We start from the raw sequence: 57,671 nt of genomic DNA, 5'->3' as shown, positions 1-57,671 counted from the left end.
ATCCCGATCAATAGTGAGGGAGACGTGGCGCACGGACCGCTTGCTACGAAGCCTACCGACGAGGAGATGGCTCGCATCGCCTCCGAGATAGCAGCTCATATATAATAAGGAGTAGCTAAGCCTAGTGACTGAGAGACTATATATCCTAGAGGAGATAGATCCAGCGGTGCTCTACGGTCCTAACCGTGAGTACCTACTATTGCTACGCAACCTCTATCCTAAGCTGCGGATCGTGGCTCATGATCGGATCATCAAGATACTGGGTGACACGACCGATATACAGCTCTTGACAGCGCTCCTCGATAAGTTGGTACAGCATGTCCTGCGGTACAATCTCCTGACGGAGCAGACCATACGCAAGCTGGCTACGGGCGAGGAGCTCCCAGAGGTCAAGGTGGCACCGAATCATCTGCTCTATGGAGCGAGGGGTCGTAGTATCGGCTACCGAGGCACTCACCAGCGTGAGATGGTGGAGGCCATAGCGGATCACGATATGCTCTTTGCGATCGGACCAGCTGGTACGGGCAAGACCTACATAGCGATAGCTCTAGCGGTCAAGGCGCTTAAGGAGAAGCAGGTGCGACGTATCATACTCTCGCGTCCCGCTGTTGAGGCGGGCGAGAAGTTGGGCTTTCTGCCAGGCGAGCTGAAGGACAAGCTCGACCCTTATCTCCAGCCTCTCTACGATGCGCTCGAGGAGATGATCCCGACGCAGCGTCTGCGCACCTATATGGAGAGCGATGTGATACAGATCGCTCCGCTAGCCTACATGCGTGGTCGTACGCTCAACGATGCGGTTGTCATACTAGACGAAGCGCAGAATACGACCCATCATCAGATGAAGATGTTTCTCACTCGTCTCGGACGCAATAGTAAGATGATCATCACGGGCGATCTCTCGCAGGTAGACTTGCCTCGGGGTGTCACCTCGGGCTTGCGCATTGCTGAGCGGATTCTAGGCGATGTGGAGCAGATACCTTTCGTTTACTTTGATGCGCAGGACATTGTGCGTCATCCGATCGTGCAGCTTGTCGTGGATGCTTACGATCGCAATGAGCATCAAGCACTGCAGGGCGGACGTCCCGCTCAAGAGACTCGCCAAGATCAAGATATAGACCTAGATAAGGATTGAGGTAAAGACTCATAGACTCATAGAAGCACTCCTCTTTCTCGGCTAAGGCTGGAGGAGGGCAACCCCTTTTAGTAAATCAATTATTGATCATAATACAATGAATCAAGCTCTAACACACACCGACCTATCTCTCCCAGGTATCCAGGCTGTCTTTCATGGCAAGGTGAGAGATGTATACTTCCTTGAGGGTGACCTGATAGCGATGGTCGCTACGGATAGGATCTCAGCCTTTGATGTGGTACTCCCTGAGGGTATCCCCTACAAGGGTCAGGTGCTCAACCAAATAGCTGCTGAGCAGCTCGACGCTACGGCGCATCTCGTGCCTAACTGGAAGATAGCGACTCCCGACCCGATGGTTACGGTGGGACATCGCTGCGAGCCTTTTAAGGTAGAGATGATCGTACGTGGCTACATAGCTGGTAGCGCATGGCGTGCTTATCAGGCTGGCGAGCGTACGATCTGTGGCATACAACTACCCGAGGGGCTGAAGGAGAATGAGCGCCTCCCACACCCGATCATCACGCCTACGACTAAGGCTGACGAGGGGCACGACGAAAACATTAGCCGTGAGGAGATCATCGCCTCTGGACTGATCTCGGAGGAGGACTACAAGGTCATTGAGCAGTACACGCGGACGCTCTTTGAGGAGGGGACACGCATCGCTCGCGAGCGTGGTCTGATCCTCGTGGACACGAAGTATGAGTTTGGCAAGAAGGATGGCAAGGTGATCCTGATTGACGAGATCCACACGCCTGACTCCTCTCGCTACTTCTACCTAGAGGGCTATGAGGAGCGCCAAGCTAAGGGTGAGCCTCAGCGTCAGCTCTCGAAGGAGTTCGTCCGACAGTGGCTTATCGAGCAGGGCTTCCAGGGTAAGGCTGGCCAGAAGATGCCTGCCATCACACCTGAGTATGCAGCCTCTGTGAGCGACCGCTACATAGAGCTCTACGAGCACATCACGGGCAAGACCTTCGTCAAGGAGCAGACCCAAGATGTGGCTAAGCGTATTGAGGACAATCTGCTAGCTTTCCTCAAGAAGTAGGAGGCTACATAACTATACAAACGAACCAGCGACTTAGAGGGGCTGTGTACAACCTCCTTAGTCGCTGGTTCTAATCTCTCTATTTACTATGCCTTTACCTATGGATGGTAAGTCTCGCTACGTACGGCAGATGTTTGACCGCATAGCTGGACGCTATGACTCGATGAATCGTCTCATGACGGGTGGTATGGATTTGGCCTGGCGCTGGCAGGTCATAGAGCATCTGGCGAACTATGCGCCTCATCGTGTGGCTGACCTGGCCTGCGGTACGGGGGATATGATCCTGATGCTCTCTCGCTACTTGCCGTCGGTGCGTGAGATAGTCGGTGTGGATCTCTCGGAGGGTATGCTGGCGGTGGCCGCTGAGCGTCTTCAGAGGGCTGTCCACTCGGTGCCGGCTGTGACGCTCTCTGCGGAGAATTGTCAGGAGCTCTCTCTAGCTTCGCAATCGGTCGATGCTGTGACCTGCACGCTGGGTATTCGAAACTTTTCGGATCCACTACAGGGCTTGCGAGAGATGCTGCGCATTTTACGCCCTGGGGGGAGGCTCGCTATCCTGGAGCTGAGCGAACCTCGAGGGGGGCTATTGCTCCGAGGCTATAACATCTATGCTAAGCACTTGATCCCGTGGATCGGACAGCTGTGCGCCCATGATCGCTCTGCTTACAGCTATCTCCCTGCGTCTATCAAGGCGATGCCACAGCGAGAGGCGATGACGGCGCTGATCCGTAGAGCAGGCTTTAGAGAGGTGCACTACAAAGAGATGCCTCTCGGGATCTGCGTCTTATATACTGCAGAGGCTTAAAAGAGATAAACGAATAAGAGTATGCAACGCATTTATGCACTGATAGGTAAGCCCGTGGGGCATTCGCTCTCGGCAGACTACTTCAATGACCTTTTTGACTCCCAGGGGATTGATGCGCGCTATATACTACAGGAGCTGGATGATCTCTCGGCGCTGAGACCTTGGCTGGAGTCTAACCCTGCCATCGTGGGACTGAATGTGACGAGCCCCTACAAGGTGGAGGTGTGCAACTATCTAGATCATATAGATCCCGAGGCTAAGTATGTGGGAGCTGTTAATACGATTGTTGTGGATCGTACGGATGGACGGATACGTCTCTTCGGCTACAACACGGATGTGCAGGGTGTCGTGGAGACTCTCCAGCCGCTACTCACGTCGGAGCAACAGCATGCGCTCGTCCTCGGGACGGGTGGTGCTGCGCAGGCGGTAGCACAGGCACTCAAGCGTCTCGGTCGTGACTGTACGTTGGTTAGTAGAGATCCGCAAGCTCCGCATATCCTCTCCTATAGTGACTTGACGCCTGAGCTGATAGCGGACAAGTGGATCATCATCAATGCGACCCCTGTCGGCATGGGGGCGCTTACTATGGAGCGCCCGCAGATCCCCTATGAGGCGATCACGCCAGAGCATCTCTGCATGGATCTGATCTACAATCCCGAGGAGACGCGTTTCCTCAAGGCTTGTCGTGAGCAGGGAGCGACGACGATCAATGGGCTGAAGATGCTCCTCGTGCAGGCTCGCTACGCTTGGCACATTTGGAATCGTCAGGCGTAGAGACTACGCTATATCGTTCGCCTCGTCGGAGGTGGTGGGGCGGGGGCTCCCTTCAACTGTAGAGGTAGTCTCCGCAACAGGTTCGGTCGCTGCTTCTGCTTGGCTCTCCTGCTCCAGTTGGCGCTGGTACTCCTCTTCGCGTATATGTCTCGTGATCCCGATGCAGGCTCCGATAGCCATTGAGGTGGCGAGGAGCGAAGAACCTCCACGACTGATGAGCGGGAGCGTCTGACCCGTATTAGGCGAGATGCCCGTGACGACGCACATATGTATGATCGCCTGTGTGGTGTACATGATACCGACACCCAGTAGGAGGATGCGCTGCCAGTCACGCTGCGTTCGGGTCGCCCAGCGAGAGAGCTTGAAGAAAAGCAAGATATAGAGTAATGGCACCCAAATCATACCGATGAAGCCTGTCTCCTCGATGATGATTGCATAAATAAAGTCGGAGTATGCCTCGGGGAGTATGTCTCGCTCCACACTATTGCCTGGGAAGACGCCCGTACCATTGCTTCGTGCGATGGCAATGCGTGCGTGCTGCTCCTGAAAGTTGTCCTCGTCAATGACAAACTTACTGGAGTCCGACTTGGAGGTGAAGTCTTCGATACGTCCCTTCCAGCGGGCGGTACTACTATTTTTCTTGATCACGCTGTCGGGGAGCAACACGAGACAAGCTAGGAGTAACGTGAGTACTCCTACTCCCACACCACTGATCATGAGCAAGCTCTTGGAGAGCCCCGTTTGTACGAGCCCGATGCAGACGATGAAGGTGATGAGGATGAGTCCCATGGACAGACTTTCCTTGGCAACGAAGACCAGTCCAATAGCTGAGATACCACAAAAGATGTAGAAGCGCCGATTGAGACTGCCCAGCTGATGCGCAGAGAGGACAGCTGAGGCGAGACAAATGATGCCAACTTTGTAGAACTCTGAGAATTGTAGCCCGAAGAGCGTACGCTTCGCCTCATTGGTCTCTGTACCGATGAATGGGGTCGCAATGACGGCTAGGAGCACGATGACAAAGAAGCCCATCCCGCCCAAGCGTAACCAAAAGTTGCTTAGCCGAGAGCAAAACCAAGCTGCAAGGATAGATATGATGATGTGCTTGAGATGTCCCGTGAAGGGCGCATACAAGCTCTCTCCACGGTAAGCTAGTGTACTGGTAGCGCTATAGATGAAGAGTAGCGACGTGGCTAGGAAGGCAAAGTAGAGAAACCACAACGAGCGGTCGCCTGTGATGCGTGGCTTGCGTGGTGTTGGTTCTACCTTGGTAGCTTCTGGGGAGTTCTCTTCGGACGCTCTTTCGCTTTTGCTATGCTGATCCGTCTCACGGGGAGAGAGGTCGAAGATGTCCGAAGGAGTGGTCTCTTGGCTCGGATTATATTCGTCTTGTGGTATCATAGAGTGTCGGATAGGCTAGAGCGAACGGTCAGTATCAGGCTGTTGCTGAGCGATGTCAAGTACCTCCGCTCTGAACTGATCGCCACGATCCTCATAGCAGGTGAAGAGGTCAAAGCTAGCGCAGGCTGGCGACAGCAACACGGTGTCTCCTGCCTGGGCCATCTGGCGTGCGGCGGCGATAGCGTCACGCATTGAGGTAACCTCCTCGTGGCGTGGTATGACACTGTCGAAGCTACGGTGGAGCTTGGCCGAGTCAGTTGTCATATAGATTAGTCCGACCACCTTTTCCTTGACCAGATCCATCAGGTCGTTGTAGTCATTGCCCTTGTCGGTACCTCCTAGTATGAGAATCGTCGGCTTGCGCATACTCTCTAGTGCGTACCAAGTACTGTTGATGTTGGTCGCCTTGGAGTCGTTGATGTAGTCTACGCCGTCGATGCTGGCGATATACTCTAGGCGGTGGGGTACATTGGTAAAGGTTTCCAGCAAGGCTCGTATGACCTCAGGCTTGATGCCTAAGGCTTGGGCAGCGCAACCGACAGCTAGAGCGTTCTGCACGTTGTGTTTGCCCGATAGAGCTAGAGCGCTCTCTGGCATCTCAAGGACTGGTTCCTGAAGGGCGAAGCATAGCTGTCCATCGTGACTAGAAGCCACGACAGCATCGTCTGAAGAGCCTTCGGTGGAGAAGAAGATCCGTCGTCCTGCTCCCATGCCTGGCTCCTTGAGTAGGCGCTGTGTCCAGTCGTCTTCGATCCACGAGATGAAGTAGTCGGTGGGCTGTTGGTTTTGCGTGATGCGCATCTTGGCTCGTGCGTATAGCTCCATCTTATGGTCGTAGCGATCTAGATGGTCGGGTGTGATATTGAGCAGGATGGCTATGTGCGCTCTGAACTGGTACATATGATCCAGCTGGAAGCTACTCAGCTCGATCACATAGTAAGCGTGTGGAGCGAGCGCCACCTGACGAGCTAGACTAGTACCCACATTGCCCGCCATGGAGACATCCAGTCCCGCATTGTGGAGCGTGTGATAGAGCCAGTTGGTCGTAGTGGTCTTGCCGTTGCTCCCCGTGATGGCGATCATCATGCTATCGCCAGCGTAGCGGTAGGCGAACTCGATCTCACTGATGATAGGCGTCTGTTGCTCCGCAAGCTGTCGTATGAGGGGCGCGCTGTCAGGGATGCCAGGGCTCTTGATCACCTCTTTGGCTGATAAGATACGAGCTAAGGTGTGTCCGCCCTCCTCGTAGGGGATACTGTACTGCTCCAGCTCCGCTTTGTATTGTGGCTTGATTTGTCCCGAGTCGGAGACAAAGACGAGGAGCCCTTGCTTTTGAGCTAGGATGGCAGCTCCGACACCACTCTCTCCAGCTCCTAGGATGATATATTCGTTGCGTTGCATATCTGTGAGATCGTTGTAAGTCTATAAATTATCGCATCTTAAGCGTGATGACTGTTAGGACAGCCAGTAGGATAGCTATGAGCCAAAAGCGAACGGTTATCTTAGCCTCTCGGATAGGTGCGAGGGGACGCTGGATTAAAGCGTCGATACCGCTATTGCCCGCTTTCTGAAAGTGGTGGTGCAGTGGCGTCATCTTGAAGATCCGTCGACCCGTACCTGTGCGTCGCTTGGTAATCTTGAAGTATGCTTGCTGCATCAGCGAGGATAGCCCCTCGATGATAAAGAGGAAGCAGAGGATCGGCAGGAGTAGCTCCTTGCGAATAAGGACGGCCATCACGGCGATGATACTACCGATGGCTAGGCTACCCGTGTCTCCCATGAAGACCTGCGCAGGGTAAGCATTGTACCAAAGGAAGCCAAAGGTCGCTCCTACGAAGGCTGCGCCAAAGATCACCAGCTCCTCAGCGCCTGGGATAAACATGATACTAAAGTACTGCGCCAAAGCTATATGTGAGGAGACATAAGCGAGCACCGCCAGGGCGACACCCGCAGGGGCGGCTGTTCCTGCGGCTAGTCCGTCCAGACCATCCGTTAGGTTGACGCAGTTAGAGATAAAGGTGACGATCAGAATGATGATGATCGAGAAGACAATCCAGCCAATCAGTTCGCGGTGTGGTGTAGAGGCGGGGATTAGCGAGAGATAGTCAAAGTTGTTGTTCTTGACAAAGGGGATGGTCGTCTGCGTGTTCTTAGACTCTTGACTGGAGAAGGTAACCTGCTCGATGCGACCATTGTGAGTCACCTCTTGATTCTCCCGAATGATAATGTCTGGACTCAAGTAGAAGGTGAGCGCCACGACAACGCCTAGGAGCACCTGTCCGATGATTTTGTAGCGCCCGTGGAGCCCCGCCTTGTTTTTCTTAAAGACCTTGATATAGTCATCGATAAAGCCCAAGGCACCCATCGTAAGTGTCGTGAAGACCATCAGCTGTACATAGACATTGTTGAGGCGAGCGAATAGAAGCGTCGGGACGATGATCGCTATAATGATGATGATACCACCCATTGTTGGGGTGCCCTTCTTCATCGCCTCACCTTCCAGTCCTAGCGTGCGAACCACCTCGCCTATCTGCATACGATGCAGCCAGTGGATGATGCGTCGACCGATGATCGTACTGATAATCAGAGCTAGGATAAAGCTGATCCCAGCTCGGAAGGTCACATACTGAGCCAGTCGCCAGCCAGGGACGTTGTTTGCCTGTAACCAATCGTAGAGGTGATAAAGCATAGCGTGATGGGTAAGTTGATAAAGATTATAGGGGAAGGGCTAAGTGAAGGACAAAGGTACGCTATCTATGCCAGCTTCTCTTTTGCAAAGATCTCTTGCGCCACCTCTTTGTCGTCAAAGTGGTGCTTGATGCCTTTGATCTCTTGATAGGTCTCATGACCCTTGCCAGCGATGACCACTAGGTCGCCACGCTGTGCAGCTGCGCAAGCGTCTGTGATTGCTTGGCGACGAGAGACATTGGTGTAGACTTGGTCACGCTCCACCTGAGGAATGCCTTCGAGCATTTGGTCAATGATCGTCTGTGGATCCTCGGAGCGTGGATTGTCTGAGGTGAGATAGAGACAGTTGCACATATTGTAGGCGATGCGCCCCATCTCAGGACGCTTGCCCATGTCTCGATCACCGCCTGCGCCGACCACTACGTAGACCTGTGAAGCGTTGAGCTCGGAGACAGTCTTCAGTAGATTCTCCAGAGCGTCAGGCGTGTGCGCATAGTCCACCACCACGTGATAACCTCTCGGTGAGGCAAGCAGGTCAAAGCGACCATTCACATGCTCCAGACTAGAGATGCCACGCAGGATCAAGCTCTTGTCTAGATCGGGTAGGAGGAGACGAGCTACACCGTAGACGGCCGTCACGTTGTAAGCGTTGTAGCTCCCGACGAGCTTGATCTCCACCTCCTCGTTGTCCAGCAGTAGGGTAGAGCCATCCACATATTGTCCTAAGAGCTGAGACATATAGTCCGCATGGCTACGCATCGCATAGGTATGTAGGTGGGCAGCGCAGTTTTGTACCATCACGCTACCGTTACGGTCGTCGGCATTGACCAAAGCGTAGGCATCTGGAGAGAGATTGTCAAAGAGCAACTTCTTTGCCGCAATGTAAGCCTGCATCGTGCCGTGGTAGTCCAGGTGGTCACGCGTTAGATTGGTAAAAAGAGCTAGCGCAAAGGGCAAACCATAGACCCGCTGCTGTACCAAAGCGTGCGAAGAAACCTCCATAAAAAGGTAGCGGCACCCCGCATCCACCATATCCCTCATCACACGGTGTAGCTCGAGAGCGTCAGGCGTCGTGTGGGTCGCGGGGTACTCCTCGTCACCAATGCGTATGCAGACCGTACTAAAGAGCGCAGCTCGCATGCCGAGCCAGTTCCACAGCTGATAGCAAAGCGTGGCGGTAGTCGTCTTGCCATTAGTCCCCGTAACTCCTACGATCGTGAGCTGTCGCTCAGGACGATCATAGTAGACAGAGGCTAGGACCGCTATCGCCTTCGCTGTGTCGGTCACCGTGAGCCATGCCACCTCATCGGAGAGGCTCTCAGGTCGTGGGTGCTCAGTGACGATGATACGACAGCCCGCTGCTAGCGCCTTCGGAATATAGTCCGCCCCGTCCACATGTACGCCACGTAGCGCTACGAAGATACACCCCTCAGAGGCACGACGTGAGTCCTGCTCGATAGAGGTTACTTGACATAGCTCCGTAGAGACGGCTCCTGTGTGTGCTTGGCTTAGTAGATGCTCCTCGGTGAGTGCTACTATATAATTATTGAGTGGTTTGAGATTCATATTTATCTTAGAGAGGATTCCGCTTTACTGTCTATGATTGTTGCCTAGATGTAGGATCACCTTCTGTCCTGGGTGGATAGGCGTGCCGACGGGGATGCTCTGCGCTATGACTCGACCGTATCCGACCAACTGCACCTCCAGTCCCTGCAAGCTAATCTGATAGATCGCTTCACTGGGAGCCAGCCCCACGAGACGAGGCATCACCCCTTTGGCGTAGCGAGACAGAGGCTGTAGCTCTAGTCCCCCACGTCCGTACTGAGGTACGACCAGTTGGTCTGAGGCTATCTTACCACCCCCTTCGGGTCGCACCTCAGGGATCTTGTAGGTCTTGACAAAACTCTCGACACGCTTCTTTTCCCCACCAGCTAAGTCTAAGTGTTTCAATCGCTCGCTAGCTGGGTATGGCGTGATCGTGTCTAGGAGGATAGGATTGGAGAGTGTGTAGATCTCCTCAGCTATACGCTTCACCCCGCCACCTGCTACCATACCGCCAGAGGCACGTCCAGGACCGTGAGGATTGACTACGAAAATGATGCAACTATACTTAGGATGATCGGAGGGGAAGTAGCCGCAAAACGAAGTCATGTAGACCTCTCCACTAGCACGGTAGCCCGCACCACCATGATTGCTCATTAGAGCGGTACCCGTCTTGCCACTGATGGAGATCAGATCAGAGCGTACGGGCCCTTTAGCCGTGCCTTGTAAGACTACATTGTCTAGCATTGAGCGGATTGAGTCGAGCGTAGCAGGCTTGCAGATATTCTCATGCAGGACTTGTGGCTGAAACTCTTGGATTACATTGCCCTCCGCATCCTCTACACGATCCACCAGATAGGGACGCATGATACGTCCCCCGTTGGCGACACCGTTGTAGAAGTTGAGCGTATTGATCGCAGGTACCGAGATACCATATCCACGACTGATGCCTGGGATCGTCGAGTTGCCATAGCTCTTGTCTTCGGGCCGTATGATCGTTGGTGTAGCGACCCCCTCAAGCCCTACATCTAGTCGCTCTAAGAGTCCATAGTTGCGCAGATGCTGATAGATTCCGTCGGGGTGCTCCACATACCCTTTGATAGCAATCTTTGCCATGACAATATTGCTTGAGTACCATAGTCCCTGCGCTACAGAGATACGTCCATAGCCTCCTCGGTTAGCATTGTGATCACGGATGTTGTAGCCACCATACTTGAAGACTCCGTTGCCCGTGTCAATAGTATCGCTAGGTGTGCAGATCCCATCATCTAGGGCAGCCATCATAAAGGGCGTCTTCATCGTAGAGCCTGGCTCGTTGAGTGCGCTGACGGCATAGTTGACCCCTTCGTAGTAGCTCTCGCCACCCTTCGTCAGGTTAGCTAGAGCCAAGATACGCCCCGTCTCGACCTCCATCAGTATAGCGCCACCATAGTCCGCCTCAAACTGAGTCATCTGCTCATAGAGCGCACGATGTACGATCTGCTGCAGATTCATATCTAGTGTTGTGTACACATTGTAGCCGTCACGAGGCGGTTGTAGCGTATTCTGTCGTGTAGACCCCGCCAAGTATTGTCTCACAGCCAGTCCTGGCTCGCCCCGTAGCAGGGTGTCAAAGCTTTGCTCTAGGCCATATTCGCCCTGTGTGAGGTCGCCTTTGACCTCCTTATAGACGCTACCGATCGTACGTCTCGCTAGCTCGCCGTAAGGTCTGTCTCGTAGAGCACGCTCCTCGTGTGTCAATCCATTTCTGAGCGGACCACTGCGACGTACCAAGCGCCCCTTGCGCTCCACCGTCATCATCAGCGGATATGACTGCTTAAGTCGCTGATACTCCACGTGGCTCACCTCATACGGGTATATAGATACGTAGCGATAGCCTGGTTGCTTATGCTGTGCCTTACGATAGCCCTCACGTAGTCGCTTGCGTAGCGCTGGGTAAGTGGCTAGCTCCCCTTTCTGCCAGAGACTCATCTGGTAGGCCAGCGAATCCAGTTGCTTGTAGAGCGAGTCTGGCTCCATCTGCTGGATAGCCTCTGCCCCAAAGTCTATGTAAAGCTTGTACGCAGGCTTGCTAATAGCTACAATATGCCCATCTGACGAAATGATATTACCTCGTAGTGGTGAGATCGTCACCGTGTCTGGCTGATGAAAGCTCTGAGCGATCCTGCGCCACGTCGGACCATCGACGAAAATGATGCCCATCGCCTTGATAAAGATCCATAGAGTCATCAAGATGGCTAGAAAGCCTAAGGCACGGTAGCGAGCTATGATAGGACTATGCTTTGACATAGAGGAGTGTTTCGTTAAAGGGGCAAGAGATTATTTCTTAGCATCACGATAGAGGATGATCGACTGCTGGGAGGAGGCCTCAAGATCTGACCCCATCGCTTGGAGTTGCTGCTCGAAGTTGCCCCCGATGCTACGGCGTGTTAGCTCGCTGACGCTCTCCATGTGTTTGTAGGTCAGGTCTTTGACGCGAGTCTCTAGTTTGTCTATCTGGCGACGCTTGGCGATGATCTGATAGTTGCTCGTGACATGGATCAGACCCATCAGGAGGATAGCGATAAAGGCGGGTATGTACTTTCTAAAGGAAGGCTGCTCTAGCATATCACCGCCCAGCCAGTACCACAGGCCATGCGAAGAGCGCTTACGGGCAGACGGCTCAGGCTGGTCAGATTCATCTGAGAGCTCTTCATCCTCTAGCTCTTCGGAGTCCTCCAGCCCTTCTGCAGCGTCCAGCTCTTCAGTATTCTCAGCCTCCGTCAGGGAAGCGTGCTCATCCGTCACCTCAATTGTCTCCTCATCGTCTGCAGGATCCATTGCAGCGGGAGCCGTGTCGCTTGGGGCATCCGCCTCAACAACTTCTGGTGAGACCTCTTCATCTAGGAGATCTCCCAGTAGAGGTCTCGGATGAGATCCCGTTACAGATTCATCTGTAGCCACTGGTGCTGGCTCCTGTAGCTCCTCCTCTAGGTTGTTGTCAAAGTACGATTCGTCAATCTTGACCATAGCTCATCCCACTTAAATATCCTCACGAAGCTCCGCCACACGTAGCTTAGCGCTACGAGCACGATTATTGTCTGCTATCTCATCCGCAGAGGGTGTGATAGCTTTTTTTGTGACCACACGCAGAGGGGCTGGCTTTGACAAGGGCATACCAGCCAAAGCCTCACTAGGCTGCTCGAAGCTCCCCAGACGGAAGAACTCCTTGACCATACGATCTTCCAGTGAGTGATAAGAGATGATCGCTATGCGCCCTCCTGGCTTCAGGAGACGCACCGAGTCGCTCAGCAGTTGACGCAGAGCACCCAGCTCATCATTCACCTCGATGCGTAGCGCCTGGAAGATACGGCTCAGCTTATTGCGTAGCTGAGGTCCTCCCTTAGGTAGGACAGGCGCCAGCACCTCCATGAGCGAGGCAATCGTCGGGTAGCCCACGGCACGATGCGACACCAGTAGCGCAGCGATACGACGAGCATCATGCAGCTCACCATAATAATATAGTATATCCGCCAGTTGCTCCTCGCTATAGCTCAGTAGCAGGTCACGAGCCGTAACGCCCGATCGGCTATTCATACGCATATCAGGCATCGCCTCCTCATAGCGAAAGCTAAAGCCCCGCTCCTCACTGTCGAAGTGGTGAGACGAAACTCCTAGGTCGGCCAAAATCCCATCCACCTCTCCTGCGAGCCCCCAGTAGTCAAGCCACTGCCCCAGATAGCGAAAGTTCGTCGCTACAAAGTGGTAGCGACTGTCCTGAGGCGCATTAGCCATCGCATCGGGATCTTGGTCTAGACCAATGCAACGACCCTCAGGAGAGAGTCGCTCGAGGAGCGCACGCGAGTGTCCCCCGCCACCCATCGTGACATCTACATAGAGACCCGAGGGCGTCGTGACCAGCAAGTTAAGAGAATCCTCACAGAGGACAGCTGTGTGATAGAGCTTAGTGGACAAAGGAGATAAAGAGTGATAAACGTTTGACAGATAGCTCTGTGCGCTATCGGCGAAGATGATCTGATCGCCATGCCCACAGAGTTACTGCAAAGGTAATCAAATTAGAGATTAGAAGTTAGAGATTAGACTTTAGAAATTAGACCTTAGAGATTAGGACTCGTATCTGGTATCACTAGAGTCAATAGTGTCACGAGGGGCACTAGCCTCTCTCGCCAAAAAAAAAGCTCCGTGGAAAACAAAAGCTCCGTGGAAAATCAAGATCCCCCACCGAGGAAAACAAAATTCTCCACGGAGGGCCGAAATAAAAGTTCGGAAGAATGAAATGAAACTTCGGAAGAAAGATTTCGAAGTTCCGAAGAATTTTTTCGTTCCTCGCTGGGAAATTCATCTTTCCTCCGTGGCGATTCCTCCATTTCCTCGGGGTGTCACTCCGTAGCTAATCACGTTTCACTCTTCGCTAAGTCAGATTTTTGTTGTAACTTGCGAGCCGAATCGTTTTTCACCCCATTACTACTAAACAAACTAGCTAGAAAAATATGACAGTTCACCGTTTATCCCAGGTCTGTAGGCTACTCGCTGTAGGTGTCATCCTACTCTGTAGTAGTCTTATAACCTTCGGACAGCAATCCTTCGGCGGTACCCCCCTAATGCTGAATGAGGGGTCGCTACGCTCTCTCACTGCCGTTCGCGCTGTGAGCCTGGACTTCAATCCAGCGGACTTCCTCTCTCAGGACTCCTGGTCGGAGACCGTACAGACCAAGCCCCTCTCTGTAGGGCGTGTAATCAAGCATAGTGCAAACTTCGCTGAGGATGCTGAGCAGGTAGGTACCGTAGCCGGACGTAAGATCTACCGCCTACAGATAGAGCTCGAGGGCACGCCAGTAGGATGCAATCTCTACTACGAGGACTTCTACATCCCCGAGGGAGGTAAGCTATACATCTACTCGCCCGAGGGCCAGCAGGTGCTAGGAGCCTACACGCATGCGACACATCCCAAGCATGGAGCTTTCGCCACAGAGCCTATCAGTGGCAATACGCTCATCCTTGACTACGAGGCTCCTGCCACGGGTGAGATGCCCTCGATACAGGTGCAGGGCGTGGGTTACTTCTATCGTCCAGCTCTGATGGCAGACGCAGGTGCAAAGAAGCACATCGGTCTTGAGGATGGCTCTGATCCTGGATTGGGTAAGTACTGTCAGATCAATGCCAACTGCCCCGAGGGTGACCCCTACCAAGCTCAGAAGGCTAGCTCTGTAGCTATGCTGATGGTCGATGGGGATGCGCTGGGTATGTGCTCAGGCAACCTTGTAAACAATGTCGCTGGTGACTTCAAGCCATACGTAATGACGGCTGCACACTGTGCTAGCGCGACAGAAACGTTTGGAATACCTGATATGGCATTGAATCAGTGGATTTTTGCCTTTCACTATGAGAAGCCCCGTTGCTCCAGTGGTGACTACGCTACCCTGCAAGAGAAGAGTGTGGTAGGAGCTGAGATGCGCTCCTTCATCCCTGTCGCTGGATACTCAGATGGACTCCTCCTAGAGATCAAGCAAGATATACCTCTAGACTACCGTGTCTACTACTCTGGTTGGGATGCTACTCCTACCACTTGGCAGGTGGGTGCTAGTATCCACCACCCAGCAGGGGATGCTGCTAAGATATCTATCTTCGATGGTGATGTCAAGTTAGGTCGGTGGAACTTTGATGAGGGTGGTGTGGATGATCACTTCTCACTCAAGTTCCGAAAGGGAAACACCGAGGGAGGCTCCTCTGGCTCTCCGCTCTTCAATGGGGCTGGAGATCAGGTCGGTACACTCACAGGTGGCGTAATCTCCATCTGCTCTATGGATGCAGACTATGGTCGACTCAACTCGCACTTTGACAAGTATAAGTCCAAGGGTGAGACCTGGTATATGGCCAAGTGGCTCGACCCCAAAAATACGGGTACGATGAAGGTCAAGGGTACCTGGCGAGAGGACTATCAGCCACTAGCTGTCGTCCCCTCCATCATCGCTAAGATAGAGCCTACGGATGCTTCAAAGGTCAAAGTCTCCTGGAAGCCTGTACCACAGCACCCACAGGGCTACGCTGTCAAGTACAACCTATACCGCAACGGTGATCTCCTTACCTCTACCTCAGAGACTGCCTATGAAGATGCAGTCACTGGAGATATGAAGCGCAAGGGCCGTGTCTCATACTCCGTCGAGGCTGTATATACGATAGAAGAGGGCAAGGAAGAAGCTACTCCTCTCGCCTACTACAATCTCTACACGGGACAGCTAGCCTCTAGAGCTCAGCTCAAGGTTACGGCTGCTAAGACTGGCGCCAAGCTCAAGTGGCAGATGCCGTACAATGCACAGGTGGTGACGAAGATTAAGAACCGCGACAAGGTCTATCCTCTAGTCGCTGCTAGCGGTGTGGACAAGATCCTTGCAGCCTATAAGATGCCTGCTCTAGATGGTATCTATATGTATGACAGCTATCGTCTAGGACAGTCCCCGTTCAACGGTCAGAAGCTCTATATACATCAGATCAACTTCATACCCTCACAGGATACTCCCTACAACCCTGACGGCACTATCGATGAGAAGAACAACATCTCCTTCTTCGTCCGTCAGAAGAAGGACGATACTCGCATACAGTACTTCCCTCTTGATATACCTAAGGGAACTGCAGACAAGGCCTTCCTGGACAAGCAACTCTACTCCTTCCAGCTCTCGATGCCTGTAGAGATTACGGATGCTCATCTGCTTGATGTCGGATTCTCTTTTGATCCGTCAAATACGAAAGCTTCTATCTGCCTAGATGCTAACTCAACTGATGAAAATATAGCTTATGACGGATGCAAGCTCGCTCTAGCCTACAGAAAGGGCAAGAAGTATCCAATCACGTTCAACGTATGGCAGTTCCCCTACAGCAAGAAGCGTATGGCATACCAGGCTGTCGAGCTCGTCATCTCAAACAACCCCGAAAAGCAGGACGGTATCACCAGCACTTACTATACATACGGTGCGCTACCTGTACCCTTCCCTGAAATCAAGGGGTACAATATCTACCGTAACGGTAAGCTAGTCAAGGAGCTCAAGCCCGATATTTTCTTATATGAGGATGCCGATGGCAAGACTTCTGACGACTACTACGTAGAGGTAGTCTACGACTATCCAAACGAGCTACGTCCCAACGAGCCCGTTAGTGTAGCTACCTCAGAGGTGAGTCTCTACCCAGCACACTTCACCACACAGCTACAGCTTACCGACGCTACAGATGTACAGACTGTCGAGCTTTACAACATGCAGGGGCTACAGGTCGCAGCTTTCGCAGGAGCAGAGCTGATGGCGATGGATGTGTCAGCCCTACCTGCTGGTCACTACATAGCCACCATCCGTACAGCCGAGGGCGTACAGACGCAGAAGCTAGTTAAGTAGTCCCTAGCCCTAGAGCTAGTACACCTAGACTACATAATAAGTAGTATAGCGGTAGTGCCGAGGATACGCTCCTCAGCACTACCGCTTACGTTATAAAAGAGTAGTGCAGTGCCCGACGACCTCAAAAGCTTACGACTAGCTCTTTGTGGGCATGCACGGAGTGTCTAGTGGAGGAGCATCCGCTGTAGTCTAGCTAGACAAATCCTGACTTCAAGGTGCTGACACAATCCCTTTTAGCGGAGACAGACGCACAGACCGTACACACCTACAGAAGGTGACTCGTGGGAATTGCAAAATCTAGAGGAGCTCACTAGATTTGCTTTACCCACTTTTTTGTATTACCTTTGTTACCGAAAGGTTAGGGTAGAGCCATCTACGCTATACACAAGTCCTGTGCAGGGTGGTGCCTGTGCGGGGTGGTGCGTAGAGAGGTCCCTCTACTTGTTGCTTTGTAAGCTATCTCAGAGATACACTGCCACGACCGGTCGCTGGATGTGGTGGTGGGTATGGCTATCTAAACTATCAATGTATAACTAACGCTAAAGAAGAGTTTTATGAAAAGATTGGCTCTATTCTTTCTGATGCTAACGGCCAGCATAGGCTGGGCTGTGGCGCAGAATAGGACCATCACAGGTACTGTCACCTCGGGAGAGGGTAAGGAGCCAGTGATGTTTGCGAACGTGGTCGTGGAGGGCAACACCTCTATCGGTACCACGACAGACGTAGATGGTAAGTTCACCCTCAGTGTACCTGCCTCTGCAAAGAAGCTGACCTTCTCCTATGTAGGTCTTAAGACAGTCACCTTACCTATCACTAAGGTGATGAATGTCGTCATGACGGCTGACTCACAAGTCCTTGATCAGGTCGTCGTAGTAGGTTACGGTTCAGGACAGAAGCTCAGCACGATCTCAGGCTCTATGGCTCGCGTATCTGGTGAGCAGATCGCAGAGAAGCCTGTTGCCAACGTAATGGATGCACTCCAAGGTAAGGTCGCTGGTATGAGCGTCTTGACAACCTCTGGAGACCCTAACGCTGTGGCAAAAGTCCAGATCCACGGTACTGGTTCACTAACGGCTGGCTCTGCACCTCTATACATCGTAGATGGTATGCAGACAGACCTAGGTACCGTCATGGCTATGAACTCCAACGATATTGAGAGCTTGACTACCCTTATGGACGCTTCGTCAACATCTATCTACGGTGCGCGAGCAGCTAATGGTGTTATCGTCATCACCACCAAGAAGGGTAAGCGCTCTGAGGAGGGCTTCGGACATATTACTGTCAATGCACAGTATGGTATCTCTCAGTTTATCAATAGAAAGCCGTACGACAACATGATGACTGGTGACGAGCTCCTCCAGTATCAGGCTTCTCACGGATACCTAAAGACGAAGAATAAGAATCAACTTCTTATGAAGCTCAACGAGCTAGCTACCAAGGCATCGTCAGAGACTGAGGCTTGGCCATTCAATCCTCTTGAGAATAATGATGTGAAGAACTACAACGCAGACAACTACAACTTTGACTGGCTTAAGTTCTTTATGGGTCGCAACGCTCCTACGTACAATGCTGACATCTCCTTTAGCGGTGGTAGCAATCGTACGCAGTACTACATCTCTATGGGTACCTTCTCACAGGAGGGTCTGACTCGTGGCCGCAACAGCTTCACACGTTACAACGGTCGTATCAGCGTAGACTCTCGTGTTAAGGAGTGGCTCAAGGTCGGTGCCAACATCTTTGGCGCTTACACACAGCAATACGCTTCTAGCTTTGAGGGTGGAGCTTATGTCAACGAAGGCCCGTACGGAGCTCTCTCTCAGCCTCGCTACCTCTCTCCTTATGACAAGAATGGTGAGCTACGTCGCTACTGGTACCTAGTACAGCTAGGTAAGTCTACGGTCGATAGAGTAATCAAGGACAAATACATTAGAAACCTCTCTGATGGCTACCAGGCTAACATCGGTGGTTATGCAGAGCTGACTCCTATCAAGGGACTTGTCATCAAGACACAAGCTGGTCTTGATCTGTCTCACTCGTTTACCTCTAAGTCTTTCCTCCCTGGTGCTTACTGGGAGACCGACCAGCGTGGTTCAAGGAGCGAGCGTCGTTCACTCTCGAACCTATTCACATGGACCAATACGGCTGAGTATCGTACCACCTTTGCTGACAAGCACAAGCTGACCTTCCTACTTGGTCAGGAGTGGGTACAGAGCCGTGCCGACATTATCGCTGCTTATGCGAATGGCTTTGAGCATCGTAGCTTTATGCTATTAGGAAATGGTAGCACGCAGCCCGAGGATCTGATACTACCTGATCAGGCTAAGAGCGGGTACAACTACCTCTCTTTCTTCGGTCGTGTCAACTACTCTTTTGACAACTACCTACACCTAGATCTATCACTGCGTAGTGATGCTTCATCACGCTTTGGCGCAAATAACCAGACAGCACTCTTCTACTCAGTCGGTGCTACCTATGATCTCTATCGCGCACACCTAGAGCACATAAAGTGGCTCAATACGCTACGTCTACGTGCCAGCTGGGGTACTACGGGTAACTCTTCTATCCCCACTCTGGCATTCTACCCACACCTCGGTCGTGTCAACTACAGCGGTGACTTCGGTCTCTATGCTGCTGCCATCGGTAATCCTGACCTAGGCTGGGAGCGTCAGTCTAACCTCAACATCGGCGTAGACTTCGATGCTTTTGACAATCGTCTCCATACGGTGGCAAACGTCTATCACCGTATCACTGACAACATGCTTATGCAGGTACCTCTACCTTACATCTCCGGCTTTGCTTCTCGTTATGAGAACGTAGGCTCGATGACCAATACGGGTATTGACCTGACGGCTAGCTACGACATCGTTCGTACACGTGACTGGAACGTCTATGTTTCTGCCGTACTCAACTACAACCACGAGCGTATCTCTAAGATATTCTACGGTATGGATGAGTACAAGATGCCTAGCTACAGCTTGGTCTACAAGGTAGGTGAGGCTGAGCAGTTCCTCATGGCTGAGTATGCTGGTGTCAATCCAAAGACTGGTAAGCAGAGATGGTATGTACCCGATGAGAATGGCAACATCTCACCAGACCGTATCACAGAGGAGTATGTAGCTGAGAAGCTACTCCGTGCTTCGGGCAAGAAGCTTCGTGCTCCGTTCAACGGTGGTTTCTCTATGGGTGCTAGCTGGAAGGGTCTAGCTCTAGACATCGACTGGTCATTCAACGTAGGTAAGTGGGTTATGAACAATGACCGCTACTTTACGGAGAACCTCAGCTTCGATAATCTATCCGACAACAAGAGCCGCAAGGTCTTGGAGGCTTGGACGCTAAAGAACCGCAACACCGACGTACCTAAGTTCGGTGAGAAGGTTGCCTTTGACTCTCGTTTCTTAGAGAATGCTTCGTTCCTTCGTCTGAAGAGCGCACGCCTTTCTTACGCTCTACCCTCAGAGTGGTTTAAGAAGGTGGGTCTTATCACGGGTGTCCGTGTCTATGTGACTGGCCGTAATCTGCTCACCATTACTAAGTTCACCGGCTTTGATCCAGAGGCGGTCTTGAATATGGCTATGAATAGTTATCCTAATACACGTCAGTATGTAGGTGGTATCCAGATTACATTCTAAGCGAAGTCTATTCAATCACCTTATAATAGAAGATAAAGTATGAAACAACATATCAAGACGCTAGGTCTCCTGCTTGTATCGCTACTCGCTTTGACCGCTTGTAAAGTGGAGTTTATCCCTGAGGGCAACGAGCAGCAGTCCGCATTCAAGACCATGCAAGATGTCAAGTGGACGCGTGAGGCCATGTTTGAGACGCTTAGAGGAGCTGAGTCGCCTGCGAATCTCTTCGTAGGAGACTATCAGTCTGACCTCTTCAATGTAGTCAACTTCCGAGACAATGGAGCTTACGGTAAGTTCTATGACTGGGATGAGCACCTCCTAGGGGATGCTGAAGAGATTGCTGCTTATTACGGATCTTACGCTTCACTCATCAAGGATGCCAACTACTTCATCATGCGTGCTGAAGAGTTTACGGCAAACGAGGAGCTTATGAAGGGTCTGTCAAAAGAAGACCTTGCAGCTATCAAAGTGTACGTAGCTGAGGCTCGTACACTACGTGCACTGGGTCACTATCGTCTGATGCTCCGCTTCTCTAAGCGATACAATGATGCCAACGATGGTGGCGATCTAGGTATCGTGATGATGAAGAAGTTTGACCCCCTCTTTAAGAGCACGCCTAAGGCACGCTCTACGCAAAAGGAGGTCTACACTTGGTGTCTGAATGAGCTAAAGGAGGCTGCTAATGATCTACCTCCCAAGACTGCTTACAATGACAAGAAGATGGGTAAGATCCCTTGCTATCTTGTTGATGACTACGCTTACGCTGTCAGTGCTCGTATACTCCTTGAGATGCACCGCTATGCCGATGCTATCGAAATGGTAGAGAAGTTCATTGACAACTATCCTCTTGCTACGAGTGCTGTGGCAGATAAGGGTAATGATCATGATCCACACGCCTTTGAGAATATCTGGAAGTACGAGACCTCTACAGAGATTATGGCTATGACCTATGCTAATAAGAAGGTAGGTCGTGTCCGTGGTATCCTAAACGGACTGCGCTATATCCCTAAGGCTCTAAAAGATGGTAGTGACGCCGAGCTTGCTGTACCAGCATGGCTCCCGACACAGTATCTAATAGATCTCTACACCAAGGCAATAGATACCAAGGCTGCTCCAGGCGACAAAGACTATCGCTTCCAGCACTGGTTTGACAATGGTACGAAGAAGGCTCATAAAGTTGACGTCTTTGTCTATGATACTGCACCTCTTGAGAAGCTAGGCTTTGGCTATTACGTCTATAAGTTCAGTGGTAATCCTGATCTAGATCAGAACTCTGAGAAGCATCTCTACAGCTATGCTCACACGACTCACCTCTTTGACATTGCTGAGGCGCACCTTATCAAGGCTGAGGCTCAGGCTTGGAGTGGTGATGTAGCTGGTGCTAAGGCTACGCTCCAGAAGCTTCGTAAGTCTCGTGGTCTAGGTGATGAGCTCAAGGCCAGCAATCAAGACGAGATTAAGCAGGCTGTTATGAACGAGCGTACTCGCGAGATGCTCGGTATGGGTACTCGTATGAATGACCTGAAGCGCTGGGGTCTCGGTATAGACCGTCAGGATAAAGATGCTCAGCAACAGCTCATGGCTAAGCCAGGTGCGCTCCACGAGAACAATACAGACCTCAAGCGCCCTGCTACGGACAAGATGTTCATCTGGGAGTTCCCTCTCCAGGATCGCTTCGCAAATAAGGAGCTTGTACGTAACTGGTAAATCATAGGAATATAACTCAGCGACGCTTCCTATCGCTAGGTATGACTAGCTAATAGGGTAGAACTCGCAAGAGATCCTAACGATAGAGACAGCCCCCGAGATATATCCACGCTGATGGATTATCTCGGGGGCTTCTTGTGTCTTTCGGTATTCTAGTCTCTGCCTCCTCAGGTATATAGAGAAAATAGCTCGCCACTCGCTTTTGCCGTGAGACTTGGATTCGGTTTAGTTGGGATAGGAGTAGGGATGACGTATTATAATCCTTGCATTCTACTAGCTAAGCTTGACGAAGCCCTGGGATGGGCAGATTGAGCCTCGCTCCGTAGCGCTATAGACTCTCTTTATAGCTGCCTCCACATCTTCTCTGATTCCAGTTTCTCCTGAGGAAATCGTAAAGCTCCAGGGAGCAAACGAAAATTCGTCACCGAGGGCCGAAATAAAAGTTCGGAAGAATGAAATGAAAGTTCGGAAGAAAGAAATCAAAGTTCCGAAGAATTTTTTCGTTTCTCGGTGGCGGATTTCTATTTTCTACGGAGACATTGGCGATTTCCTCGAGGGTGTGGTGCCAGGATCCTCGGAGTGCGTCAAAGTGCATCGGGACGAGTAACGGCTGTAGGGACGCTCGGTCGAGCGTCCGTTGTGTCAAAGGTTACAGCGTCGTGGTTTTAACGGGGACGGACGCACGACCGTGCGTCCCTACAGCCGTTACTCGTCACGCTTTGACGGGGACGGGCGCACGATCGAGCGTTCCTACAGCCGTTACTCGTCACGCTTTAACGGAGACGGACGCACGACCGTGCGTCCCTACATTTCGCTACACGTCTCATCTCTAAACATGCGAGCCACCTTCTCTAGCTAGAGAGGGTGGCTCGTGTGATTGTGCGAGTCTTAGCGAGTAGCTCTACTTGCCTTGCTTAGCGACGCGCTCTTGGTCGGCTATGAAGGCTGCAAGACCGCTATCGGTGAGCGGGTGCTTGAGCAGTCCGAGGATAGCTTTGAGCGGGCAGGTGGCTACGTCAGCACCGACACGCATACAGTCGATGATGTGCTGGGTGTGACGGATGCTAGCTGCGAGCACTTGCGTGTTAAAGCCATAGGTCTCGAAGGTCTCTACGATGTCGGCGATGAGCGAGACACCGTCCGAGCTGATGTCGTCAAGACGACCCACAAAGGGAGAGACGTAGGTAGCCCCCGCCTTGGCAGCTAGGACAGCCTGACCAAGGTTGAAGATGAGCGTACAGTTCGTCCGTATGCCCTCCTTGGTGAGCTGGCAGATAGTCTTGATGCCGTCTTGGGTGCAGGGCACCTTGACCACAATGTTCTTGTGGAGGGCCGCTAGCTCGCGAGCCTCGGGGAGCATCTTGTCGTAGGTTGTGCTGAGCACCTCGGCACTGACGTCGCCGTCTACGATATTGCAGATCTTGAGGTAGTGCTCACGGCAAGCAGCATCGCCAGCGATGCCTTCCTTAGCCATGAGTGAGGGGTTGGTCGTGACGCCATCGAGGACACCGAGCGCTTCGGCCGTGCGGATATCTTCGAGATTGGCTGTATCAATAAAAAACTTCATAATATGAGGTATAGGTTGAGATATAAAATGCTATTCGTGTGAACCCTCAGAGTACTTCTCAGGATTCATAAACCAGTCGGCATACATGCCGTAGTCGTGAGCTATGCGCTTGTTGAGCTCTTGACTTTGCTCGGGAGGCACATCCTTGATATACTTGGCGGGCGTGCCAGCGTACATTGTGTAGGGCGGGATGATCGTATTGGCCAGGACGACCGCCCCAGCTGCTACGATAGCGCCCTCACCAACCTCCGCATTGTCCATGACGACAGCGCCCATGCCGATGAGTGCATAGGCACCCACCTTGGCACCGTGTAGGATGACGTTGTGTCCGAGTGAGACGTAGTCGCCTAGGTCGCACACGGAGCGTCCGTGGAGCGTATGGAGCGTACAGCCGTCCTGTATGTTGACATGCTTGCCAATGCGGATGCTACTGACATCGCCACGTAAGACTGCGTTGAACCATATGCTACTGCCCTCGCCAATGACTACATCACCGATGATGCGAGCCCCCTCGGCGACGAAGATGCCTTCCCCGAGCTGAGGCGTAAAGCCCCGCACGGGGATGATGCTTCCTGCTGGATATTCGTATGCCATAGGATTAGAGAGGTAAGGTCTTATTGCGTAGCCACTGAGCCTCCTCAGGGGTGAGTAGGGGAGAGAGCTCCTGGTAGACATGCTCCTGATAACCGTTGTACCAAGCTATCTCCTTGTCGGTCAGGAGCGACTTCTCTACAAGCGTATTGTCTAGGAAGCAGAGCGTCATAGTCTCAAAACCGTAGAAGGTGCCGAACTCGGTCTGCTCCTTCTCGACTGTCAGGATCAAGTTCTCGATGCGGATACCGTGCTGGTTCGCACGATAGAGACCAGGCTCATTGCTGGTGAAAGTGTGCAGGTGCATCGGCGTTGGGTTGTTGTCCGTGCGAATGTTTTGCGGTCCTTCGTGTACATTTAGGAAGACACCGACACCGTGTCCCGTGCCGTGACCATAGGAGAGACCTCTATCCCAGAGCGCCTTGCGGGCTAGTATGTCTAGCTGGTTGCCACGGGTACCCTTGGGGAAGCGTGCCGTAGCGATTGCTATGTGTCCCTTGAGCACCAGCGTGAAGTCTGTCCGCTGCTGGTCGGTGACAGGACCAAGAGCGATCGTGCGGGTGATGTCTGTCGTACCATCGATGTACTGCCCACCACTGTCCAGTAGGAGCATGCCCTTGGGCTCTAGCTTGTAGGCACTCTCGGGTGTGGCGGAGTAGTGCACGATAGCTCCATGGGCTTCGTAACCGCAGATGACTCCAAAGCTGTCACTGACGTAAAACTCTTGCTTCGCGCGGAACTGCTGGAGCGTCTCGCCTGCTGAGTACTCGTCGACGTGCTCGCCATTCTTGAGAGCCTGCTCGAGCCAGATGAAGAAGCGAGTCAGGGCGACACCATCACGGTGCATAGCACGGTGGATGCCAGCTATCTCTGTCTCATTCTTGATCGACTTGAGGTGCGATATGACTGAGTCGCCTGTGATGACGGGACGCTCGCCCAGCTCCTCACGAACACGCTGTGAGGTGCGCTTCGGATCGACCATCACCTTGAGGTCCTGTGGTAGCTTGCTCAGGAAGTCGTAGAAGGTGTCGTAGTCGCGAACCTCTACGCCCTCACCATTGAGGATCTGACGTAGCTCGAAGACCGTTTTCTCTGGCAATGCAAAGAGATAAGCGTGCTCATTGTCAATAAAGCCAAAGGCGATGCCCACAGGATTGTAAGAGACGTCGTTGCCCCTGATGTTAAAGCTCCAGCAGAGTTCGTCAACCATCGTGATAGCGACCGCCTCAGCGCCATAGCTTTGGTAAGCCTCGCGGATACGTTGCAGACGATCACGGGTGCGCTCGCCTGAGAACTTGACATCCTGCAGGTAGAACGTATTGGTCGGCACGCCAGGTCTGTCGCTCCACACCTCCTCAATGAGGTCATACTGGGAGACTAGCTTGATGCCGTGGTTAGCTAGCGACTGGGCAAGCGGTGCGTACTCAGCCATGGAGTAGCAGGCTCCGTCGACACCGACGACAGCACCTTTGCTCAGATGCGCAGAGAGATACTGCTCGATGGTAGGCGTGTCAGGATCGTCGCCACGCTGTAGCGTCATCTCGCTACCTTGTAGCTCGTTCGTTGCCTGTAGATAGTAGCGTGAGTCGGTCCACATGAAGGACTTGTCTAGCGTCACAAGCGCTGTGCCGGCAGAGCCGGTGAAGCCACTGATCCAGGTGCGCGACTTCCACCGCTCGGGGGTGTACTCGCTCAGATGAGCGTCGCCACTAGGTATGATGTAAGCATCTATATGATGCGTGCGCATCGCTTGGCGGAGCGCCTCGATACGCTGATTGATAGGACTGTTTGTTGGCATATATATGATTGTTTGTTCTTTGTTCTAATGGGTCAGGGATTAGTCAGCAAGCGGTTGATGCTCGGGACGGAGCAGGTCTAGGACCGTCTTGACTGGGGTAAAGGTATCGCTCGGAACCTCAACGAAGATCGTATTCCAGTCGTGCATCGCTCCATTCCAAAGGCCAGGGTGCTCCAGCGCTTTAAGCGGGCGCCCCTCGACGCTCTTCTCACTGATGAAAGCTGTCTGCGGATTGACATACTTGTGCAGGTCAAAGGGCTTCCCCTCGTAGTCTCGTATGTAACAGCAAAGGTCGACTGGATTGAAGTGGGTCCCCTCGCGCATCATCTCAAGAGCCTCGGGGTTGTTCTTGTCCACCTGGACGCTCTCTAGGATTTGTAGCGAGGTCGTGCCGTCCGCTTCGCGTACTAGATAGGGTCCACCGCCAGGCTCGCCCTCGTTGCGTACCATACCGCAGACACGTATCGGACGGTCTAGCTTAGCTACTAACTTAGGTATCAGTTCCTCCTCGCTAAGTAGCTCGGCGTGCGGAATCTGTATGCAGAGCGTCTCATCGAGGAAGGTCAAAACCTCCTCCGTCAGCGCCTTGCTTACCTTCGAGCGCTTGAGCTGCTGCAGATAGCCGAAGATGCGGTCGCGTACCGCCAGGAGGATACCGCCGAGGAGCTTTTTGTAGAGGACTGTATTGCTTTTCAGGTGGTCGGGCGTGACGTTGTCAATGTTTTTGATGAAAACGACTGAAGCGTCCAGCCGACCAAGATTGCCAATGAGCGTACCGTGCCCACCAGGGCGCAGGAGTAGCGTACCGTCAGCACGGCGGAAGGGCGTGCCACGCTCTAGGTCTAGAGCGATCGTGTCGGTGCTGCGCTCCTGGATACTATAGGTCACATGATAGCGACAGCCAAACAGATCCTCGAAGCTCTGGATGCGTCGATCGACTAGAGAGCGAAAGGCCTCCAGATGCTCAGGCGATACGGTGAAGTGCAACCGCACATCTCCGTGAATGTCTTGTGTATAGAGCGCCCCCTCAACCATATGCTCCTCGATAGGGGTGCGCTTGGTACCGTTGGGGTAATCGTGGAAGAGGAGCATCCCCTTCGGCCGTGACCCGTAGCCCATGCCGTGCGGGTCGAGAAGGTTGTCAATGATGGTGCCGTACTGCTCACTCTCCATCAGCTTGCTCATGGTGCGCCAATTGTTGCGCAGGCAGGTCTCGCTCAGCTTCTCATAGAAGGCAAACGACTCTAGATGATCCACAAACGTCTGCTGGTCGGGTGTCAATTCATCGTGCGAGATCTGTTGCTCCTTTGGTAGCCCATAGAGCGACTTAAACATGCGACTCGCGGCTCCCGAGGCGGGGACAAACTTGATGACGTCGGCTCCAGGCTTCTGCAGGTAGTCATGCCATAAGTCTAGGTAGTAAGGCATCTCGTCAGTTGCTAGGCGCATGATGCCTCGCTCGAGCTTTGCTGAGTCGACGATGACTAGATAAGGCGTCCCATCAATAAGTAGCTTGAGCTGTCGCTCCGCTTCGTCAGCGGATATGCCCCGCTCAGCAAGGTAGCTGAGGTCTTCGGAGGTAAATGTGTTAGAGTCGTCCATACGATGTGAGGTGTCAGAATAATAGGCACCTCAAAGATACGAAAAAGTAGTTAGAGGTTAGAGATTGGGTCAATCGGAGGTGTCGGAATGGTATTTGAGGTATCAGGGCGATACGTGCGTTCCTACAGGAGTCGTCTCGTTGTGCGTCCCGACAGCTTGTTCCTCGTGAGACTAACGAAGTCGAATGAAGAGGCGTCCTTAGACTCCATTTCGTGGTAGAGATTGAGAGATGCTTACTGAAGGCGAGCGATAGCGTTTGGGCTGTGGTCTGTGTGTCCCACAGATGTGGATCGTTTGTTGTCTCGCTCGTCTTAGAGGATTGTTGAGAAGCTTGCGAACTACAGACGAATCTTGGGTACACTAGAGCGCAACCTTGATTGTCATCCGTATTACCTTTGCACTGTCCATTCACTAGGCATCGCACATTCCAGAGTCAAAGAGAGACGACACTCCCGTGCGTCCCTACACAGTGTTGCTCGTTAATTGTTGAGCATCTGCTTGAGGGCGTCGAGTTGCTTGAGAGCGTCCAGGGGCGTGAGATTGTCGATGTCTAGCTCGTTGATCTTGGTGCGGACGGCCGTGAGGACGGGGTCGTCTAACTGGAAGATAGACATTTGCATGCCTCCGCTCTGGGACGTGCTGGGGGTGGCTGAGTCGGGTGCTTGGTCGCTCTCGGTGCGGTAAGCCTCTAGGTGCTGGAGCACTTCGCCTGCTCGCGCTACGATCCAGGTGGGCATACCAGCCAACTTCGCTACCTGTATACCGAAGCTGTGCGCTGAGCCTCCAGGGACCAGCTTGCGGAGGAAGAGCATCTCGCCATCGATCTCACGTGCCGAGACGTTGTAGCACTGCACCCGCTCGAGGTGGTCGGCTAGTTCGTTGAGCTCGTGGTAGTGTGTGGCGAAGAGCGTCTTGGCTCGTCCTTGCGTCGTGCTGTGCAGGTACTCGACGATGGCCCACGCTATGGAGACCCCGTCGAAAGTACTGGTGCCACGCCCCAGCTCGTCAAAGAGGATCAAGCTGCGAGGAGTCAAGTTGTTAAGGATGCTGGCGGCCTCCTGCATCTCAACCATAAAGGTGGACTCGCCTACGGCGATATTGTCCGAAGCGCCCACACGGGTGTAGACCGAGTCAACGATGCCGATGGTGGCTGAGGTGGCGGGGACGAAGCTTCCCATCTGCGCCATGATCACGATGAGCGCCGTCTGGCGGAGGAGGGCACTCTTACCGCTCATGTTCGGGCCAGTGATGATCATGATTTGGCAGTCGATGGGGGAGAGCTTCACATCATTGGGGATGTAAGGTTGCCCAGCGGGAAGGGTTCGCTCGATGACTGGGTGGCGTCCGTCGACGATCTCTAGGTCGTACCCATCGTTGAGCGTGGGGCGACAGTAGTCATACGCCTCGGCAACAGCGGCTAGCGAGGCGAGGACATCGAGCTGCGCTAAGATCTGAGCATCCTGTAGGAGTTGGTTGGCAAACTGCTGGAGCGTCCCAATGAGCTTCGCAAAGAGCTCTTGCTCTAGAGCTAAGATACGATCTTCGGCTCCGAGGATCTTCTCCTCGTACTCCTTTAGTTCTTGGGTAATGTAGCGCTCCGCATTGACGAGGGTTTGCTTGCGAATCCACTCTTCGGGCACTTGCTCTTTGTAGGTGTTGCGCACCTCAAGATAGTAGCCGAAGACATTGTTGAAGCCAATCTTGAGACTGGAGATGCCAGTGTGCTCCGTCTCACGAGCGAGGAGGTCGTCGAGGTATTGCTTGCCCGACTTGAGTAAGCGCCGTAGCTGGTCTAGCTCTTCGCAAAAGCCCTCTGCGATCGTCGCCCCTTTGCCGATCTGCTGCGGTGCCTCGGGATTGAGCTGGAAGGTGATCTGTTGGCACAGTTGCGTGCAGGGATCGAGTAGCGAGCAGAGTGTCGTCAGGGTCTCCTCGCCTTCGTCTAGAGCGAGCTGGCGTATGGGTGCGATGAGAGCGATGGAGAGTCCGAGGCGAACCACTTCGCGAGGGGTGATACGACCCATGGCGACACGTCCCACGAGGCGCTGCAGGTCGCCTATCTCCTTCATCTGGTCGGTAAGCTTGGTGCGCAGCTGAGGATTGTCCACAAGGTTTGCGACAATGCTTTGGCGCTGTTGGATCGCTTGGAGCTCTTTTAGCGGGAAAGCTATCCACTGATCCAATAGACGAGCACCCATCGGCGTGACCGTTTGATCGAGGATCTGGCGGAGCGTGGTGCCGCCCGCATTCATCGGAGTGGTGAGCTCCAGACTGTGAGCCGTAAAGCCGTCGATGCGCACATGTCGCTGCTCGTCAATGCGCACGATGCGGGTGATGTGGCCGATCTCGGTGTGCTTCGTCATGTCGAGGTAGTGAAGCACGGCCCCCGCGGCTGTGATCGCTAGCGGGAGGGTGTCGATGCCGAAGCCCTTGAGCGAGAGCGTGCCGAAGTGCTGCAGAAGACGCTCACGGTTGTTGCTCTCGGAGAAGATCCAGTCGTCGTAGTCCGAGAGATGTCCCTCGGGCTGGAGGAGGCGCTGCAGATGGTCGCGATGCTTGCGCTCGATGAGGATTTCCTTGGGGTTGTAGCCCGAGGTGAGCTTGGCGAGTACCTGATCGGTGCACTCGGTGGCGTAAAACTCTCCCGTCGAGAGGTCGAGCAGTGCTAAGCCGTAGCGGTTCTCCCCTTTAGCTTCGGGGTAAACGGCTGCGAGGAAGTTGTTTTGCTTGCTCTGGAGAACATTGTCCGTGGTGACCACGCCAGGGGTTACGATCTCGGTGATGCCTCGCTTGACCAACTTATTGGTCAGCTTCGGATCCTCGAGCTGATCACAGATAGCCACCCGTTTGCCCGCCCGCACCAGCTTAGGCAGATAAGTATCGAGCGCATGGTGGGGAAAGCCCGCCAGCTCGACATGCTGCGCTGCTCCGTTGGCACGCTTGGTGAGCGTGATGCCGAGGATCTTGGACGCCTCGATGGCATCGTCGGAAAAGGTCTCGTAGAAGTCGCCCACACGAAAGAGCAAGATAGCATCGGGATGCTTCTTCTTGAACTGCAAGTACTGCCGCATCATCGGGGTCTCGGCGATCTCTTTCTTAGCCACGGGATAAATAGTCTCTTAGGTAGTTATGGCATCAAAAGTACCAAAAAAAAGCATACGCCTCGTCTCCACAACCCCCTAAAGTAAGGAAGGAGAGCTAGAAAAGGAGCTAGAGTAGTCCCTCTTGGCGGAGGCGGTCACGCACTTCGCTGGCGGAAGTGTAGCGCTCGATCTGCTCGATGAGCTGACGCAGCTCGACAAGTTCGTCGCGCACCGCTTTGAGCTGGGCAATCGCCTCGGCACGTTGCTCCGCCTCTTGGGGATTGTGTCGGAGAGTTGCCTTGGCACCGTCGATCGTCAGGTTAGACTCTCGCAGTAGGTGACGGATTAGTTGCAATTCGCGCAGATTATCTTGCGAATACTTGAGTCGTCCCGTGCTACTGCGACGCACCTGCACGGCAAAGGTCTCGACCCAGTAACGCACCGTAGACTGACTCTCTTGGAGCGCCTCAGACACCTCTCGGTGGGAGTAGTAGAGCTTTTTGCTGTCCATACGCACTTACGCTTTGCGAGGTGTGAGCTTCTCCTTGAGGTAGTGACCCGTGATCGAGTCGGGGCAGGCGGCCACCTCTTCGGGTGTGCCCGCCACTACGAGCTGTCCACCCTTGTCGCCCCCATCGGGTCCTAGGTCGATGATGTAGTCGGCGCTCTTGATCACCTCCATATTGTGCTCGATGATCAGCACCGAGTGCCCCTGGTCGATCAAGTCACGGAAGGCGGCTAGGAGCGTGGATATATCGTGAAAGTGCAGCCCCGTGGTCGGCTCATCGAAGACAAAGAGCGTGTGCGGCTCGTGGTCACGACCGAGGTAGTAGGCGAGCTTGAGGCGCTGGTTCTCACCGCCCGAGAGCGTCGAGCTGTTTTGCCCTAGCTGTAGGTAGCCTAGCCCGACACGCTGCAACCCCTCGAGGAGGCGAATGATCGAAGTGGTTTGGTCGGCTGGGTACTTGGTAAAGAACTCTATCGCTTGGTCCACCGTCATCTCCAGTAGGTCGTAAATGTTGACTCCGTGGTAGGTCACCTCAAGGATGTTCTTCTGAAAGCGTTTCCCCTCGCACGCATCGCAGACCAGCGTTATGTCCGTCATAAACTGCATCGGCACCTCGACGACACCATCGCCCTTGCACACTTCGCAGCGTCCGCCCTCCTTATTAAAGGAGAAAAAGTAAGGCTTGTAGCCCATCTGCTTTGCCAAAGGTTGGTCAGCGTACAGTTCGCGGATCGGCGTAAACGCATCTATATAGGTAACTGGATTGGAGCGCGTGCTGCGCCCCACGCTGTTTTGGTCCACGTAAAGGACCTGCTCCACGAGGTCAACGTCGCCCGTCAGCATACGGCTCTGCGTCTCTCGAGGACGTGCATTGATGATGCGCTGTAGCTCCTCCACAAGAAGGTCGGAGATGAGGGTACTCTTGCCCGAACCGCTCACGCCCGTGACCACCGTCATGTTAAAGAGCGGGATGTCCACGTCGAAGCCTTTCAGATTATTCTTATGCACATGGTGCATCGTCAGCTTGCGCTGCACCGGGCGACGATGCTTTGGCACCAGTATCTCCTCGCGCCCCGTCAGATAAGCCGCCGTGTAGCCAGGAGTCTCGGCCGTTATGTCGCTCGGCTTGCCGTGGTAGATCACCTCGCCACCGAGACGACCCGCATCAAGCCCCATGTCAATCAGGTAGTCAGCCGCACGTATCGTCAGCTCGTCATGCTCCACGACGATGACCGTGTTGCCTTGATCACGTAGCTCCTTGATGACCGAGATCAGCCGATCGGTGTCGCGGTCGTGCAGTCCGATGCTCGGCTCATCCAGTATGTACATCGAGCCGACGAGGCTGTTGCCCAGACGTGTCGCTAGGTTGATGCGCTGGCTCTCACCGCCCGAGAGCGTGTTAGAGCGTCTGTCTAGGGTCAGGTAGCCGAGCCCCACGCTGTCTAGCGTGCGGAGTCGGTTGCGGATCTCTTTGAGCGGACGCTCCGCTATCTTAGCCTCCTCGGGGTCCTCCAGCTCTTGGGCAAAGAAGGTCAATGCCTCACGGATCGACATTTGCCCGATCTGGTGAAAGTTCTTGCCCATATAGGTAAAGAGCAGGGCATCCTCCTTGAGCCTACCGCCGTGGCAGGCGTAGCACTCGCTCTTGCCCCGATAGTGCGCTAGACGAACACGGTTCTGGATCTTGTAAATGTCCTTCTGGAGCATGGCGAAGTAGTCGTCAATGCCGTAGAGTGTCCCTTTGCCCCAGCCCCCGCCTTCATGCCCGTGCCAGAGCAGGTCTCGCTGCTCCTGCGTTAGCTCAGCGTAGGGCGTGTGGATGGGGAAGTCAAAGCGCTTCGCCTCATGGATGAAAGCTTTCGCCCACTCGGAAGACTTAGCTCCACGCCAGCAATCCACGCACCCCTCGTAGAGCGAGAGGCTGTCGTCGGGGATTACCCGCTCAGGGTCAATGCCGAGGATCGAGCCAAAGCCTCCGCAAACGGTGCAGGCACCCGCAGGACTGTTGAAGTTGAAGAGGTCTGGCGTAGGTTCCGTAAAGGTCCGCCCATCTGCCTCAAAGCGTGCGCTAAAGTTGCGCCGGCCCTCGCTACTCCACGCCCCCTCGCTATCTTGCCAACGGAGGGCGCAGGTCTCCCGACCCTCGTAAAGCGCTATCTCGACCGAGTCCCCGAGGCGCGACTCGTAGCTATCGTCGCCCGTGCGGACGGTCAGACGATCCACGATCAGCTGAACCTGCTTCGCCTCGCGTAGCTCCTTATTGCTCACATCCTCAATACGGTAGACCGTGTCGTCAATGAGGACACGGTTGTACCCCTGTCCCTGTAGGAGCATCAGATGCTCGATGAGACGTCGCCCCTCAGGCGGATAGAGATCCGCTAGGATGTAAAGCTTGCTATCGGTCGGAATCTGATGAGCCGCCTCAACCACATCGGCAGCGGTGTGACGCTTGACCAGTTCGCCACTGATAGGCGAGTAGAGCTTGCCCACACGAGCCATCAAGACACGCAGGTAGTCGTCGATCTCTGACGAAGTGCCGACAGTAGAGCGTGGGTTGCGACTAACCACCCGCTGCTCGATAGCGACCGCAGGCGGGAGGTTCTTAATCTGGTCACACTCAGGCTTCTTCATACGCATGAGGAACTGCCGTGCATACGACGACAGGCTATCCACATAGCGACGTTGCCCCTCAGCGTAGAGCGTGTCAAAGGCGAGCGAACTCTTGCCCGAGCCGCTCACGCCCGTGATGACGACCAGCTCCCCACGGGGGATGTCTAGGTCTATGCCCTTGAGATTGTTGACACGGCAACCACGGATTATAATATCATTGAGGGGACTCTTCTTCATAGCTACTCCTTTTCCAAAACAAAGATACGAAATCACCGCCACACCTCGCTCTGAAGAGTGGCTCCTCTAGACGAAAAAACATTGCCACACTGTTGGCACTAGATTTTCATGCCCATGAAAATCCATTTTCTCCGATATGAAAATCCATTTTCCTACCGAGGAAAATCCATTTTCATAGGCATGAAAATAGTTGGACACCCCAAGTGGACGTATGATCGGGAGAGGACATCGATGGCACTGTCAAGGAAATCGACGAATTGCTCGCTGGAGATTTTGGAAACTCCAGCGAGGAATGGAAAAATTCTTCGGAACTTCGAAATCTTTCTTCCGAAGTTTCATTTCATTCTTCCGAACTTTTATTTCCCGGTTCCGTGGGGAATTTTCGTTTGCTCCGTGAAGCTTCTCGATTTCCTCGGGAGAAATCGCAATCAGCGGAGATGCCGGCATCGCTGTAAAGTGAGTCTGTAGCGCTGTACAGCGAGGTTTTAGCCACGTTCCCTTTGTATGTCATCATTTGTACTCCCTAGAAGAGCTGATCATGATGCGACAGCCCCAGGTAAATGATAGATGGGGTGGAAATATCTCTCGAAGAAACGGCTGGTGCCGTGTGCGATGACCAGAGGACTGAGCGAGGGGTGCAAAAAGAGGGAGTACCACCACTGCTGGTGATACTCCCTCGCTGATGAAGGTGGGTGGCTTTAGCGTTTAGCCGTTGTGCTTAGCTTTAGCGTTTAGCCGTTGTGTTTAGCTTTGGGCTTGATGCGATAGAGCCGACCTCTAGGGGGAAGGGACTACTTCTTGGAGTAGTCGTAGAAGCCCTTGCCACTCTTGCGGCCGAGCTGTCCAGCACGAACCATCTTGCGGAGCAAGGGGTGTGGACGATACTTGGGATCGGCGTACTCGTTGTTGAGCACCTCCATGATGGCTAGGCAGACGTCTAGACCGATGAAGTCACCGAGTGCGAGCGGCCCCATAGGATGGTTGGCCCCGAGCTGCATAGCGGTGTCGATCTCCTCGACGGTGGCTACGCCATCGGCATACTCACCGATAGCCTCGTTGATCATCGGGATGAGGATACGGTTGACGACAAAGCCTGGAGCCTCGCTCACTCTGACGGCTGTCTTGCCAAGCTGCTCACAGAGTGTGAGGGTCGTCTGGAGTGTCTGCTCAGAGGTGCACTGACCACTGATGACCTCGACGAGCTTCATGACAGGTACGGGGTTGAAGAAGTGCATACCGATGACCTGCTCAGGACGCTTGGTGACGCTGGCTAGCTCGGTGATGCTGAGCGAAGAGGTGTTTGTAGCAAAGATTGCTGAGGGCTGGACGAGACCATCGATCTCGCGGAGTATCTCTTTCTTTACCTCCATCTCCTCAGAGATAGCCTCGATGACGAGATCAGCCTGAGCGATGTCGGCATAGTCTGTCGTGACGGTGATGCGTCCGATGATCTGCTTGAGATCGTCGGCGGTCATCTTGCCCTTCTCGACGAGGCGGTTGAGCCCTTTGTTCATACGCTGCATAGCACGGTCTAGTGACTCGTTGCTACGTCCTTTCATCGTGACGGCGAGACCCTTCTGCGCCATCGTCTGCACGATGCCTGCACCCATGGTGCCATTGCCTAATACGACTATTTTCATAAAGTGATTGGTTTAAAATAGAGCGTGCCGCAGGGGTGGCGACACGCTCTAGTAAGTTTTAGAATTGTGGTTTGCGCTTCTCTAAGAAAGCGGACATACCCTCGCGCTGCTCGGGATGTGCGAAGGCGTTGCTAAAGAGATCGTTCTCGATGGCAATGCCTGTATCTATATCACTCTGCAGCCCCCGATTGATAGCACGCTTGGATATCGCTACGGCGTGTGGCGACTTGCTCGCTATCTCCTCAGCCAGCTCGGTCACGGTGGACATGAGGGCGTCGGACTCTACGACACGGTTGACCAGTCCTAGAGTGAGCGCCTCGTCTGCCTTGACGACACGTGCGGTGTAGATGAGCTCCTTGGCGGCGCCTGCCCCGATGAGACGGGGTAGACGCTGTGTGCCACTGAAGCCTGGGGGTATGCCTAGACCGACTTCGGGCTGACCAAACTTAGCCTTGTCACTGGCGATACGTAGGTCGCACGCTAGGGAAAGCTCGCAGCCACCACCGAGTGCAAAGCCGTTTACCGCAGCTATGACGGGGCAGTAGAGTAGCTCTACCTTGCGAAAGACACGAGCGCCGTGCTCTCCGAAGGCGAGTGCCTCCTCGGGCGTTAGCTCTACCATCTCAGCGATGTCAGCCCCCGCAACGAAGGAGCGTCCAGCTCCTGTGATGACGAGGACGCGCAGAGTGCGCTCCTGAGCGATCTGATCGATGACGATCTCTAGCTCACTGAGTACCTGCGTAGATAGTGCATTGAGTGCTTCGGGGCGATCGATCGTTAGGGTACCGATCTGCTCATTGGCACTGACACTATAATGTATGGTTTGGAAGTCTGTCATGGCAGTGTAGGGTGTTTTTACTTCTTGTTAGCTTGAAGCGTCTTGAGACGCTCAGTGAGGACGGGCAGTACCTTGTGCAGGTCGCCTACGATACCGAGGTCGGCAACCTGGAAGATGGGAGCAAACTTATCCTTGTTGATGGCAATGATGTACTCCGACTCCTCCATACCAGCGAGGTGCTGGATAGCACCTGAGATACCGCATGCGAAGTAGATGTCAGGACGTACGGTCTTACCAGTCTGTCCGACCTGTCTCTCATGTCCGATGATACCAGCATCGACCATAGCACGTGAGGAGGAGACCTCAGCCTTGATGGTCTGTGCTAGAGCCTTGAGCTTGTCAAAGCCACCGTCGGTACCTACACCACGTCCGCCAGATACGAGTACGCTAGCCTCGGTGATGTCGACCATGTTCTTGGTCTCATGCTTCTTGCTAACGAGGCGTACCTTAAAGCGACGCTCGTCAAAGGGTACCTTGACTTCCTCAACCTCGCCAGTGCGTGTCTTGTCGTCAGCCTTGCGACGCATGACACCTGGGCGTACGGTAGACATCTGAGGTCTATTCTGATCGCAGAGGATGGTTGCCATAAGGTTACCACCGAAAGCGGGTCGGGTCATCATGAGGTTACGATCCTCACCGATCTCTAGAGACGTACAGTCTGCCGTGAGTCCAGTGCGTAGACGCGCAGAGAGACGAGGAGCTAGGTCACGCCCGATGGTGGTAGCACCAAAGAGGACGATCTCAGGCTTGTAAACGGTGATGATATGATAGACTGCCTGTGCGTACTGCTCGGTGAGATAATCTTTGAGGTTGGGGTCATCGACGACTAGTACACGATCAGCACCTGCATGGATGAGCTGGTCTGATAGCCCCTTGACCTGATAGCCACATAGGATGGCTGTGACCTGCTCGTTGATCTGATCGGCTAGATCACGAGCCTTGCCGATGAGCTCAAAGGCTACATTCTGGATGACGCCTTCACGTTGCTCAGCGAAGACTAGAATTCCTTTATACTGTGTCTTATCCATATCAGATGATGAATTTCTCTTTAAGTTTCTCGATAATCAAATCAGCAGCCTCCTCAGGAGTCATATCCTCGTAGAGAGTACCCATAGCCTTGGCACCCTTGGTGAAGGACTTCTTGACACGCGTGGGAGAGCCCTTGAGTCCTAGACGCTCCTCCTCAACGGGGAAGCTATCAGCGGTCAGCGTAGTGATCTCCTTGTCAAAGGCGGTCATGATGTCGGGGACATTCATGTAGCGAGGCTCGTAAGCTGATGCTAGGAAGGTGAGCATACAGGGGGTATCGACCTCTAGGGTCTCGTGTCCCTCCTCGACATTGCGCATGACGGTCAGGGTCTTCTTGCCATCATAGTCTACATGCTCTACGTAGGTGATCTGAGGCAGGTCTAGCTGCTCAGCGATCTGAGGTCCTACCTGTGCTGTATCCCCATCGATAGCCTGACGACCTGCTAGGACGATGTCGTAGTCGATCGTCTTGAGTGCCTGAGAGATGGTATAGCTGGTAGCGAGGGTGTCAGCACCTCCGAAGCGGCGGTCGGTGATGAGGTAACCCTTGTCACAACCCATAGCGAAAGCCTCACGAAGGATGGCGGTAGCCTGGGGCGGTCCCATGGTGATGACGCTCACCTCAGCACCAAACTGATCCTTGAGGAGCAGAGCCTGCTCGAGTGCCCCCTTATCGTCGGGGTTCATAATGCTGGGTACGCCATCACGGATCAGAGTGCCCTTGACGGGGTCAAGCTTGATCTCAGTGGTATCGGGTACCTGCTTGATACATACTATAATCTTCATATGTCTAATAAGTGTCCTAAGGGGTCATTACTTGAGTAGGTGCGCTGCGATAACCATACGCTGTACCTCGCTGGTACCCTCGTAGATCTCGGTAATCTTAGCATCACGCATCATGCGCTCTACAGGATACTCACGGGTGTAACCGTAGCCCCCGTGGAACTGTACAGCCTTTGTCGTCATATCCATAGCGGTCTCAGCGCAGAAGAGCTTAGCCTCGGCTGCCTCTAGGTTGTACGAGAGACCATTGTCCTTGCACCAAGCGGCACGACGTACGAGCAGGCTAGCGCAGTCAATGCGAGCCTTGAGGTCTGCTAGCTGGAACTGCGTGTTCTGGAACTTGGCAATGCTGCGTCCGAACTGCTTGCGCTCCTTCGTATACTTGACAGTCTCATCCATAGCGCCACGAGCGATACCGAGCGCCTGAGCAGCGATACCGATACGTCCGCCATCGAGGGTGTGCATAGCTACCTTGAAGCCACCGCCTACCTTGCCGAGGAGACGATCCTTGGGGATGCGGCAGTTCTCCATAATCAGCTCGCACGTAGCGGAGCCACGGATACCGAGCTTGAGCTCATGCTTACCTACAGAAAAGCCGGGGTCGTCCTTCTCAACGATAAAGGCTGAGATGCCCTTGTTGCCCTTGCTCTTGTCCGTCATAGCGAAGATGATGTAGACGTGAGCGTACTCAGCATTGGTGATAAAGATCTTATTACCATTGAGTATGTAGCACTCCTCCTCCTCGACAGCAAAGGTCTGCTGTGCGGAAGCATCTGTACCAGCATTGGGCTCCGTGAGACCGAATGCTCCGATCCACTCACCAGAGGCTAGTTTAGGTAGATAATGCTGCTTCTGCTCCTCCGTACCAAAGCTCATGATAGGATCACAGCATAGTGATGTGTGAGCAGAGACGACAACGCCTGTGGTAGCACAGACACGGCTGAGCTCCTCGACAGCCATCGTGTAGATCTGTACGGTAGAGCCTGATCCTCCGTACTCCTTGGGAATGGGGATACCCATGATGCCCAGCTTGCTCATCTTCTGAACAGTCTCAATGGGAAAGCGCTCCTGCTCATCGATCTCTGCAGCGAGAGGCTTGACCTCTTTCTCTGCAAACTCTCTGATCATTTGCAAGAATAGCTCCTCTTGTGGGGTCTTACTAAAGTCCATAGTTTGAAATATGATTGTCTATAATAGTGTGTTGTTGCTTGATAAGGCCTGTCGCCCGAAGGCGGCAGGCTCTAGAAGTAGTGTCGTAGGACTACTGACGCATGGGCTTGACATCGTCCACGTAGTGTAGCGTAGCCTCGGTGGCTGCCTCTATCTCCTCACGTGTGACGCCGTCACGGATCTCTGTGACGTAGAGTCCCTGACCCTTGCGCACCTCGATGACGCAGAGCTCGGTGATGATGAGGTCTACCTGACCAGCTGCTGTCAGTGGCAGAGTACACTTCTTGAGGATCTTGGCCTTGCCCTTTGCAGTGTGGGTCATAGCAAGGATCACCTTGCGGGTACCTACGAGCAGATCCATAGCACCACCCATACCGGGAGCGAGCTTGCCAGGGATAATCCAGTTAGCTAGGTCACCAGCCTCATCGACCTGTAGTGCACCGAGGATGCTTACATCCACGTGACCTCCACGGATGATACCAAAGGAGGTAGCACTATCGAAGGTGGCAGCCTCAGGCACAGCGGTGATAGCACCACCACCAGCATTGATCCAGAGGGGATCCTCCTGACCTGCAGCTGGAGCGCTACCCATACCGATCATACCATTCTCAGACTGTAGCATCACATGCACACCTGGCTTAAGATAGTTGGGTACCATCGTGGGTAGACCGATGCCGAGGTTGACGACATCGCCATCCTTTAGTTCTAGGGCTACGCGCTTGGCGATAACCTCTCTGACTTGATTCTTGTCTAGTTCCATATCGTATTATACCTTGATTTATATTACTTCTTAGTTATAGCAGGCTGAGTACTACTTGCCTTCGGCAGCCTCTTTGCGACGAACGATCTCCTGGCAGATGAAGGAAGCCACATCATCGGCAAAAGTGTTGGCTCCAAAACCAGCGTCAAAGCCTAGCTCCTTGGCTAGCTCGTGCGAAATACGTGGTCCACCACAGATGATGATCATCTTGTCGCGTAAGCCCTCAGCCTCGACAAGCTCAATGAACTCGGTCATGTTCTTGATGTGTACATCCTTCTGCGTGACAGTCTGCGAGACGAGGAGGGCATCGGCATTCATCTCGATACCCTTGGCGATGAGCTCCTCGTTGGGTACCTGACTACCGAGGTTGTAAGCGTCGATCATATCGTAGCGCTCCAGACCGTAGTGACCTGCGAAGCCCTTCATATTCATGATCGCATCAATACCGACTGTGTGGGCATCGGTGCCAGTACTAGCTCCTAGTACGACCAGCTTACGTCCGATGTGTGTGCGGATGAACTCGTCGGTCTCCTCCATGCCCCAGGTGGTCGACTCGACTTTGGGCACGTAAATGTTGGAGTAGTCAACCGTATGGGTGCAACTACCATAACAATTGAAGAAGGTAAAGCCCTTGGTCAGCTCCTCAGAGAAGACAACCATCGGATTTTGTAGTCCCATCTCCTTAAGTAGGAGCTTAGCAGCCTCCTCGGCCTCAGCCCCTTTAGGTACAGGCAGCGTGAAGCTCAGCTGTACCTTACCATCGTTCATGGTATCGCCGTAAGGCTTTACTTGTGAGAGGTCGAGGGTACGGTCAAAGTCCTTCGCCTCCATTGAATATAGTCCTCCACTCATAGCTTGCCTTGTATCTTACGGTTCTTCATTAGTTCCAGTGTTGGGTTGTAGTAGCGCTCGCTCTTTGGCTTGACACCGTCCAACCCACGTCCTCCGTCCAGGGGACGCTTGATATCTGCAAAGATACCCTTAGAGAGCGCGGTAAAGAGTCCCTCGCCCTTGATCTCCTCGAGAAGGTCTAGCGTCTTGTCTAGTACCTCACGAGCACGGCTCTGGATGATACCACCCTCCTTAAATTCAACCTCGTCTCCGATGGAGCGCATATTGTTGAAGATGTAGCGTGCATTCTCAATAGAGAGGAAGCGGTCGCTCATGAAAGGCGTATGGATAGCCTCCGTCGGCATACCAAGGAGCTGTAGTCCCTGATGCGTCCAAATACCTATTATATTAAAGAGTGCATCCTGTATGTGACCACGGAAGATGTTTCCAGTCATAAACTTCGTAGGAGGCATGTACTTGAGGGGAGCCTTGGGGAAGATCTCACGCGTCATCTGAGCCTGCGCCAGCTCGAAGAGGAATCCGTTTTCGGTCATCGGATCCATCTCGAAGGCGTGTCCTAGACCCATCTGCTCCTCAGGGAGTGCAGCTCGTAGGGCAAACTGCTCATTGATAAAGTCTGACGCAAGGACCGTGTGTGCCTGCTCGATAGCATCAGCCGTCGTGAGGTAGTTGTCCTCACCCGTGTTGATGATGACGCCGGCGAAGCCGTTGATCACACGACTGGTGTACTGGTCGATGATCGTGCGCTGCATATTGATGTCACGGAAGAGGATACCGTAGAGCGCATCGTTGAGCATGACGTCCAGTCCCTCGAAAGCACCCATGATGGCGATCTCTGGCATACAGAGACCAGAGCAATAGTTACAGAGACGCACGTACTTGCCACGCTCCTCGCCAACCTCGTCAAGCGCTTTGCGCATGATGCGGAAGTTCTCCTGCGTCGCATAGGTACCACCGAAGCCCTCGGTCGTAGCACCGTAAGGAACGTAGTCGATCAAGCTCTGTCCCGTAGTACGGATCACAGCGATAATGTCAGCACCCTGACGTGCAGCAGCCTGCGCCTGGATCACGTCCTCGTAGATATTACCCGTAGCGACGATTACATAGAGGTAGGGCTTAGGTCCCTCACCGATCGTCTTGAGGTAATTCTCACGACGCTCTCTATGCTCGACGATGCGCTGCATACCCTTGAGGATGTATGGCTCTAGTACGTCGGCTATCTCTTGTGGCGTGCGTGCTGGATAGTGAGTCAAGTTTATCTCTCCACGAGCCACTCCCTCGGCAATCTGCTGTGGATCCATACCCGTAGCAAGCATTGCGTTGGCAAGGTAAAAGAAAGCTCCGTCTGAGAGAGCCTCCTGCTCCTTAATGTGTGTCACGACGACGTTGGGCAGAGGCACGTCATGCTCATCCACTCCGTCAATCCCGACGAAGCGACAGAGCGTGCGCTCGACCGTCACAGTCGTATAGCGGTCGACAAAGCTCTGCACCTCCTCGGCGATAGCGCCGGCAGCGTTGCGTGCTTTGTCCACTTTGGCAAAGTCTATACCTACTTTACTTGTCTTCATTCTTTGTTGCTAAGTTCTTTTCGCATAAATCTAATAGCTCCCTATCCATGCCTAGTATCTCTGCTATGCGGAGAGCCTCGTGAGGCGCATCGGTTTGGGTGTCGTATATGAGAGAGTAGTCGATACAACGATTGAGCTGGTTGATCTCAAGAGGCTTGCGTAGGCGCTCCTCCACGAAGCCCCGTACTCTCCATCTGTGGCATCGCCCCAAGATACCACTATAGTGTGTCGTGATGATAGCTCGCACAGCATACTGAGCGAAGAGCTGTACGAGTGCACTCACCAGGGCGTGTCCCTCCTCGGGGTTGGTCGTACGAGCTGGCTCATCAATGAGTGCTAGGACCTGCTTGCCTTCCTTGACCGACTCGATGATTCGATTGAGACGTAGCATCTCAGCGCCATAAGAGGAGAGACCAGACTTGATATCTTGGTCATCTCCGATGGAGAAGATCACTTCATCCACAGGCACCAGCTGAACTTGCTGAGCCGTGACATAGCAACCAAACTGCATGAGACACTGCGCCAGTCCTATGGAAGCTAGGAGGACACTCTTGCCCGCCATGTTAGCCCCCGTGATGAGCGTGGGCTGATCGGAGTAAGAGATCGTCACTGGCTGGAATCTATCCTGTCGCTCAGCTAGATGGTAAGCCACCTCTGGGTGTATCAGATCTGTCAGAGTGCTCTCGCCAGAGCGTATCGGTTTAGGACGGCAGCACCCATGTGCTACAGCCCACTGAGCGATAGCGTGTAGCTTGTCTATCTGAGCCAAAGCCATAAGCGCCTCCTCTATCTGATCAGCATAGGGGTGCAGCGCCTCGGTGAGACGCTTGCGCACACGATCCTCTTCGATAGCACATTGGACCGCCAGCTCATCTCGCTCGGTCTCTTCGGAGGTGCGCTCCATCTGCTTGCGCAGTGAGCGTAGCACCGTACTATAGCTGTCGCTAATGTAGAAGCTCGGTAGTCGCTCCCCATCGATGTCCAGTATATCCACGACCTCAGTGAGTGAGTGACACTGTAAGATCTCTAGATGATACTGCTCGGCGAGGCGACGCACCTTCTCCTCGATGAGCGCAAGTCGCTTGATCTCAAAGAGGTCAATGTCACTACAGATAACCTGAGGCTGTCGGACTGTCTCGATAGAGCCCGACACATTCATCAGCTCGCAAAGGTGGATTGCCACCTCTTGCATACCTTTCTGCTGCTCATGGTCGGACAGGTAGCCTATGTAGCGAGCGACCTCATCTAGTCTCTGCTCAATAGCCTCCACCTCAACACTCCAAGGCGTAGCCAGCATAGCCATACGTCCTGGAGAAGAGTTGAAGTGCATCTCCTCCACGACATAGCGCAGTCCGCTTATTTGGTCTATACAACTACGTAGATCTTTCATAGCCTTCTAACATCATATACAGGGACCTCCAGAGTCTCAGATAGTCGCTCGCACATGCGCTCACTGTCCAGGCGATAGCCCGAGGGGGCTAAAGGATTGAACGTGACCGCCATAAGCTTACTACTATATAGAGTCTTTATCTCCCTGCCAGTAGCCAGATAACTCTGCACAGCTTGTCCCGATGCAAAGATACGAGTAAAGTCTTTGACGACAAGCTGTCTGTGTCGCTTTATGAGTCTCAGTTGGCTTAATAGTTTGTCACTGACCACGCCAGGGACGTAGAGCGTATCGCCCTCAGCCAGCCAAGTCGTGTCACGCCACATGTCAGGGGTGAGCGCAGAGGCAAAGCCTGGATCTACGATGGCCCCCTCATCGGTTAAGAGACGAACGCCCTTGTCCACCTCAGCGAGCTGCTCGGCAAGCTTTCTGTCGGTCAGCTGAGGTAGACGAATCAGACGCATCAGTTCACGCATACGCTTGATGAGCTGCTCGGGTTGAGCCGAGTAGGCACTACCCGTAGCCAGCACCATCCCCTCGGCCACCGAGGGCGATGCCAGCGAGAGACGTGAGAGCGCACCGTCGATGAGAGTCAGATCGACACCCTCCTGCCTCATCCTCGTGACTACACGACGCAGACCTCCCGTCGAGGGGGGACCTGCGATGAGCGTCTTACCGATGCCACGAGCTCGGGCATAGATAAGCCGTCCGATAGAGGAGGAGTAGATGCGATCAATGTCAAATATCTCGGCTGGAAGGAGCTTCTTGCGAAAGAAGTTTTCCGCCGTCACAAAGCGCATCCCCTCGTGGAGGGTTATCTCAGGCTTGTCCGTCTGTGTCACCTGATCACGTAGCTCTCCATCTATGCCGATCGACGTCAACGCCAGCTGTAGCTCTGGGTATCTCTCTCGGAGAGCACCAAGGATGTAGTTAAGACTTTCCGTCTTGCCCACATTCTTAGCCGTCCCCACGATAGCGAGACTCTTGAGCTGAGCTATGTTTGCGATGAATGGCATAAATAGTTGATTTGATATCCAGAGAGCTACGTAATCAAAGGCGTGAGGAGCTTTTATCCTTTGTGAGCTTCGCGCCACTTACGGCTACGCTCCTTGCGGTCTAGATGCTCAGGAGCCATAGCTAGACGATCGCCCGTGAGGAGTCCATAGACTCCCTCGTGACGAGCCTTCTTACAGTCAGGACACTGACAGGGCTCCTCCTTGTAGTCACTAGGCTCGGTGTAGGTCGTGATGACTCCCTCGTAGTTGCGTAGCACCACACGGTGAGGCGACTGAGAGATCACATAGTTTGGCATGACTGGTGTCTTGCCACCACCACCTGGAGCGTCTACGACGAAGGTAGGCACAGCATATCCTGACGTATGTCCACGTAGAGCCTCGATGATCTCGATACCCTTAGAGACTGGCGTACGGAAGTGTGAGATACCCCGTGAGAGGTCACATACATATATATAGTATGGACGCACACGCATCTTGACCAACTCATGGACGAGGTGCTTCATGATCGAGGGGCAGTCGTTGATGCCACGTAGTAGCACCGACTGATTACCTAGCGGTATGCCCGCATTTGCCATGCGCTCGCACGCCTCACGGCTCTCGCGTGTCACCTCGTTGGGGTGGTTAAAGTGCGTATTGAGCCAGATCGGATGATACTTGCTCAGCATCTGTACTAGCTCAGGAGTGATACGCTGTGGGCATACGACAGGTGTACGTGATCCGATGCGGATGATCTCCACGTGGGGGATAGCACGTAGACGCTGTATGATATACTCGAGCATCTTGTCGCTGACCATCAGAGCGTCACCACCAGAGAGTAGCACGTCGCGCACTTCAGGTGTCTGCTCGATGTACTCAATACACTTCTCAATGCGCTCCTTAGGCGAGGCAGCGTCCTTTTGTCCAGCGAAGCGGCGACGCGTGCAGTGACGGCAGTACATAGAGCACATGTCGGTGATTAGGAAGAGGACACGATCAGGATAGCGGTGTGTCAAGCCAGGTACGGGTGAGTCCTCATCCTCACTTAGCGGGTCTAGCTGATCCTCTGGGCTTACGTGTAGCTCATTGATCGTCGGGATCGACTGCTTACGCACAGGGTCGTTCGGGTCGTTCGGGTCAATCAGACTGAGATAGTAAGGCGTGATAGCCATACGGATCGTCTTGAGCGACTCGCGTACACCCTCCTCCTCTTCGGGTGTTAGTTTGATATACTTCTTGAGCTGGTCCAGTGTCTCTATACGGTTACGTACCTGCCAGTGCCAATCATTCCAATCAGCGTCAGATACTTCGGGAAAGAACTCTTTCCTTCTGCTTTCGTTCATTGTGTGTGTGATTGATAGGGGATTGAATTTCGATAAAGGCTAAGAGATTAGAGTGTCTTGGATACACTCTAATCTCTCAGCGGTTCACTTAAGCATAGAGCTCAGTGAAGATCTTACGCAGGGCCTCACTCTCGCGAAGCTCCTGTAGTGTGATCTCTGCGTGACCCTTCGTGTAACCATTGCCCACGATCATCGTCACATCCTTGCCGACACCCTCAGCGCCTAGAGCTGCCTTGGTAAAGCTCGTAGCCATAGAGAAGAAGTAGACGACACCGTCATCCTTCGTACAGAGGATGCTGGTCATCTCTGTATCGGTGATATTGACATTGTTGATCGTGACATCACACATCTTACCGTCGGTGAGCTTCTCGATCTCCTCCATGACGGGTACAGGCTGTGTAGCATTGCCTGAGAAGACATAGTCGCAGAAGCCGAGCGCCTTCAGACGATCGGTACTACGCTGTGAGTGGCACATGCCGATCACCTTACCTGTGACACCAGCACGCTTCTTAGCCTCGTAGCAGCAGAGCATACCGCTCTTACCACCAGCACCGATGATGAGGACAGTGTCGCCGGGCTTGACTAGCTTAGCCACCTGAGCAGGAGCACCAGCTACGTCTAGAGCTGAGAGAGCGAGGTTCTCGGGTAGGTCTTCGGGGATCTTAGCGTAGATACCGCTCTCGAAGAGGATAGCCTTACCGTCGATGTCTACCTGGTCAATGTCGGGGCGGATATCCTTGATCTTGTCGATGCGTAGGGGAGTCAGAGAGAGAGACACGAGAGTAGCGATCTTGTCGCCCTCCTTGAGGTCTATCTTACCCTTGAGCGCATCACCGATCTTCTCGACAGTACCGAGGAGCATACCACCAGAGCCTGTGACCGGGTTGCGGTGCTTACCTTGCTTCTCGACGATACCCATCATGATCTCGGCGATCTTTGCCTTGTCGCCACCAGCCTGCTCCGCAATCTGCGTGAAGCTAGCTGAGTCGATGTTTAGCGTCTGTACATCGATGAGGATCTCGTTGTCGTAGATCTCATCCATGTTGTTGTCGATCTTGTCTGCGGGCTGTGGGAGCACGCCCTTAGGGGAGATGACACGATGCGTGCCATACTTGTTTCCTTTCTTCTGCATATAAAGTTGATATGATTGATTATGTGATTGTATTAGTAAATAGGGGAAAATCAATACCCTTTAGTGGCGTGGAGCCAGTGAAAGGATCTGACGAGCCTCTGCCGGATTAGCGATCTCACGGCCCAGCTCATGAGCTATGCGTGCTGCCTTAGCGACTAGCTCGCCATTGCTCTTGGCGAGGACTCCCTTAGATAGGTAGAGGTTGTCCTCAAAGCCGACACGTACGTGACCACCCATACCGATAGCAACTGCTGCCAGTGGGAACTCATGACGACCGATACCCGTGGCCGTCCAGGTAGAGCCTGCAGGGATGTTGTTGACCAGCCAAGCTAGATTGTCAGCCGTAGCGGGTGTGCAGCCGAAGACACCTAGCACGAAGTTAAACTGCATAGGATCTCCAGGTACCTCACCTCTCTGAGCTAGACGCAGGATGGTGTCTAGGTGACCCATCTCAAAGCACTCGTACTCAGGCTTGATCTTGTTCTCGATCATACGCTTGCCGAAGGCACGCATCATGGGGATGGTATTTTCAAAGACATCATCGCCAAAGTTGCACGTACCACAGTCTAGCGTAGCCATCTCAGGCATCAGCTCAGTAGGCTGTAGACGCTCCTCAGCGGTCATACCTACGGCACCACCCGTCGAGGGGATGATGATCACGTCAGGGATGACCTTGTAGATAGCGTCCAGTGCCTCCTTAAAGCGTGCCTTGGACTGTGTCGGCGTACCATCGTCCTCACGGACATGGACGTGGATGACAGCTGCTCCAGCATCATATGCGGACTTAGCCTCGCGAACGATCTCATCGATCGTATAGGGGACTGCGGGGTTCTGCTCTTTGGTTACCTCGGCACCGCAGATCGCTGCCGTTAGGATTAGTTTATCCATAGCTTTAGAGAGTTGTATAGATTAAGACTTGCGCTGGCACTTCTTAGGTACTACACAAGTACCATGTGCACGGCATACGACGACAGGCTCTGCGAGCACATCAGCAGCAGAGGCGCTGATATCTGTGCGTGGAGCGATCACCTTGCGAGCCTCAAACTGCATCTGGCGTGATGAATTACCGACCTGGGTAATCTCGCCGACAGCCTCTATATAGTCACCAGCATAGACAGGAGCTAGGAACTCGACCTTGTCATATGCACAGAAGAGACCCTCGTCGCCATCCTGTATGATAAGTAGCTCTGTAGCTACGTCACCAAAGAGTTGGAGCATCTTAGCACCATCTACTAGATTGCCACCGTAGTGCGCATCAGCACTAGACATACGTAGACGGATCATTGATTTTGGATTTGCCATTTTTTCTGGGGAAAGTTAAAGTGATTGATTGGTCAGAGCCTGTCTTAGGGGAGGGGGGCTACTCAGGAGCTCCTACGACAGCACTCCAAATGTGTATAGAGTCTCCGTGCGACTTACTCGAAGATGTAGTCTACGAAGATGCCAGAGGTATGTACCGCCTCGGGACTAATCTGCCCTACGGGAACGAGCTCGTCAATCTCAGCGACGACGCAGTCAGCAGCCATAGCCATCAGAGGCTGGAAGTTTTGGGTCGTACCCTTGTATACGAGGTTACCCGTCTCGTCACCGACAGTACCCTTGATGAAAGCCATGTCAGCGCGCAGCGGTAGCTCGAGGAGGTAGTCCTGTCCGTTGATGTTGATGACCTTCTTACCCTCAGCAATGATGGTGCCCAGTCCAGTCGTCGTCAGGACGCCACCGAGACCACAGCCACCCACACGGATACGCTCAGCGAGTGTGCCCTGAGGGCTAAACTCGACCTCTAGCTCACCATTGTTCATCTGCTCAGCGGTCATTGGGTTCGTACCAATGTGCGAGACGATCAGGTGCTTGACCTGCTTATTGGCGATGAGACGACCACAGCCACGGTCGGGATAAGAGGTGTCATTGACGATCATCGTAAGATCCTTGACCCCGCACTCGACCAGCACGTCGACAATACGCTCAGGAGTTCCATTAGCGAGAAATCCCCCGATCATGATAGACATACCATCGTGCAGCTTAGCTTTGAGCCCTGCTTTATCGATTGATTTTTTCATAGATCTGTGTGTTTATATATTTTGAACTTGCTATCGTTGATTGTTTTTTGGTCGCTCGAGGTACCTGCTCTTGGCACCATTACGACATAGCTACAGAGTCATCAAGCCTCTAGGCACGGGTGCAACGTCAAAACCGCTCGAAGTAAGAAGGAGTCAAGCAACTCTTCGCACAGCATACTCTTCGTGACACCGTGAGTATCAGCCTTTATGTAACCTTCGTCGTACAACTCTTCAAAGGTACGAAGATTTTGCGAATAAACCGTATCACCCTCCATCTCCTCCATCCGGCAAGCCTCACGAGTAGCCTGCTGGGACGATATCCCGAGTGTGTAGCCAGCTGTAGGGATGCACGGAAGTGTCAAGTCGGAGGGTGTCCGTACCCGTTAAACAAAGACACTGCAACTTTTGACGCAACGAACGCACAGGTCGTGCGATCCTACATGAGTTACACGTCTCGCTTTGACACAGCGGACGGTTTCTACGGAGGAATTTGCGAATAGCTCGGTGGAAAACGATTTTTCTTCACGGAGGGCCGAAATAAAAGTTCGGAAGAATGAAATGAAACTTCGGAAGAAAGATTTCGAAGTTCCGAAGAATTTTTTGATTGCTCCGTGGAGGATTTCTGTTCCCTACCGAGGTATTTGTGATTTCCTCGGGGGTATGGTGCCGGGGGCTTCGAAGGGTGTCGGAGTGCATCGAGGGAGTTAGAGGTTAGAAAGGAGAGATTAGAGATGGAAGGCGGAGGGAATCGGAACCATCAGAGCTATCGGGACCATCGGAGCTTTCAGATTTCTAACCTCTAATCTCTAACCTCTAATGTCTAACCTCTAATTTCGTATCTTTGCAGTTAGATCATTTTGCTCATCCCATTACTTTACCACAAGATGTCTTTACTACAAGGAGCTACAGAGGACCATACACCTAAGGTGTCGGTCATCATACCTGTCTACAATGTCGAGCAGTACCTCCGTCGCTGTCTAGACAGCATACTGGGGCAGACGATGCCTGACTGGGAGGCTATCTGCGTAGATGACGGTAGTCCTGACGGCTCCGCTAGCATCCTCGCTGAGTATGCCGAGCAAGATAGCCGCTTCCGTATCCTAACGAAGGAAAACGGCGGTCTCTCCTCTGCTCGCAATGCGGGTACGCAAGTGGCGCGTGGGCTGTATGTCAACTATGTGGACTCGGACGACTTCATCCACCCGCAGACCTTCGAGCTGGCGCTGACACTGGCTGAGCGTGACGGATCAGACATCGTATCGTGGGTGCCAGACATGGTCTACAAGCGTCGGCTACTCCTACGCGCTAAGTTGGGACAGCCTTACGATGATGTGGTGCCCTGGAGCATGTCGCAGCGCTACGACCTGAGCAAGGTGCACGCTGTCTGCACGACTGAAGTAGTCAGACATGCGACCAACCATCGCTGGTTTGACGGAGTGTCGGATCCGATCCGATACTTCTACGCTTGGCGTCATCTGGTGCGTCGAGAGCTGGCGGTAGAGACCCCTTTTGTTGAGGGACTGAAGTTTGAAGATTTCCCCTGGTGGAGCGACTTAATGCTACATTCGCCTCGTGTCACCATCACGCACTTGCCACTCTACTACTACTATTATAATAGGTCGTCTATCTCCAGTGCTTCATCAGAATGCAACAAGATGACTCACTGGATAGCGGGTATACGTCACACCTTCCCGCAGTATGTCGCATCAGCCTCGGTGGTACAGTGGCACTACTGGAAGAATCAGTGTCTCTGGGCGGTCATCTGCGATCGCATCTCCAAGCAGCTCTACAAGGTGCAGGACGAGACAAGCCGTGAGACCCTTGTGCCACTACTGCGAGAGCTGTGGGATATGGGGGCCTTTGCAACTCCCTACAACAAGCGCACGAGGTATCATCAGGGTCGTATCAAAGAGTACATCAATCTGTGATACCTTACGTCGTACTTGTGGGCTTGATGCTCCTGCTCACGGGGCTGTACTATAGAGACCAGCGCTTTGAAGGGCTATACCAGCTCTTCACCTTTATCCTACTGGTCGGCTTCGCAGGTCTGCGGGTCGGACTAGGAAAGGACTACGAGGTGTATGAGAATGGGTATAACTGGATAACGTCCGAATCCTTTCAGGCGTTTGAGCCGTTGTGGAAGGGTGTAATACTGGGCATGCGTGCTCTGGGGATGAGCTTTCGCTCCTTTATGATCCTCACCTCGGCGATCACCATCGCTCTATTCTTTAAAGGCATACGACGGCTCTCTATCTCCTACCCCTTGGGGGTGCTCTTCTTTGTACTCTTTAATACGGGTTACCTAGAGTCGCTCAATGGAGTGCGCCAAAGCCTTGCCTTGATGATTACCTTTGCGGCCTTTCACCTCTATGTGGAGCGACGCTACTGGCGCTTCTTCCTATGGGTCGTCCTCTCCTGTTTGGTACACAGCTCCTCGGTGATATGGTTGCTCATCCTACCGATGATGGCTATACGGTGGGACTGGCGCGTGCTGACGGCGCTACTCGTGGTGACGCTCGCGGTGGGGAACCCGCTCTTTAAGGTGGTAGGGCATGTGCTGGAGCCGATGCTGCCTGAGCGCTACTCCTTCTACATATCCTCTGATGGGTGGGAGACGCACCAAGGATGGGTCAATGTGTTAACACAAAACGGGATGGCGATCCTCTGCCTCATTGGGTCGCTCTACCTAAATAAGGAGCGTGACAGGGTGACTCGTCTGGCTATCCTACTCATCGCCTTCAGTAGTATGATCTACAACTGCACCCTCTCCTCCAGCGTGGCAATGCGCTTTATGTACAACCCTGGCATCATGATCTGTGTGGCACTGCCGAACTTGCTGCTATTGGTAAAAGATAGAGGGTATCAGCTGGCTATCGCTGGGGTGATGATCCTCTACTTCATCTTTACTGTCAATAATGTCATGGACCCCGGCAGCTCGCTCCACACCTACCGATGGATCTATGACGAATACACCTATACTCCTACGCTATGGTAAGCAATGAGCCTACACCGCCTAGAGCGATCGCCTTTGTAGTGAATCAGATCCGCCCGCAAGGTCCTCTCTTTGTGGTGCGAGACATTATCGCAGGACTACCCGAGGGCTACTACAAGCCGTACATCATACAGCTCTGCACACTAGAGCCTCAGGGCGAGGCGATGGCTGACGAACTGCAAGCGATGGGTTGCGAGATCATCGAGCTCGGCTTCACACGTGGACAGCTGGAGCTCTTCCCCCGATCGGCAGCCAAGCTCCTCGATGAGTGTCTGCAGCACTACAACATCACACTGGTGCACAGCCACACTTACCAGCCTGACATCGTAACCAGCTATCTAGCGCATCGCTACATCCTCTTATCGACACAGCACAACATCGCCAAGCTAGACTTTACCTACGGCAAGGGACGCCTGCTCGGTGGCTATATGTGTCGTCGCTTGATGTGTGCTTTGTCTCGTCACCGTGAGGTGGTCTGCGTCTCGCACGTCTGTCGTGACTATTACCGCAAAGACCTGCCTACGAAGGTTAGCGTCTATGTCGCACCCAATGGCATTGACAACGCACGCTTCACTCCTCCCGCCAGTTCCTCCGAACGGACACAACTGCGTCACCAACTAAACCTCCCCGATCAGGGTTACATCATCACATATTGCGGAGGTCTCATCAAGCGCAAAGACCCCGAGCTCATCCTACGCGCCATGCGTCGTCTGAAGAGGCGACGCCAGCTCCCGAGCGACCTGCGTCTTCTCTTCCTGGGCAAGGGTCCTCTAGAGAGGCGCTGCCGACAACTAGCTAAGCCCTTGGGTGAGCAGGTTCAGTTTGTCGGCTTTACCGATCGCGTGGCGGACTACCTAAGTGCTTCTGATGCACTGATTACGGCTAGTCATGCCGAGGGCTTACCGCTTAACGTCATCGAGGGCGTAGCTTCGGGATGTGTGGTCATTCACTCGAATTTGTCTATCTTTGACGAGATATTGGAACATGTTCCTCAGATGGTAGCTCTACGTTTTGATATCGGAAATGTATCTCAGTGTGCCGACTGTATACTAAAAGCACCCTCTGTGACGTTTGATAGACAAGAAGCTCTGGAGATGGGCGCACTGTATGGTCGCCAACGCATGGCGCTACAGTACCATCGCATCTACCAGCAACTACTGAGGAAATATCTTGGATAACGCATAAATAGATAGGCAATAGATAGGTGCTAACGACTGGCTCTATAGTACTCTACAAGAGTAATGCGTCCTTTGTGGAGCAGATCATTGAGGACTTCTTTCGAACGCCCTCACAGCCACGGGTGGAGACGGACAAGCGTCTCTACCTGATTGACAATTCCCCCACGGACGAGATGTGCTACCTCGCAGAGCTTCCCGTCGGTAAGGGTCGGATCTACTACGAGCATCAGCCGAGCAACCTAGGCTTTGGCAAGGCACACAACATAGCCATACGCCTAGCCCACAGCGAGGGCGCTCGATACCATGTGATCATCAATCCCGACGTGCGCTTTGACGAGACGGTGCTAGATACGCTTACCGCTTATATGGAGGAGCACGAGGAGGTGGGGCTCGTATCTCCGTTTGTCTACTATCCTGACGGCCGTCCGCAGCAACTCTGCAAGCTCCTCCCTAGACCGTGCGATGTGCTCTTGCGTCGCTTCTCTTTCAGTCAGTGGGTACGCGACAAGGTCAATAAGCGGTACGAGATGCACTGGCTCGACTACAGCAAGCCTGTTGAGGTACCCTACTTGTCGGGTTGCTTCATGTTCACAAGGATGGAGACACTGGAGCGTGTCGGAGGCTTTGATGAGCGCTTCTTCATGTATGTCGAGGACATCGACCTCTCTAGACGCATCGGCCAAGTCTCCAAGACGATCTGTCATCCGGAGGCCAAGATCACGCATGTCCACAGCCGAGGCTCGTATCACGATGCTAAGCTCCTATGGCACCACATCTCCTCGATGGTCAAGTACTTCAACAAGTGGGGCTGGTGGTGTGATGCGGAGCGCAAAGAGGTCAACGCACGCTATATACCTAAGGAAGCGAAGCTATGAGTGTAGAACTACCCCTCTCTGTCATCATTCCTATATATAATGGTGCGAAGACTATCGCACGCTGCCTAGACTCTCTCGTCGCTATCCTTGACGCTGCGACGGCTATAGAGATTATCGTGATCAATGATGGGAGCCAAGATGAGACACTGGAGGTAGTGACCAACTATCAGACGCAACACCCTGAGCAACGTATACGCATCATCAGCCAGACCAACCAAGGTCAGTCGGCAGCTCGCAACAAAGGGCTAGAAGTAGCTCAGGGAGCCTACGTTTGGTTTGTCGATGCCGATGACTGGGTGGATAGTGTCGCAGCAAGTTACCTGCTCACACTCATTACCAAGGAGTCATATGACAAGCCGTACGACATGCTCTGCTTTGGCGTACGCAATGTAGCAGACGAGGGAGAGGAGGTTCCCTCCGAGTGGATGGACACCTCCGTACATGACTTTGACCAGCTTCAATGTACCGATGGTAGGGCGCTCTTGACCCAGCGCAATCTGTCGGGAAGTGTCTGCTCCTTTCTCTGGCGACGCGCCATGCTTGAGGAGCATCAAGCACGCTTTATGGAGGGATTGCTTCATGAGGATGCGCTCTTCTACTGGCACTACACAGCCTATGCCGAGCGGGTACTACTCGTCCCTATCGTAGCCTATTGCTACTATCAGAGAGCTGACTCTACCATTCACAATCCCGACACGCTACACCTCCGGGGCATCTCTCGTCTAGAGGGTTCCTTCAGATTACTCGAGTGTGCCAAAGGTCAGGACGACTTGCGCTCATTCTATCTGAAACTAGCCTCTGGCTTTTATCGATCAGGTCTGCGTATGGTCGCTCGCTATGGCACGGTCTCCGAGCTCAAATCCTACACACAGCGTATGAAGCAGTCGGGGAACCACAAGCTCCTCATGCGCTACGCTGGTCGTAAGGGTGCTCCGCTCATTCGTATAGCACATTGCGCCCCTAGGCTCTTCAATCTGATCGCTCACATACTCCCCCCTGTAGCATAGACTGGTATGTATCGTAACTACATCAAGCGACTCCTAGACATAATCTGCGCCCTACTGGGACTGACCATCCTGTCTCCACTGCTTCTTGTGGTGATCGTGGTGATGTCCTTTGCCAATAAGGGGGCTGGGGTCTTCTTCTCCCAAGCACGTCCCGGACGAGGAGAGCGACTCTTTAATATGTACAAGTTCAAGTCAATGACGGACGAGCGAGATGCTGCGGGCAATCTGCTTCCCGATGCGCAGCGCCTGACCGCTATGGGGCGGTTTATCCGCAAAACCTCCATCGACGAGCTACCGCAACTGTGGAATGTACTACGTGGGGATATGAGCCTCGTGGGTCCTCGTCCCTTCCTAGCCACCTATCGTCACATTCCTACGGAGCGCAAGAAGGTCGATATCATTAGCGTCTCCATCGAGGGCGACTCAATAGCCATCACCCCAGCACAGCGTGTCCGATATCAGGTGCGCCCTGGGATCACAGGCTTGGCGCAGATCAATGGTCGCAACAAGCTAAGCTATCAGCATCGCTTTACGTATGATGCGTGGTATGTGCACCATCTCTCCTTCGCCCTAGATCTCAAGATCCTCCTAAAGACCGTCACTCAGACGCTCCAGATGAAAGATATCTCCTCGGCAACGAGCGAGCCGAGTAACCACTTGTAGGAACACACGGCTCGTCTCTAGCAGGAGAGCGTCCGTCTCCGTTTGCACCACGATGCTGTAACCTTTGACACAACGGACGCTCGACCGAGCGTCCCTACATGTCGTTACACGTAAGGATTTGCATATCTCGGGAAGATTTGGTTACTTTGCAGTACCGTTAAGTAACCAACAAGTAATCACAGCCTATAGGATAGACAGCTACCTTTTATAAATACAAAGGACACTCCCTATATATGACCACACTCCGTACGTGCAGCGACGATGAGCTCGTCTGCCAATATTGTGAGGGCTGTGATAGAGCTTTTGCTGAGCTCCTCCGTCGGTACGAAGCCGACATACATAACTATATATTCCTGACAGTCGCTGATAGCGATGTCGCTGATGATCTCTTTCAGGAGGTCTTCATCAAGGTGATGCGTACCCTCAAAGAGGGTAAGTACCGTGCCAAAGGCAAGTTCAAGGCTTGGCTCTTACGCCTGACGCACAACATGATGATGGATCACTTCCGCAGTGAGAAGCGCTCTCTCTACGTGACCAACTACGATGCCAATCAGCAGATCCTGGATCTAACACCAGCGAGCGACCTCCCCGAAGACTTCTTTGACGATCAGGAAGCTATGTACCACCAGATATCGCTCTGCGTCGAGGACCTCCCCGAAGCGCAGAGAGAGGTGCTCAAGATGAGGATCTACGAGGATATCCCCTTCAAGGAGATAGCCGAGCGCACCGAGGTAAGCATCAGCACAGCTCTCGGACGTATGCGCTATGCGCTGATCAATCTGCGCAAGATGGTTCGTGAGCGCAATATTGCGCCCGTCTAAGCGTTTAGTCTGTGTACGAGGATCTCGTAAGCTGTAGCCTATCAAGACTAACAGCGTCGCCATCCCCGATCACATGACTAGACGACTATGGATATACGACTACCTTATCTCACACCCACCAGTCTCTCCAAGGCTCTAGAGGCAGCCTCTCGAGCAAGACAATCTACACATCACCAAGAGATGATGCAGCACCTCCTCGAGCTAGCGCAGAGCGGGGTGTAGCTACTTCTATCCTAAGGGGATACAACAAAGTCTCTCCTAAGCATTCTAGCCTGCAACCACTGCGGGCTAGATGCTATACTCCTTGAGGCAAGAGACACATAAAGCGAGCCGTCTAGTACTCAGAGACTAGACAGCTCGCTTCTCTTATTGCGTCTTAGAGCAGTGCTCCCAAGAACTAACTTCTAATCTCTATCTTCTAATCTCTATCTTCTAATTTCTATTATACCCTAAGGGACATGTATACGTATCGGAGAGTTTTTA

The 57,671-nt window shown here is 53.3% G+C and carries 46 protein-coding genes (1 of these 46 running past the window's edge); 17 read left to right on the top strand and 29 right to left on the bottom strand.

Going from position 1 to position 57,671, the window contains the following annotated elements; all coding sequences use genetic code 11:
• From PORUE0001_RS00610 to PORUE0001_RS00590, 5 genes are all read left to right on the top strand, one after another.
• Positions 1–105, top strand: the 3' end of a protein-coding gene (locus tag PORUE0001_RS00610; protein WP_007364474.1) for an HIT family protein. It extends 288 nt beyond the left edge of the window; 105 of the gene's 393 nt are visible here — the last part of the coding sequence; the start codon falls outside the window, past its left edge; the stop codon is at positions 103–105.
• 19 nt (positions 106–124) lie between these two features.
• Positions 125–1,132, top strand: coding sequence for a PhoH family protein (locus PORUE0001_RS00605; protein ID WP_007364477.1), 1,008 nt, complete (start codon positions 125–127; stop codon positions 1,130–1,132).
• Between the two features lie 97 nt (positions 1,133–1,229).
• A complete protein-coding gene (locus PORUE0001_RS00600; protein WP_007364468.1) occupies positions 1,230–2,174 on the top strand; it encodes a phosphoribosylaminoimidazolesuccinocarboxamide synthase in 945 nt (314 codons plus the stop codon).
• A gap of 88 nt (positions 2,175–2,262) precedes the next feature.
• Positions 2,263–2,979 carry a bifunctional demethylmenaquinone methyltransferase/2-methoxy-6-polyprenyl-1,4-benzoquinol methylase UbiE gene (ubiE, locus tag PORUE0001_RS00595; RefSeq protein ID WP_039865127.1) on the top strand — a complete coding sequence of 239 codons (717 nt, stop codon included), beginning with the start codon at positions 2,263–2,265 and terminating at the stop codon, positions 2,977–2,979.
• Between the two features lie 21 nt (positions 2,980–3,000).
• Positions 3,001–3,753, top strand: coding sequence for a shikimate dehydrogenase family protein (locus tag PORUE0001_RS00590; RefSeq protein WP_007364493.1), 753 nt, complete (start codon positions 3,001–3,003; stop codon positions 3,751–3,753).
• Between the two features lie 3 nt (positions 3,754–3,756).
• On the opposite strand, the gene PORUE0001_RS00585 is transcribed toward PORUE0001_RS00590, so the two are convergent.
• The 7 genes from PORUE0001_RS00585 to rsmH form a co-directional block, all read right to left on the bottom strand.
• Positions 3,757–5,154: an FtsW/RodA/SpoVE family cell cycle protein gene (locus PORUE0001_RS00585; protein ID WP_007364497.1), complete on the bottom strand. Its 1,398-nt coding sequence runs from the start codon at positions 5,152–5,154 to the stop codon at positions 3,757–3,759.
• 15 nt (positions 5,155–5,169) lie between these two features.
• Positions 5,170–6,555, bottom strand: a complete 1,386-nt coding sequence (murD, locus tag PORUE0001_RS00580) for a UDP-N-acetylmuramoyl-L-alanine--D-glutamate ligase (RefSeq protein WP_007364472.1) — start codon at positions 6,553–6,555, stop codon at positions 5,170–5,172.
• Positions 6,556–6,583: 28 nt separating this feature from the next.
• Positions 6,584–7,843, bottom strand: a complete 1,260-nt coding sequence (mraY, locus tag PORUE0001_RS00575) for a phospho-N-acetylmuramoyl-pentapeptide-transferase (RefSeq protein ID WP_007364469.1) — start codon at positions 7,841–7,843, stop codon at positions 6,584–6,586.
• Between the two features lie 65 nt (positions 7,844–7,908).
• Positions 7,909–9,408 (bottom strand): UDP-N-acetylmuramoyl-L-alanyl-D-glutamate--2,6-diaminopimelate ligase, encoded by a 1,500-nt coding sequence (locus PORUE0001_RS00570; RefSeq protein WP_007364465.1) that lies wholly within the window; start codon positions 9,406–9,408, stop codon positions 7,909–7,911.
• Positions 9,409–9,432: 24 nt separating this feature from the next.
• Complete coding sequence (locus PORUE0001_RS00565) at positions 9,433–11,673, bottom strand: penicillin-binding protein (RefSeq protein ID WP_007364476.1); 2,241 nt, start codon at positions 11,671–11,673, stop codon at positions 9,433–9,435.
• A gap of 30 nt (positions 11,674–11,703) precedes the next feature.
• Entirely contained in the window at positions 11,704–12,393 is a 690-nt protein-coding gene (locus PORUE0001_RS00560; RefSeq protein WP_007364479.1) for an FtsL-like putative cell division protein, read from the bottom strand.
• A gap of 12 nt (positions 12,394–12,405) precedes the next feature.
• A complete protein-coding gene (gene rsmH / locus PORUE0001_RS00555; protein ID WP_007364482.1) occupies positions 12,406–13,338 on the bottom strand; it encodes a 16S rRNA (cytosine(1402)-N(4))-methyltransferase RsmH in 933 nt (310 codons plus the stop codon).
• Between the two features lie 536 nt (positions 13,339–13,874).
• Here rsmH and PORUE0001_RS00550 point away from each other — a divergent pair.
• The 4 genes from PORUE0001_RS00550 to PORUE0001_RS10485 all read left to right on the top strand — a co-directional run bounded on the left by PORUE0001_RS00550 (position 13,875) and on the right by PORUE0001_RS10485 (position 22,961).
• Complete coding sequence (locus tag PORUE0001_RS00550; RefSeq protein WP_007364502.1) at positions 13,875–16,766, top strand: T9SS type A sorting domain-containing protein; 2,892 nt, start codon at positions 13,875–13,877, stop codon at positions 16,764–16,766.
• A 554-nt stretch (positions 16,767–17,320) separates the two neighbouring features.
• Positions 17,321–20,395, top strand: a complete 3,075-nt coding sequence (locus PORUE0001_RS00545; RefSeq protein WP_039865124.1) for a SusC/RagA family TonB-linked outer membrane protein — start codon at positions 17,321–17,323, stop codon at positions 20,393–20,395.
• A 39-nt stretch (positions 20,396–20,434) separates the two neighbouring features.
• Positions 20,435–22,102 (top strand): RagB/SusD family nutrient uptake outer membrane protein, encoded by a 1,668-nt coding sequence (locus tag PORUE0001_RS00540; protein WP_007364478.1) that lies wholly within the window; start codon positions 20,435–20,437, stop codon positions 22,100–22,102.
• A 637-nt stretch (positions 22,103–22,739) separates the two neighbouring features.
• Positions 22,740–22,961 (top strand): hypothetical protein, encoded by a 222-nt coding sequence (locus tag PORUE0001_RS10485; RefSeq protein WP_157750176.1) that lies wholly within the window; start codon positions 22,740–22,742, stop codon positions 22,959–22,961.
• Between the two features lie 42 nt (positions 22,962–23,003).
• Here PORUE0001_RS10485 and fsa read toward each other — a convergent pair whose 3' ends face one another.
• The 22 genes from fsa to PORUE0001_RS00425 form a co-directional block, all read right to left on the bottom strand.
• The gene (gene fsa, locus PORUE0001_RS00535; protein WP_007364486.1) at positions 23,004–23,669 is read right to left on the bottom strand and encodes a fructose-6-phosphate aldolase; all 666 of its coding nucleotides are present in this window, start codon (positions 23,667–23,669) and stop codon (positions 23,004–23,006) included.
• Between the two features lie 30 nt (positions 23,670–23,699).
• Positions 23,700–24,263 (bottom strand): gamma carbonic anhydrase family protein, encoded by a 564-nt coding sequence (locus PORUE0001_RS00530; RefSeq protein ID WP_007364462.1) that lies wholly within the window; start codon positions 24,261–24,263, stop codon positions 23,700–23,702.
• Positions 24,264–24,267: 4 nt separating this feature from the next.
• Positions 24,268–26,058, bottom strand: coding sequence for an aminopeptidase P family protein (locus PORUE0001_RS00525; RefSeq protein ID WP_007364494.1), 1,791 nt, complete (start codon positions 26,056–26,058; stop codon positions 24,268–24,270).
• A 39-nt stretch (positions 26,059–26,097) separates the two neighbouring features.
• The gene (locus PORUE0001_RS00520) at positions 26,098–27,660 is read right to left on the bottom strand and encodes a DUF4301 family protein (protein ID WP_007364481.1); all 1,563 of its coding nucleotides are present in this window, start codon (positions 27,658–27,660) and stop codon (positions 26,098–26,100) included.
• A 479-nt stretch (positions 27,661–28,139) separates the two neighbouring features.
• Positions 28,140–30,734, bottom strand: a complete 2,595-nt coding sequence (gene mutS / locus PORUE0001_RS00515; RefSeq protein WP_198400673.1) for a DNA mismatch repair protein MutS — start codon at positions 30,732–30,734, stop codon at positions 28,140–28,142.
• A gap of 136 nt (positions 30,735–30,870) precedes the next feature.
• Complete coding sequence (locus PORUE0001_RS00510; protein WP_007364499.1) at positions 30,871–31,254, bottom strand: MerR family transcriptional regulator; 384 nt, start codon at positions 31,252–31,254, stop codon at positions 30,871–30,873.
• Positions 31,255–31,260: 6 nt separating this feature from the next.
• The gene (gene uvrA / locus PORUE0001_RS00505; protein WP_039865121.1) at positions 31,261–34,098 is read right to left on the bottom strand and encodes an excinuclease ABC subunit UvrA; all 2,838 of its coding nucleotides are present in this window, start codon (positions 34,096–34,098) and stop codon (positions 31,261–31,263) included.
• Positions 34,099–34,889: 791 nt separating this feature from the next.
• The gene (locus PORUE0001_RS00495; protein ID WP_007364457.1) at positions 34,890–35,738 is read right to left on the bottom strand and encodes a 3-hydroxybutyryl-CoA dehydrogenase; all 849 of its coding nucleotides are present in this window, start codon (positions 35,736–35,738) and stop codon (positions 34,890–34,892) included.
• 58 nt (positions 35,739–35,796) lie between these two features.
• Positions 35,797–36,576 (bottom strand): enoyl-CoA hydratase-related protein, encoded by a 780-nt coding sequence (locus PORUE0001_RS00490; RefSeq protein WP_007364467.1) that lies wholly within the window; start codon positions 36,574–36,576, stop codon positions 35,797–35,799.
• Positions 36,577–36,593: 17 nt separating this feature from the next.
• The gene (locus PORUE0001_RS00485) at positions 36,594–37,604 is read right to left on the bottom strand and encodes an electron transfer flavoprotein subunit alpha/FixB family protein (RefSeq protein ID WP_007364484.1); all 1,011 of its coding nucleotides are present in this window, start codon (positions 37,602–37,604) and stop codon (positions 36,594–36,596) included.
• 1 nt (position 37,605) lies between these two features.
• The gene (locus PORUE0001_RS00480) at positions 37,606–38,391 is read right to left on the bottom strand and encodes an electron transfer flavoprotein subunit beta/FixA family protein (protein WP_007364458.1); all 786 of its coding nucleotides are present in this window, start codon (positions 38,389–38,391) and stop codon (positions 37,606–37,608) included.
• A 27-nt stretch (positions 38,392–38,418) separates the two neighbouring features.
• Positions 38,419–39,558 (bottom strand): acyl-CoA dehydrogenase, encoded by a 1,140-nt coding sequence (locus PORUE0001_RS00475; RefSeq protein WP_007364461.1) that lies wholly within the window; start codon positions 39,556–39,558, stop codon positions 38,419–38,421.
• Positions 39,559–39,649: 91 nt separating this feature from the next.
• Entirely contained in the window at positions 39,650–40,318 is a 669-nt protein-coding gene (locus PORUE0001_RS00470) for a 3-oxoacid CoA-transferase subunit B (protein ID WP_007364480.1), read from the bottom strand.
• Positions 40,319–40,369: 51 nt separating this feature from the next.
• The gene (locus PORUE0001_RS00465) at positions 40,370–41,170 is read right to left on the bottom strand and encodes an OAM dimerization domain-containing protein (RefSeq protein ID WP_039865118.1); all 801 of its coding nucleotides are present in this window, start codon (positions 41,168–41,170) and stop codon (positions 40,370–40,372) included.
• A complete protein-coding gene (locus PORUE0001_RS00460) occupies positions 41,167–42,738 on the bottom strand; it encodes a lysine 5,6-aminomutase subunit alpha (protein ID WP_007364496.1) in 1,572 nt (523 codons plus the stop codon). The genes PORUE0001_RS00465 and PORUE0001_RS00460 overlap by 4 nt, the downstream gene beginning before the upstream one ends.
• Positions 42,725–44,128 (bottom strand): MutS-related protein, encoded by a 1,404-nt coding sequence (locus PORUE0001_RS00455; protein WP_007364503.1) that lies wholly within the window; start codon positions 44,126–44,128, stop codon positions 42,725–42,727. The genes PORUE0001_RS00460 and PORUE0001_RS00455 overlap by 14 nt, the downstream gene beginning before the upstream one ends.
• Positions 44,125–45,141 (bottom strand): hypothetical protein, encoded by a 1,017-nt coding sequence (locus PORUE0001_RS00450; protein ID WP_007364471.1) that lies wholly within the window; start codon positions 45,139–45,141, stop codon positions 44,125–44,127. Before PORUE0001_RS00450 ends, PORUE0001_RS00455 begins: the two co-directional genes overlap by 4 nt.
• Positions 45,142–45,194: 53 nt before the next feature.
• Positions 45,195–46,460 carry a lysine 2,3-aminomutase gene (gene ablA / locus PORUE0001_RS00445; protein ID WP_007364490.1) on the bottom strand — a complete coding sequence of 422 codons (1,266 nt, stop codon included), beginning with the start codon at positions 46,458–46,460 and terminating at the stop codon, positions 45,195–45,197.
• A gap of 88 nt (positions 46,461–46,548) precedes the next feature.
• Complete coding sequence (locus PORUE0001_RS00440) at positions 46,549–47,592, bottom strand: zinc-binding dehydrogenase (RefSeq protein WP_007364489.1); 1,044 nt, start codon at positions 47,590–47,592, stop codon at positions 46,549–46,551.
• A gap of 60 nt (positions 47,593–47,652) precedes the next feature.
• On the bottom strand, positions 47,653–48,480 hold the full coding sequence (locus tag PORUE0001_RS00435) for a 3-keto-5-aminohexanoate cleavage protein (RefSeq protein ID WP_007364475.1): 828 nt from the start codon (positions 48,478–48,480) through the stop codon (positions 47,653–47,655).
• Between the two features lie 21 nt (positions 48,481–48,501).
• Positions 48,502–48,894, bottom strand: a complete 393-nt coding sequence (locus PORUE0001_RS00430; protein WP_007364466.1) for a hotdog fold domain-containing protein — start codon at positions 48,892–48,894, stop codon at positions 48,502–48,504.
• Positions 48,895–49,007: 113 nt separating this feature from the next.
• The gene (locus PORUE0001_RS00425) at positions 49,008–49,652 is read right to left on the bottom strand and encodes a CoA transferase subunit A (protein ID WP_007364495.1); all 645 of its coding nucleotides are present in this window, start codon (positions 49,650–49,652) and stop codon (positions 49,008–49,010) included.
• A gap of 884 nt (positions 49,653–50,536) precedes the next feature.
• Here PORUE0001_RS00425 and PORUE0001_RS00415 point away from each other — a divergent pair.
• From PORUE0001_RS00415 to PORUE0001_RS11025, 8 genes are all read left to right on the top strand, one after another.
• Positions 50,537–51,580 (top strand): glycosyltransferase, encoded by a 1,044-nt coding sequence (locus PORUE0001_RS00415; RefSeq protein ID WP_007364460.1) that lies wholly within the window; start codon positions 50,537–50,539, stop codon positions 51,578–51,580.
• A complete protein-coding gene (locus PORUE0001_RS00410) occupies positions 51,577–52,647 on the top strand; it encodes an EpsG family protein (protein ID WP_007364456.1) in 1,071 nt (356 codons plus the stop codon). Before PORUE0001_RS00415 ends, PORUE0001_RS00410 begins: the two co-directional genes overlap by 4 nt.
• A complete protein-coding gene (locus tag PORUE0001_RS00405) occupies positions 52,641–53,822 on the top strand; it encodes a glycosyltransferase family 4 protein (RefSeq protein WP_007364488.1) in 1,182 nt (393 codons plus the stop codon). The genes PORUE0001_RS00410 and PORUE0001_RS00405 overlap by 7 nt, the downstream gene beginning before the upstream one ends.
• A gap of 74 nt (positions 53,823–53,896) precedes the next feature.
• On the top strand, positions 53,897–54,697 hold the full coding sequence (locus PORUE0001_RS00400; RefSeq protein WP_232501371.1) for a glycosyltransferase: 801 nt from the start codon (positions 53,897–53,899) through the stop codon (positions 54,695–54,697).
• Complete coding sequence (locus PORUE0001_RS00395) at positions 54,694–55,704, top strand: glycosyltransferase family 2 protein (RefSeq protein WP_007364473.1); 1,011 nt, start codon at positions 54,694–54,696, stop codon at positions 55,702–55,704. The genes PORUE0001_RS00400 and PORUE0001_RS00395 overlap by 4 nt, the downstream gene beginning before the upstream one ends.
• A 6-nt stretch (positions 55,705–55,710) precedes the next feature.
• The gene (locus PORUE0001_RS00390) at positions 55,711–56,367 is read left to right on the top strand and encodes a sugar transferase (protein ID WP_007364483.1); all 657 of its coding nucleotides are present in this window, start codon (positions 55,711–55,713) and stop codon (positions 56,365–56,367) included.
• 233 nt (positions 56,368–56,600) lie between these two features.
• Positions 56,601–57,188, top strand: a complete 588-nt coding sequence (locus PORUE0001_RS00385) for an RNA polymerase sigma factor (protein WP_007364459.1) — start codon at positions 56,601–56,603, stop codon at positions 57,186–57,188.
• An 87-nt stretch (positions 57,189–57,275) separates the two neighbouring features.
• Complete coding sequence (locus tag PORUE0001_RS11025) at positions 57,276–57,410, top strand: hypothetical protein (RefSeq protein WP_007364501.1); 135 nt, start codon at positions 57,276–57,278, stop codon at positions 57,408–57,410.
• Positions 57,411–57,671 lie beyond the last annotated feature (261 nt).

Source organism: Porphyromonas uenonis 60-3, assembly GCF_000174775.1.
Lineage (GTDB): Bacteria > Bacteroidota > Bacteroidia > Bacteroidales > Porphyromonadaceae > Porphyromonas > Porphyromonas uenonis_A.
Note: the sequence above shows the minus strand (reverse complement) of the source record. Positions and strands in the feature narration are given on the sequence as shown.

Excerpts from the sequence above, each read along its gene's own strand:
- PORUE0001_RS00540 (WP_007364478.1), top strand. The coding sequence starts at position 20,435 with ATGAAACAACATATCAAGACGCTAGGTCTCCTGCTTGTATCGCTACTC.
- ubiE (WP_039865127.1), top strand. The coding sequence starts at position 2,263 with ATGCCTTTACCTATGGATGGTAAGTCTCGCTACGTACGGCAGATGTTT.
- PORUE0001_RS00560 (WP_007364479.1), bottom strand. The coding sequence starts at position 12,393 with ATGGTCAAGATTGACGAATCGTACTTTGACAACAACCTAGAGGAGGAG.
- PORUE0001_RS00600 (WP_007364468.1), top strand. The coding sequence starts at position 1,230 with ATGAATCAAGCTCTAACACACACCGACCTATCTCTCCCAGGTATCCAG.
- PORUE0001_RS00585 (WP_007364497.1), bottom strand. The coding sequence starts at position 5,154 with ATGATACCACAAGACGAATATAATCCGAGCCAAGAGACCACTCCTTCG.
- murD (WP_007364472.1), bottom strand. The coding sequence starts at position 6,555 with ATGCAACGCAACGAATATATCATCCTAGGAGCTGGAGAGAGTGGTGTC.
- PORUE0001_RS00390 (WP_007364483.1), top strand. The coding sequence starts at position 55,711 with ATGTATCGTAACTACATCAAGCGACTCCTAGACATAATCTGCGCCCTA.
- PORUE0001_RS00510 (WP_007364499.1), bottom strand. The coding sequence starts at position 31,254 with ATGGACAGCAAAAAGCTCTACTACTCCCACCGAGAGGTGTCTGAGGCG.
- PORUE0001_RS00530 (WP_007364462.1), bottom strand. The coding sequence starts at position 24,263 with ATGGCATACGAATATCCAGCAGGAAGCATCATCCCCGTGCGGGGCTTT.
- ablA (WP_007364490.1), bottom strand. The coding sequence starts at position 46,460 with ATGAACGAAAGCAGAAGGAAAGAGTTCTTTCCCGAAGTATCTGACGCT.
- PORUE0001_RS00430 (WP_007364466.1), bottom strand. The coding sequence starts at position 48,894 with ATGGCAAATCCAAAATCAATGATCCGTCTACGTATGTCTAGTGCTGAT.
- PORUE0001_RS00565 (WP_007364476.1), bottom strand. The coding sequence starts at position 11,673 with ATGTCAAAGCATAGTCCTATCATAGCTCGCTACCGTGCCTTAGGCTTT.
- PORUE0001_RS00525 (WP_007364494.1), bottom strand. The coding sequence starts at position 26,058 with ATGCCAACAAACAGTCCTATCAATCAGCGTATCGAGGCGCTCCGCCAA.
- PORUE0001_RS00495 (WP_007364457.1), bottom strand. The coding sequence starts at position 35,738 with ATGAAAATAGTCGTATTAGGCAATGGCACCATGGGTGCAGGCATCGTG.
- fsa (WP_007364486.1), bottom strand. The coding sequence starts at position 23,669 with ATGAAGTTTTTTATTGATACAGCCAATCTCGAAGATATCCGCACGGCC.
- PORUE0001_RS00460 (WP_007364496.1), bottom strand. The coding sequence starts at position 42,738 with ATGAAGACAAGTAAAGTAGGTATAGACTTTGCCAAAGTGGACAAAGCA.
- PORUE0001_RS00545 (WP_039865124.1), top strand. The coding sequence starts at position 17,321 with ATGAAAAGATTGGCTCTATTCTTTCTGATGCTAACGGCCAGCATAGGC.
- uvrA (WP_039865121.1), bottom strand. The coding sequence starts at position 34,098 with ATGAAGAAGAGTCCCCTCAATGATATTATAATCCGTGGTTGCCGTGTC.
- PORUE0001_RS00415 (WP_007364460.1), top strand. The coding sequence starts at position 50,537 with ATGTCTTTACTACAAGGAGCTACAGAGGACCATACACCTAAGGTGTCG.
- PORUE0001_RS00570 (WP_007364465.1), bottom strand. The coding sequence starts at position 9,408 with ATGAATCTCAAACCACTCAATAATTATATAGTAGCACTCACCGAGGAG.
- mraY (WP_007364469.1), bottom strand. The coding sequence starts at position 7,843 with ATGCTTTATCACCTCTACGATTGGTTACAGGCAAACAACGTCCCTGGC.
- PORUE0001_RS00385 (WP_007364459.1), top strand. The coding sequence starts at position 56,601 with ATGACCACACTCCGTACGTGCAGCGACGATGAGCTCGTCTGCCAATAT.
- mutS (WP_198400673.1), bottom strand. The coding sequence starts at position 30,734 with ATGATGCGGCAGTACTTGCAGTTCAAGAAGAAGCATCCCGATGCTATC.
- PORUE0001_RS00485 (WP_007364484.1), bottom strand. The coding sequence starts at position 37,604 with ATGGATAAGACACAGTATAAAGGAATTCTAGTCTTCGCTGAGCAACGT.
- PORUE0001_RS00590 (WP_007364493.1), top strand. The coding sequence starts at position 3,001 with ATGCAACGCATTTATGCACTGATAGGTAAGCCCGTGGGGCATTCGCTC.
- PORUE0001_RS00405 (WP_007364488.1), top strand. The coding sequence starts at position 52,641 with ATGGTAAGCAATGAGCCTACACCGCCTAGAGCGATCGCCTTTGTAGTG.
- PORUE0001_RS00395 (WP_007364473.1), top strand. The coding sequence starts at position 54,694 with ATGAGTGTAGAACTACCCCTCTCTGTCATCATTCCTATATATAATGGT.
- PORUE0001_RS00480 (WP_007364458.1), bottom strand. The coding sequence starts at position 38,391 with ATGAAGATTATAGTATGTATCAAGCAGGTACCCGATACCACTGAGATC.
- PORUE0001_RS00465 (WP_039865118.1), bottom strand. The coding sequence starts at position 41,170 with ATGAGTGGAGGACTATATTCAATGGAGGCGAAGGACTTTGACCGTACC.
- PORUE0001_RS00435 (WP_007364475.1), bottom strand. The coding sequence starts at position 48,480 with ATGGATAAACTAATCCTAACGGCAGCGATCTGCGGTGCCGAGGTAACC.
- PORUE0001_RS11025 (WP_007364501.1), top strand. The coding sequence starts at position 57,276 with ATGGATATACGACTACCTTATCTCACACCCACCAGTCTCTCCAAGGCT.
- PORUE0001_RS00475 (WP_007364461.1), bottom strand. The coding sequence starts at position 39,558 with ATGGACTTTAGTAAGACCCCACAAGAGGAGCTATTCTTGCAAATGATC.
- PORUE0001_RS00550 (WP_007364502.1), top strand. The coding sequence starts at position 13,875 with ATGACAGTTCACCGTTTATCCCAGGTCTGTAGGCTACTCGCTGTAGGT.
- PORUE0001_RS00450 (WP_007364471.1), bottom strand. The coding sequence starts at position 45,141 with ATGCCATTCATCGCAAACATAGCTCAGCTCAAGAGTCTCGCTATCGTG.
- PORUE0001_RS00490 (WP_007364467.1), bottom strand. The coding sequence starts at position 36,576 with ATGACAGACTTCCAAACCATACATTATAGTGTCAGTGCCAATGAGCAG.
- PORUE0001_RS00470 (WP_007364480.1), bottom strand. The coding sequence starts at position 40,318 with ATGGAACTAGACAAGAATCAAGTCAGAGAGGTTATCGCCAAGCGCGTA.
- PORUE0001_RS00455 (WP_007364503.1), bottom strand. The coding sequence starts at position 44,128 with ATGAAAGATCTACGTAGTTGTATAGACCAAATAAGCGGACTGCGCTAT.
- PORUE0001_RS00440 (WP_007364489.1), bottom strand. The coding sequence starts at position 47,592 with ATGCAGAAGAAAGGAAACAAGTATGGCACGCATCGTGTCATCTCCCCT.
- PORUE0001_RS00520 (WP_007364481.1), bottom strand. The coding sequence starts at position 27,660 with ATGGACGACTCTAACACATTTACCTCCGAAGACCTCAGCTACCTTGCT.
- PORUE0001_RS00425 (WP_007364495.1), bottom strand. The coding sequence starts at position 49,652 with ATGAAAAAATCAATCGATAAAGCAGGGCTCAAAGCTAAGCTGCACGAT.